The organism is Candidatus Nanosynbacter sp. TM7-057 (genome assembly GCF_022828295.1).
Classification (GTDB): domain Bacteria; phylum Patescibacteriota; class Saccharimonadia; order Saccharimonadales; family Saccharimonadaceae; genus Nanosynbacter.
Genome location: NZ_JAJQJT010000001.1, coordinates 1 through 57,080, shown reverse-complemented (window position 1 = coordinate 57,080; position 57,080 = coordinate 1). Strand labels below are relative to the sequence as shown.

Sequence of the window (57,080 nt, the reverse complement as noted above, 5' to 3'; positions counted from 1 at the left end):
TATGTGGCGATTGGTCAGAAATTGTCGAAGATCGCTCGATTGGTCGACCGATTGAAAGAAGAAGGCGTGATGGACCAGACTATTATCGTCGCAACCAGCCCGTCCGACGCGGCCTCCCTGCTTTACTTGGCGCCTTACGCTGGTACTGCTATGGGAGAATACTTCCGCGATAACGGCGGTCACGCATTGATGATTTATGACGATTTGACCAAGCACGCGGTGGCTTATCGACAGATGTCGCTATTGTTGCGCCGTCCACCAGGACGCGAAGCTTACCCAGGTGATGTGTTCTATTTGCACTCACGATTATTGGAACGCTCGGCCAAACTGTCAGATAAACTTGGTGCGGGAAGCTTGACGGCTCTGCCAATCATCGAAACGCAGGCCGGCGACATTTCCGCTTACATTCCGACCAACGTGATTTCTATTACCGACGGTCAGATTTTCCTAGAAACCGACTTGTTCTATCAAGGCATTCGCCCAGCCATCTCAGCCGGTCTATCAGTTTCTCGTGTTGGTGGCGCAGCTCAGACGAAAGCCGTTAAATCTGTCGGCGGAAACTTAAAGCTCGGTCTTTCTCAGTTCCGCGAATTAGCATCATTTGCTCAATTTGGCTCAGATCTTGACGACGCGACAAAAGCTCAAATTGACCGCGGTCAGCGACTCACTGAACTTCTGAAGCAGCCACAATATCAGCCAATGAGCGTCTGGGAGCAATTTGTTAGCATTCACGCGGTGACTGGCGGTATGTTTGACGATGTTCCAGTTGCAAAGATTAAGGATGCGCAGTCTGCTCTATTGACTTATCTCTGGAAAAATTCTAAAGATGCTATGCGTGAGTTGAACAAGGGCGACAAGCCTTCGGATGAGCAATTGAAATTGATTGATGAAGCTACGAAAGAAATAGCGAAAGGATTTGAGGAGTAATTCATGCCGAGCACTCGCGCGCTGAAAAATCGCATTCGTTCGGTGGACTCAACTAAGCAAATCACCAAGGCTATGCAATTGGTGGCGGCTAGTAAAATGCGTCGGGCTCAAGAGGCGGACAAAGCTTCTGCGCCGTACACAATGGCGGCGGAAGAGCTGTTGTCTTATTTGGCTAGCCAAGGCGCAACCGACAATCATCCGCTGTTCGCCAGGCGAAAGATAAATAAGCGATTGATTATCGTGGTAGCCAGCGACAAAGGTCTGGCTGGCGCATACAACACTAATGTTTTGAAGAAATATTTGGAATTGTTAAAGCGTGATGATGAACGCGGAATTGAGAACTTGACTTTGACGATTGGTCGCCGAGCTTCGCAATTCGCAACGCGTCTTAAAGATACGAAAATCATCGGTACGTATGAAGATTTGCCAGATCAGCCGTCTGGATTGACGTTCCATACGATTTTGAATACGGCAGTAAATATGTTTGAAAATGGCGAAGTTGACGCCGTTACGCTTGTCTATACGCGTTTTGTGAATAGTATGGTTCAGACTGCAGAATTAGACAGATTGTTGCCAGCAGGAACGAAAATCTTGGTTGATCCGAGTGAAGTTTCTAACACGATTTCTGACGCCAAATATGAGCCGAGTATTCCAGAAGTTTTGGACGCGGTGGCGTATCGCTTGGTTGGTGCGCGACTGTTGCAGGCGTTGCTTGACGCTCGCGCCAGTGAGCATTCTATGCGTATGATGGCGATGAAGAATGCTACGGATAATGCCAGTGATTTGGTTGATGATTTGACACTAGCTATGAACAAAGCTCGTCAAGGAGCAATTACTCAGGAGCTTGCTGAAATTTCTGGTGGCGTGGAGGCGATGGAACAATGATAAAGGAGATCTTGAAGTAAAGGAGCAATTATGAGTAAAAATGAAGGAGCTGCAATGGTTACAATTGAACAAGTGAAACAATTTCTTGCAAAGCATTTTGCATTTAAAGTTTTAGATAAGCGCATAACACCAACCTTGTATGGATGGTTGGTAAGTCTAGTCCCTGATGAGTATTACACTAGCTCCACATACCGGCCAACTATACCTGGTGAAGGTGGTCTGCAAATTGATCGAGAGACTGGTGTGTATTATAGACTTCCAGGCACAATGGCTGCTCTTGAGAGAATGAATGAACAATGCAAAAAACTAGGCATTAAGTCAATTGATGATATTCAGTCTCCAGAACACCTTCGTCAATTTGTTGATGGCTTCTTAACTGCACAAGGTAATATCACTGATAATACAACAGGAGCTGTAAATGAGTAAAACACTAGGAAAAATTATTCAGATCGTTGGCGTGGTCGTTGACGTGGAATTTCCGCGAGACGTTGAACTTCCAGCGATTTATGACGCGTTGCACGTCAAAAACGGCGATGAGAATTTGGTGTTGGAGGTAGCTCAGCACTTGGACGAGCATACCGTTCGAACAATTGCCCTGTCGTCAACGGATGGTTTGAGTCGTGGCGCAGAAGTTGTTGCGACTGGCGCTCCAATTTCCGTTCCAGTCGGCGCGGAAACTCAAGGACGAATGTTTAATGTTGTTGGTGAAGCGATTGACGAAAAGCCGCAACCAAAGGGAAAAACTGCACCAATTCACCGCCCTGCTCCAGCGCTTTCTGAGCAGTCAAATAAGACTGAAATCTTGGAAACTGGTATTAAGGTTGTTGACTTGATTGCGCCACTTGCTAAGGGTGGAAAAGCTGGCTTGTTTGCTGGTGCTGGTGTTGGTAAAACTGTTCTTATCACTGAGTTGATTAACAATATCGCTAAGTTCCATTCTGGAAACTCTGTTTTCGCCGGTGTTGGTGAGCGAACTCGTGAAGGTAACGACCTTTACTATGAGATGGAAGAGGCTGGCGTTTTGGACAAGACTTCGCTAGTCTTTGGACAAATGAACGAGCCACCTGGAGCACGTTTACGCGTGGCGTTGTCAGGCTTAGCGATGGCTGAAGCTTTCCGCGATGAAGGTAAAGATGTCTTGCTGTTTATCGACAATATTTATCGTTATACTCAGGCTGGTGCTGAGGTATCGGCTTTGCTTGGTCGTTTGCCGAGTGCGGTTGGTTATCAGCCGAACCTTCAGCAAGAAATGGGTGCCTTGCAAGAGAGAATTACCTCAACAAAGAAGGGTTCGATTACCTCTGTTCAGGCTGTCTATGTGCCAGCTGACGACTTGACCGACCCAGCTCCTGCCACGACCTTTGCTCACCTTGACGCTACAATTGTGATGAACCGTGCATTGACGGAAATCGGTATTTATCCAGCGGTTGACGTTTTGGATTCGAGCTCAAACTCGCTTGATCCAGAAATTGTCGGTGAAGAGCATTACCGCGTGGCGCGTGAGGTTCAGCGAATTTTGCAACAATACAAAGAGCTTCAAGATATCATCGCTATTTTGGGTATGGAAGAATTGTCGGACGATCAGAAGCAGATTGTTGCCCGCGCTCGTCGTATTCAGCGATTCTTGGCACAGCCGTTCCACGTGGCTGAGAAGTTTACCGGAAATCCAGGTGTTTACGTTAAATTGGAAGATACCATTCGCGACGCTTCCGACATTTTGGCTGGTAAATATGACGATAAGCCTGAAAACTGGTTCTATATGGTCCAGGGTACGCTGGCTGACCAAGTCGCTCGCGACACTGAAGCTGAATCTGCCGAGGCTAAAAAACATTCTGAAAAGAAAGCTAAATAGTCATGAAATTGTCATTAGTCACACTTGTCGGTACGAAGGTTGACGAAGAAGTTTATTCGGTGTCAATTCCGACTACTGACGGCGAAATTTCCGTTTTCCCAAGCCACGAGCCGCTAGTGACGATTGCACGGGACGGCGTAATTACCGTGCGTCGACATAAAGAAGATTCCGATAATCAGTTGGAATATTTCGCAATCTCTGGTGGTGTGGTAAAAATTGACTATTCGTCGGTGCAAATTCTGGTTGATGAAGCTGATCACGGTGACGACATCATCGAGGCAGAAACTCAGAAGGCTCTGGAGCGTGCTATTAAGGCGCGTGATGAGGCTGGTGATCAAGTTGAGCGCGAGAAAGCCAAGCAGCTTATCGATCGTCATATGGTGCGATTGAAGGTTGCTGATCTTCATAGACGTAAGCGACGACGCTAATTATATATCTGCAATACTACGAAGGAGCCTGATTATTAGGCTCCTCGTGCTATGTCTTGCTTGAGATCCTCGATTGACACTCGCGCAATATCGACAGTGTCATAGGAATATAGATTAGGAATGTCCTCTTCGTATGGCTTAATAAAGTACTCGATAATGAGTTCTGAGTCTAGCATCCGCTGACCGTCGTAATTGTATTGACCGCTCATTGAATAGGCACAACTCCCAACGTCTCGCACGAACCTAGAGATTTTTGCCGAGTCTTTGTTGGTCTGCTGAAATGTTTCGGTATCAATACACCACGGTTTAGTGCTGATAGTAAATGCAAAGTTTTTTATTTGCGCGTCATTCATTGTATACGGTTTTTCTAGGCTGTGAAAATAGTGCATAGTAGCGAATGCAGTACGGGCGATAAGCCGTGCTTTTTCTTCAGGTAGCATAGTCTCGCGGTATTCGTCGACTAGACTGTCGCAGCTCCGCACGCCTTGTATAAAATCGGTAATCACTGCCACTTCTCCATTCTCGAGGCGGATAACGCCTTTCGGCTCGAAGGTGCGAATTGCTTGAGGATGTTCTAGACTATTAATATCTCGCATCGTATCAATATCTTTCAACGCTGCGCGTGATGTAAGATATGGCTTGATTGCCCAAGGTTGGGTTGCGAGAGGTACGCCCGAGCAGTATGATGTTGCATCATAAAACCCAACTTCATTGATGCTATTGCGGCGACCTTCTGAGTAATCGTCGCGAGGATCTAACCCTATGTAAAGATAATCTAATGGCACGCCTAACTGGTTGGCGCCAAATAATGCAATATCTCCTGGATACAGTTGATCTACTTGTTCCCGTAAATCTCTCGTATCATCAATAGCGATTGGTGTTATAGATAAATATCTTTCGAGCTGACGCATAGACTATTTTATATCATAAATCACGGATATTTGCAATGGCTAGACGGACTTCGTCGGTCGTCGTAGTGTGCATCAATTTCTCCCGAAGCTCCTTTGCGCCGTCAAAATCGCGAATGTAAATCTTGAAAAAACGTTTTAGAGTTTCAAAAGGTCGCCCTAAAATCGGCTGGTAAGAATCGAACAAATCCAAGTGATAATTAAGAAGCGTCAACAGTTCTTCTTTATGATTATCTGCGTCAGTTTTCGATTCACGGAAGCAAAACGGATCACTAAAAACGCCTCGCCCGATCATAATTCCATTCACGCCGGGATGTTTTCCGGTAATTTCCAACCCATGCTCTCGATCTCGAATGTCGCCGTTGATAGTCAGGAATGTTTGTGGGGCAATTTCATCGCGCAGCTTAACGATCTCGTCAATCAATTCATAATGCGCTGAGACTTTACTCATCTCTTTTTTGGTGCGCAGATGAATTGTCAAGTTCACGATGTCTTGTTTGAGAATTGTCGTCAGCCACTCGCGCCATTCATCGACGTAAGTATAGCCCAGCCGAGTTTTTACACTAACAGGCAATCCAGATTTTTTGGCGGCGTCAATTGCGGCTATCGCTATGTCGGGTCGACGAATCAGAGCCGCACCACCGCTTTTAATGGCGGATTTGGCGGGACAACCCATATTGATATCAATTCCGTGAAAACCAAGTTCCGCGCAGTGCTTCGCGAAAGCTTCCATATCCCCTGGCTCGCCGCCCCAGATTTGCGCAATCAGCGGCTGCTCATCGTCGGTTTTAATTAGTCGCCCAGCTATGGCCTTATCGCCAGCGTGAACCCAGCCGGTAGCATTTGCGAACTCGGTGAAAAATATATCTGGTGCGCCAGCCTGTTTCACGACATGACGAAACACGACGTCAGTGACGGCTTCCATTGGTGCCAGTATGAAAAATGGCCGCGGTAAATCATTCCAAAACGATGTCATCTCTGTTATTTTATCACAAAAAGGAGAAAACCCCTCACTCTCGCCTTTGAGAATGAGGGGGATGGCGGGCTCAAGCGGTTCTGCTCGGAGTAATTCTCAACGGTGAGAAAAACTGCCACGAGTGAATCTCGCGAGCCCAAGAATGGGGGGGAAGCAAAACGCCTTTGTCTTACTTCCCAGCGGACATGGAGGGAGTCGAACCCCCGTCCTCTTTCTCATGCGAGATAGAGGGATTCCGATCTAACATGTCCTTTGATTCTTTTCCGGACTACCGGCTGGGGAATCACGCCAGGAGCGGACGGACGCTCTTGTGCTAACGCTAAGTTAGCTTTTTCGTAGATTAAAATCTGCGACCGTCAGTTAGGATGGCTCAAAATCTAGTTAGAAGACTTGAGCTCTCCCTTCTGGGCAGCTCGAGCATCGTCGCCCATCTTGCCGACATATCGGGCAGCTCGGTCATTCATGGCCTTCTGGGCGCTGTCTGCCGTACCATTCTGGACGGCTTCGGCAGCCTTACGGTATGCCTCCCGAGAACGGTCTTCAAAAAACACCGCCTTCACCTCTTTCCTAAAGAAAAGAGCCGACTTCCTAATTATGCTCCTAGAGAGCACGATATAGAATCAGCTCTACCAATAAAGCGTTTATTATAATAACACTAATTATAAAAAAATGCAACAATATACTAGAATATTTTTATATTTCGCCTGTTAACAGATCTTTTTCGAATTGTAGCATTCCCTTATAATCCGCCGAATACCCAGAAATATTTGGCATATCAAGCGTGGTAATTTTTCGCCAAATAATCTCAATTAGTTGCGTAAATTCAGACAATTCTTCTCTGGAGAATGCATCTTCCAAGCTAAGAATATCGCCGGTCTTCATGTCTGGCTCAACAAATTGTAATCGCCCGCCAGTAAACGTGAAATTGCCATAATCGCGCGAATGCTCGACCAGCAGCTGATAGAACATCAATTGCTGGCGATATTTATGAAGTTTGATTTTCTCGTAATCGGCCGAACCTTTCCAGGAATGCGCCGGCTTGCCAGTTTTATAATCCGTTACGAAGATGGTTTTATTTTGTTTGTCGATGTCGACGACGTCAAGTTTACCGGTCAATCTGGCGCTATCTATAATTACGCCTTGGTTTGAAAAGTCCAATTCCGCCAAGTCCGTGTCGTGAAAATCTGAAGATTTGGCGTTTAAGAACGCGGTCAAAGCCGACTTCCCTTTGTCTAAGTACAATTGAAAATCGTCCGCCGGCAAATGTTGGCTCTCAAGGGATTTTTGGAAAAATTGGAGAATTTGTTCGGTGCTTGGCAATTGGTGATCGGCGCTGAATGAGCAATGTGCTTGCTGAAGGCTGCTGTGAATCGCGGTTCCGTAAGCTGCGGCGGAATTTTTGGCGGATGGAAAATGCAGCAAATTGTTCAATAAGAAATTTTGCGGTCCGCCACGTGAAACGTCGAGGAAATTATTCAAATGCGTCGCGGAAAGCTTGTATGTTTCTAGCGCTGGCGCCAATAAGTCCTTTAATTCCGGAACAATCGGCGAAGTTAGTCGCGTCGTCCAGTCGGTTTCAGCGAGTTCAATTTGTTCAGCTGGATCGTCGCTGGTTGGAATGATGGTTGGTGTGCAATTTGTCAAGAAACTGGCGATTATCGTGTCGCTGCCAGAATCGTTGGTTTGGGAATAAGTCATGGTCAATGTGTTTTTGGCGCGAGTCATCGCCACAAAGAATAATCGAAGTCGTTCGTCGTAAGTGGCGCCCGCTGGCTGAAGCTGGAGGTTTGCGGGATATCGTATAGCTCGACTGCGTGAACGAACTTTTTCACCCCAAGCGCTGTCAATTGCCCCAATCACAAAAACGTGCGGAAATTCCAAGCCTTTGGATTTGTGCGCAGTCATCAAATTTATAGCGCCGCTGAGTGAACTTGCGTGCGTGCGAATTTGTGTTAAGCGAGTTTTTGTCGAAATGTGCAGGTCAATAAATTCCAGAAAATCTTCCAGAGTTGGATTTTTATCGGTGATTCGGTCGCGAAGTTTTTGGCGCAAAGTGCGCAAACTTTCCAGAATTGTCAGATATGCTTCTGGGTTTTTATCTAGCTTTTCCGGCGAGAAATAGAAATTGGCGAGAGAATTGACCTGAAGATCACTGCTTTCGTCGTTAGTTAAGCCTAATAAATTGTCCAATTGCTCTTCCAGCGGCAAATTCGGCACGTCCTTAGCGCGCTCCAAAAGCCACTCCGCAAATTCCTTAAATACGCTATTCGCCAGCATACTTTCCAGCCACAATTGCCGATTTTTGTAAGCTTGAAGGCTCAATTTCCAGATGTCAAGTGCAGAAAATCCAAACGCTGGATGAGCCGTAATTTCCGGTAGTAGACTATTGGCAACGTCCAAATTATTCTGGCTAATCGCCACGACAGTTCGCGCTAATTTGTCCAGAATCTGAATGATGTCTTGCTCCAAAATATCGTCGTGACGTTCGTAATTGACAAAAAGATTTTCCTTATAAAGATGCGGAAGAATTTCAATGAGTTCTTTATGGTGGCGCGCAATAATCGTGATGTTTTCTGGTTTCTCGCCATTTTTTATCAGCTCGGCAATTTGTTTGGCAATTCCCGCTCGCTCTTCGCTAACAGATGAGAATTCTTGGATTTCGACTTTTGAGCCTTCACTATTTGCGTGTGCGGTCAATTGTTTTGATAGCCCGTCAATTGTGTTTTCCAATCGATCCGCGCCTTGAGTGATGACGTCCCGCGCTGAGGATAAAATGTTCTCGGCAGAACGATAATTGTCGGTCAAAACGATGATTTTTGGGTCGTGATAATGTTGGCGAAAACGCTGGATGTTGCCCACGTCTGCGCCTTGGAAACTGAAGATTGCTTGGTCGTCGTCGCCAACCGCCATGATGTTTGGATTATCGTCGTTCTCGCTGGTCAAATTGAACAATAATCGTAGTTGCGCCAAGTTCGTGTCCTGAAACTCGTCGACCATGATGAATTGGAATTGCTCTTGGAGATTTGCGCGCAGTTCTGGATGGGATTCGCAGGCTTGAATGACGGATAAAATCATATCGTCGTAGTCAAATAACGAGCGCTCGGACAAAATATTTACGTATTTTTCGTAAACGTCAATTGTGGCAGATAATTTTTCTGCTGCGGTAAAATCTTTCAGGACAAATTCGCCATTGGCATTTTTTTCGCACCATTTATTTTTCCAAGCAGTCAGCGGCTTGGTTGAGTTTTCGTCAATTGCTTCCTGGGTGGCATGCACGATGCTCAGCGCTAAAACGTTGGCGTATGGCGTGATCGAGGCTGGCAATTTTGAGTTTTTCTCGTCAGGGTTTTTGGCGGCTAAATTGGCAATTTTCTCAGCTATCGGCGCAAACATTTCAATCGTCTTTTTCGATATTTTGGCGGAAAATACTTGCTGAATGTCTGGCACGATTTCGGCGATTGTGCTTTGATTGTCCTCAATAATTGCCCGTAATTCTGACGGCGTTAAGCCGCTTTGCTTGAACTCGGAAATAATGCGGATGAGGTCTTTGATGTAAACGAATTCCCCGTTATTTTTCGCGCTTAACGGATTTCGCCAATCAAGTCCTTCGAGTATTCCAGAGATAATTTGATATTGCGTCAATTCGTCAACTGGCTGAGCGTCAGCGCCACGGAAAAAATACTCGCGATGTTGATTGATGATTTCTGTGCCGAAGCTGTGGAATGTATGAATCGCAATTTTATACGCATCTTCACCGATAATCTGGCGGAGTCGTTGGCGCATATTCGTGGCGCCGCTTTCAGTAAACGTCAAGCACAAAATACTGTTTGGTAAAGTGTCGGTCTGTTTCAGGATTTGGGCAGTGCGCATACTCAGAAGCTCAGTTTTACCTGTTCCTGGCCCAGCAATTACCAAAAGCGATCCGTGAATGTAGTCAACTGCTTGTCGTTGATTATCGTTTAATTTAGCGTAACGAGTATTGAAATCCATAGTTTTATTTTACCATGCTGGCAGACTTCAGAACGCAACATCAAAATTGCTATTTACAAAATTCGTCCAAGGCTGTAAATTTAGCATAAGGAGGATTAAATGAAAAACTTAAAAAAGATAAGATTTAGTCATATATATATGTTTGTACTGACGATTGCGTTGATCTTTCTGAGTTATCAAGTCTACGAGCTGAATGAAAAAGGATATATAAGATCAGTCCAGTCTTCCATAAATTATCTTGAAAACGCCCAAAGCATTAAGCGACTTGAGTTTTGTGTTAATCACGCCATTAAAGATTGTACTGAAGAAAATGTCGACGCTTGGAATGAAAAACATCCAGAAGACGCGTTTAAGGGTGAAAGCCACTTGGATATTTCCCGTCAAGCAGTCAAATCGGCTATACAGGCTGGTTATTAGGTTCTACATCTTTGCCATCTCGCGCACCTCATAAAAAAATGGTAAAATATTATCTATGAATAAGGCGACGTACGATGAGCTGGCGCTGGAGCGAATTGCTAAGGAAAAATTTGGTTTTCCAATTGATGTTCAATCGATAATTTTGTGGCACGCTGATGTTAGTCGCACGGCTAAGGCGTCGGTGTTTTTGACGAATAAAAAGCAACTGATGATGTATTTGGAGGCGACTTCGCCGTTGATTTTGTCTGACGTTAAAAAGATAATTTCTCGAATGGGTATGCGTGCGGAATTATTTATTCCGCCAAAAGGTCAGCCACGATATTTTGAAGATATCGGCAAACGCAAATTCCGTGAAGTTTTCCCTGGAAGAAAGCACGTTACGGATGAAGATTTGCATTTTTATAAAACTTTAGCGCCGTATAATCCCGCCTTGGTTTTGATTTCTGAAGTGAAAAATGGCGAGATATATCAATTTGACTCTGACGCGTACGGTAATTGGCGAGTCGGCGCAAGGTTCAGCTACAGAAGGATTCGGGCAATTTAATGCGCGACTACCTGGACATTATTAAGCGGAATCTGCTTTCACCTATTGTCGTGGTGATTTTTCTGTTGGCTGGCGCGCTGGTTTATGTTCGCGAATATCGTGATGCGTGGTTTATTTCGGTGGTGATTGTCGTGAATTCGACGATTGGCATTATTCAGGAGCTGAGAGCTAAGCGAGTTTTGCGCCAATTGGAACTGATGAGCGCGCCGAAAGCTCGATTGTTAAAAGACGGAAATGTTGTCGAGGTCGGTTATGACGAGCTTAAAATTGGCGATGAAATTCTTATTCAAGCTGGCGATGAACTGCCGGCGGACGCGAAAGTTATTGAGTCGAAAGGCTTGGAGCTGAATGAAAGTATGCTGACTGGCGAGTCTGCGTCGATTGAGAAAAAGGACGGCGATGTCGTGTTGGCGGCGACGACGGTTCTGGCTGGTGAAGGTACGGCGCGAGTAATTGCGATTGGTGACGACACGAAAGCTGGCGCGATTAGTCAAGTCCTGAAGCGTTACAAACCAGAACTCACGCCTTTGCAATTGGCAATTTGGCGCGCAATTTACTTCTTGACTTACGGCGCAATTGTCCTATCGCTACTTATCGCTATTGTCTATTATTTCTCTGGCGATAACGTCGTCGTCATCTTAAAAACCATCACTTCGGCGGCGGTTACGGTCGTGCCTGAGGGCCTGTTGTTGGCGAGTTCTCTGCTTTTGGCGTTCGGCTCATTGCGATTAGCCCAGGCGAAAGTCTTGCCACAAAAATTGTCGGCAATTGAAGCGATGGCGCTTTTGAATTTGCTGGCCGTAGATAAAACAGGCACCTTGACTAGCGATGAAGTGGCGCTTGAAAAAGTCGCGGCGTTCAGTGATAAGATTGGCTATTCAGAAACTGACATCGCCAGCTTTGCGGCGTTAATTGCTCATGAAACCAGCGGCGGAAATATCACTGGCCGTGCAATCTTGGCGGAAGCTACGTCGCCAAAAAATACGAAAGTTTTGGAAGTGATGGCGTTTTCGTCGGCGCGTAAAATGGCTGGCGTGAGGGCGAATATTGACGGTGAAATTCGGACTTTGATGATGGGCGCGCCAGAGTTTGTGTCGAAGTTGGCGCCGGTAGATGAGGAGGTTCAGAAGAAGCTGAATGATTGGGCTGACAATGGTTTGCGTGTGTTGATGTTGGCTGAATTTTCGGACGATAAAACCAAATTGAAAGACTTAAAAAATGGTTCTGGAACGGCAATTGGTGCGGTTGTTCTGCGCAATTCCCTGCGTCATGGCGTTGTTGAAACGGTGGATTTTTTGCAGAGCCAAGGCGTAACTATTCGCGTAATCTCTGGTGATAATCCGCGCACAGTTCAATACATCGCTAAGGAGGCTGGAATTAAACATCCAGAAAAAGCGATTTTAGGCGAAGATTTGGCGGCACTTAGCGAAGATGAATTTAATAAGGCTGCCGATACTTACACTATTTTTGCCAGAGTTTTACCAGACCAAAAAGAGCGCTTGATCAATCGATTCCAGCAATCCGGAAAATTTACTGGCATGGTCGGCGACGGCGTGAATGACGCTCTGGCGCTGAAAAAGGCTGACCTTGGGGTGGCGATGTACGCTGGTGCGCCGGCTTCTCGTCGAGTTTCCGACATTATATTGCTCAATAATTCATTCACTTCTCTGCCGATGGGAATGAAGCTTGGCAATCAAATCATGCAGGCAATCGAAGTCATCGCTGTTCTATTTTTCCATAAAATTATTTACGGCGTGACGCTTCTTCTTGCAACGATTCTTATTGACATGAATTATCCGTATTCGCCGCGCCACATTACGTTTATGAATATTTTTCTGGTGACGATGCCGACCCTTATGTGGACGCTGTTTCCTCCCACGCCGAAGCATCGAATAAATCCGAAGCGATTCTGGCATGATACTTTGCTGGCCGTTGCGCCTGTTGCTTTAATTACTGGCGTGACTGTCGCGTTCACCTATTGGATTACCTCTGTTATGTTCCCTGGTCACGCTGCAGAAGTCGCAACGATGACCGTACTTACCGCGACTTTGTTTGGCGTATATTTGGTGTTCTTGGTGGGAATTATGCTGGACGTAGCTATCGATAAATCCGCCAAGCGTGCTCGATTGCTTTATCTTCTGTCGGTGATTATTGTGGCGGCTGGAAGCTTTAGTTTTGGGTTCCTGCGCGACTTCTTCGATTTCACTGTGCCGAATTTGTTCATAATGTGGCCAGCAGCTGGCGCAATTGTCGTAGCGATGTTAGCCCAGCTATTCATTGCTCGCTGGGCTAGTCGGCGAATCGTTCGGTAGGAACTTGTCTATCTATTCAGTAATTTGCCAAAAACGAAATATCCTATAGTCCAGAAAACGCAACCGCATAGTAAAAATATTCCGAATACCTTCAAATAATCTGCGAACGAGCTTAACTCGTACCAGCCGCTTATTAATAAACAAGGAAAAATTGTTAATATCATGACGATAAAATGTATGGCAGATTGTTTAAGTAATGACCATTTTTCAATGTCGTATATTACAGATGCGGCCGCAACTATGTAGATTACGCTTTCTTATCCAAAACCACAAGGTGCTCAATGTGCGGCGTCCTCGGGAAGAAATTGTAGCCTTGATGGTGCACAATTTCATATTTTTCCTGAAGTAGGCTGACGTCTCGCGCTTGCGTGACAGGATTGCAACTCAGATAAATAATCCTAGGCGGCTCAGTTTCCAGCAGTCGATTAGTAACGTCCGTGTGAAGTCCAGCACGCGGCGGATCAACGATGACAATTTGCTCGCCCGTTATATATTCCAGAGATTTTTCGCTCGGTGCCAAAATCGCCTTGGCATTCGGTCGATTCAGCTTGGTGATATTCCTCTGCATTTCCGCGACGGCATGTTCGTTAATTTCCACCAGCGTTACGTCATCTCCGCCAATTGTCAAACCAATTGTCCCGACTCCAGAGTAAAGGTCGAGCGTCGGCATTTTTTCATTGCAATCGATCCACGCTTTCATGTCGCTTAAGGCTTTTTCGTAAACGGGAATGTTGACTTGGAAAAATCCTTCGCAAGCGTAGTTGAAGGCGACGCCTAAAATCGCGTCGCTCAGTGTCGTGTCGCCGAATTTGTTCAAGCGTTCGGTGATTCTGCTGGCTGGGCTTTTGGGGTCGGAATAGATTATTTCGCCACCTTTGGCTGATAATAATTTGGCTTCGTCTTCGGAAATCAGATTTTCTATCTTATCTTTTACGTACAATTGCCAGACGGCGTTTCCCTGTTGGTCTGAGCGAATCAGGAGTGTTTTTAATTGGCGCGCGACAATCGGTTTTTCCCGTAAGAGGTCGCGGATTTCAATTGCCAATTTATTTATGCTCGGATGCGCTAAGCTGGTTCCGTCAACGACAACTTTTCCCTTGCCGCCGCGTTTGAAAAACGCCAAGTCCAGAGTTTCCTTTTCGTCGTTGTCCGTTTTGTCGCCGAACCAGCTGAACTCGACTTTATTGCGATAATTAAATTCTACGCTGTCGGTAAAGACGTCAATTTTACTTGGCAACGTAACATTATGAAGTCGGAAAGCCTCTTCGATTAGCGACGCTTTGTATGATTGCTCGCTGGACAGCGGCATTATTTGCCAAGGACTGGTGCTTAAATAGCTATTTTCATCCTTCGGCGTAATTCGCTCTGGACTCTCCTCGATAATTTCCGTCACTATTCCTTCGACGAAGTGGGATTTTTTCTTTGTCACGCGAATCGTTACAAGCTCTTTCGGTAGTCCTCCCCAGACGAACGCTTTGCGACCATCGTCAAGTGTTCCGATGTCTTGCCCACCGCCAACGATTTTTTCCAATCTTAAAGTCTCAAAAATTTGTTTTCTCATTAGGTTATATTATATCAGGATGTGTGGATTTTTTCTGGCTGGCGTGCTATAATCGTCATTGTCCTGGCAATAGTGGGACGTCGCCAAGCGGTAAGGCACTGGGTTTTGGTCCCAGCATTCGCAGGTTCGAATCCTGCCGTCCCAGCCAAATTTGACAGACATAAATTATCGCTCTTTTGGGCGATTTTTTGTTTTTAGGCAATCAAGTCGCTCTGGTCTAATAGATTCACAAATTCGTCAATGAACAGATCGGTTCTCTCAACTATCACTGTGGTAGTGTCGCCGGTTTCGCGGGCTATGGTTAGCGGTTGGCGGGAGCAACTGTGGCAGGTAGCCCTCACATCGCGGATAGTGCGATCACAAAAAGCGTAATTTAAAACTACGTTTCGTCCCCGTTGTTACGCATATCGCGACAGGGACTCTTCAATTTATAGGATAAAATCCTTGTAACTTGCCAAAGTCGCCTGTGTAATAGTCTGACTAGTTTGATGTAGGTATTGCTTCACAAAGTAATACCCAAGTTTATACCCCGCCCAGCGCGGCAAAATATCATCGCCGGTGAAAAATATTTTGGTATAATCGTAAATCTTGTCTTCAAAATTGCCTTGTAGTGCGGCAATTATCTTGTCAATTTCAGCTTGAGAAGTTTTCTGCATTTCTCTCAAGAAAAATTGTTGGTTTCGCCGTCCGAGTTTAATCATCGCTTCCTCTTCTAGCGCGACCGCCAAGCCCTCCAAAATCATCCCATCAAACATAGTTTCGGCATATTCAGGCAGTTTTTCCCAACGCAGCGAATGCGACATTTCGTGGCAAATCGTTTCGAAAATAAAATCCTCGCTAACCTCATACTGGCTTTTATCAACAGAAATCATAATCAAGCGCGAATGAAGCGTTTTGCCAGCGATTCCGTCCTCGACAATAGTTGGCAGCATAAACGAAGGCGTAGTGATAATTACATCAACTTCGTAATCAAACTGCGCGAACTCGCTCGAAACAAAAGTCTCGGCTTGTTGCGCTGTATTTTTGAATATGGCAATTTCGGCATCGGTGAAAGTTTGGTTGGCGTTAGTGATGTGTAGGTGTAGTTTGCCCATGGTTTTACTATACTGCAATAACATAAGTATTACTATAAGGGCAACGCTATTTATTAAAGTGCAATATTTAAATGGAAATCACTAAAATCTCAGCAGCGACCTTCGGCGGGTCGGGGTGCGAGCAACCAGCCGAGCAGGGCTTTGCCCTGATTTATCTTTCAATGCTGTGTCATAGTCTGAAAATAGGTTCGAATCCTTCCGCTCCAGCCAAATTTGACAGGCATAAACAGTCGCTCTTTTGGGTGATTTTTTGTTTTTAGGCAATCAAGCCATTTTTATCTAGTAAATTCATAAAATCGTCAATAAACAAATTAGTCCTCTCGACAATTTCTTTTTCTCCGAATTTTTTATAAACATTGCTTATATTCTTGAGCTCAAGATTTTCTGTTCCGCCTATGCGCTGTCCTCTACTATTGTCAAAACCCTGGTAATATTTAATTTTATCTTCAAATCTATAATCAGACGCGCGAATATTGATCCGTTTTTCTAAAAGAGATTTATTGCCAAGGAGGTCGATTTGTCGATTATTAGACAATCCTTTCTCATTTTCTTGTCGCTTTCTGGGATAAATATGTTCAATATCAAACTGCTGAGAGAGTTTTGGATATGATTGCTCTTTATTAAGCATCATACGAAGCGCCAGCATGGATTTGGTGATTGGTCTGCCGTTTTTGAAATCATAAATAAGGATCGCACTGCGTGTTTGCTCTTTATCAAATTTGAAGTCTGAGAATGTAACTTCATTTAGATTAACTATATTCAGCATCTCGGCAAAAATAGGCGTTCTTAATGCGTTCACGCCTGGGTGTATTATTGCGTATCCCCATATGAATGCAATTGTACGATCGAGAAACATCTTAAAATCTTCATCATCCAATTTTCCGTCTTCGGTGCGATTTGCTAAATAGTAAACAGATATGAAATAATTCCACATGCTATTTGGCGCATAGTTTAATATGAATAATTTCTTTAAAACCTCTTCACTGAAACGTTCACGATTTTGATCAGTAATATCTTCCCAGAATTGGGCAAGATCTTTGAGATTTTCGAAAGTGTCATCTTGTTTAAGTACGGAATATTTATCACGCTCATAGAATCTTCTGAGTGACTCGGTCGTGGAAGACTTGTTATTGTCTCGCTTGGCGCGAATGAAATACATGTATCTCGTAAACAAATCGTCCATTGGTGTGCCGGTGATTGGGTGAAAGATTTTTTCACATGTCTCCTCGAGTTTTTTCCAATCTTTAATGAACTCATCTCTGTCGTCTTCACTTTTCTGTTTGTAATATTGATAGAATTGAGCCTTAAAAATATCAGAATCTGAAAGCGGTAGACCCCTATCGTTTAACGTTGAGAAAATGCGAAGAGCGGTATCTTGAGATTCGGCTTCGATTGGCATAAGAATGCAGTTGTTTAAGATGCGAGCAGGAAGTTTTTCGGCAAATTTCGGAAAATCATTGATGAAATCGTCAACTTTTTTAAGGAAGAACCGGAAGTTGTTCGCGTAACGACTAGTCTGACTGCTGTTTACATTGCCAGTTTTTAGAATTGATAAGAATTCGTCTTTATCTTTGTCTGTGGCGACAACAGAGTCTATTTTTAGGTGCTCCTTATCCGGCTTGCCCATTTCGTTTGTTTTCCATATGCAGCTGGCAATGCGTTCGGAAAAGTCTTTTGAATCTTGATCTTGCATTTTCGTGAAGCGGTCATAGAAAGCTCGGAGAAGAAGCATGAATGTGGTCAGGCGCTGCTGACCGTCGATTACTTCTTGTTGTTTTTTGTCGTTTTCAAAAGTCACAATTGAGCCAAGAAAATATTCATCGCTTGTGTCGAATTTTGTAGCATCATTATCTGGTATCGCGAAAGAAAATATATCATCCCAGAGAGTTTGGCAACTATCCTCGTCCCATGCATATGGACGCTGGTAATCTGGTATGATGTAGTCCGCTTTCCTATCCGATAAAAGCTCATAGATACTTTTCTGGTCTACGTTTAGCTTTGACATAATATCCCCCGTTTATTTTTTGTCGCTAAATTTATGAATATTCTTGGTGTAATTATAGCATGTCGCAATTGCTTTATATAAAAAGCTCCCACTCGCCAGTGAGAGCTAAACTGTCGTGGTGGACAATTTGGATTAGCTAATTTTAACGACTTGTAGTTGTCTGGTCGTCAAGCCATTTTTCCAGGAAACAGTTTCGGATTTCTTGTGGTTCAGTAGACTTTTCCCCAGTGGACTATCCACGGAAATTCGCCCGTCCAGAGGGTTTGCTTCTAGGCTGTGAACTAGCGTATAGCGGAAAATTTTTCCTTGCTGATCTACCAAATCCACGACTGAGCCAATAGCAATTTTCAATCGATCACGCTTCCTTGGCAGTGGCTTAGCGTGACGCAAAATATCCTTCTTCATAAAGATTTTTGATTGAATATTTTCCAGTTGCGTAATTACATCGTTGCGGCGTAATTTGTCATCACGCGATTTGGCACGCCCAATTTCCTTCAATTCCAACGTGAGCGCTTTCTCTGAAATCTCTAGTCCAGAAATTTCCTTCTGCAGTTCCTTAAATCCTTTTTTACTTAAAAATGTTGTACTCATACTTCCCCTTTCGGATCGGCAATTTTGCCAATCAACAATTCTATTACAACATCTAATTCTGAAAAATAGCTGAAAATTTACAGAATCGGTAAGGAAATTGTGAAAATGGTTGAGTTTTTCGAGGTGCTAACAGAGATTTGCCCGCCCAGTGCTTTTGTCAATTGCTCCGCTAATGGCAATCCTAATCCGTAGCCTTTCGTCTGTTGGTTGCCGCGGAAAAATCGCTCAAAGACGTGCGGCAGGGTTTGTTGTGAAATCGTGCCGTCGTTGATGAAATTGACGGTAATGTTTTGTTTCGATGGAATGATGCAAATTTTTACCACAGAATTTTTCGGGCTATGTTTCAATGAATTATCGAGCAAAATCGCGCACAATTCCCGCGTCGCAGTGTGGTGAAGCGGAGTATTTATGTGCTCTGGGCAATTCATTTTAACTCGCGCTTCGGCTTTCCGTTCGCGAACGAGTTCGGATATCAATTCTGTCAAGTTAAAACTTTTATCTTCCAGCGCCAACTTATTTTCCGTCCGCGACAGTTCCAGAAGCATCGCTGTAAGCTCAGTCAACTTATTTATTTCCTCCAAATTGCTTTCCAGAGTTTCTGTAAGTTCTGACTTATTCGCCTTCTGATTTTTCAGCGCAAATTCAGTTTCTGCCTTCATGATTGCCAAAGGAGTTCGGAGTTGATGGCTGGCATTAGCAACAAATCGCGATTGGGCTTTGTGGGCAGTTTCTATCGGTCGCAAAGTAATTTTCGCCAATAAATATGAGCACCAGCCGCCAGCGAGCAGAACGATAAGATTTATATAGCCCAAACTAATCAAAAGATTTCGAGTTGAATTATCTATTCTTTCCGACAAATTAATTGCAGGAAAATCGCCCTTCCTTTGAACGATAATTTTATGAATTTGCGCATCAACTTCCGAGCGCGCCACCTGAAAAATAATGCTACTAAACAGCAAACTGACGATCATCAAAATCATCAAATACCAGCCCGCCAACTTAATTGTTGCTGAAGTAAAAATTTTCATGATTCAATCCTATAACCGAAACCGCGCACGGTTTTTATCAATTGTTTTTTGAACGGTTTGTCGATTTTTTGGCGTAGATTTTTTATGTACGCCTCGACATTATTCGGCAAAATATCGGCGTCAAAATCCCAAACGTGATCAATCAGCGTTTCTTTACTGAGAATCTGGTTCGGATGCTGCATCAAATATTCCAGCAGCGCATATTCTTTGCTCGTGAGGTCGATAATTTTTCCTGCGCGAGTTACGGTTTGCTGCTGCTTGTCAATTCTCAAATTGTCAATTTTTAAGATGTCTGGTTGCTGAATTGGCGGCCGACGAAGCAAGGCTCGCACGCGCGCCAATAATTCATCAATTGCAAAAGGCTTAGTCAAATAATCATCAGCACCCACGTCCAGCCCGAGCGTTTTATCTTCGGTCGTGCTCAGCGCTGTCAGAAACAGAATTGGCATATTTTTCCCGTTTTCGCGCAATTTTTTAACAATCTCCGTGCCTTCTAATCCCGGCAGCATTCGATCAACAATCAACAAGTCATACGGCTGACTATCCGCCAAATTAAAGCCCTCTTCCCCGTCGTACGCCGCATCGACCGCGTATTTCTCGCGCTTCAGAGATTCGGTTATAACCCTCGCAATTTTTCGTTCGTCCTCAATGACTAGCAGTCGCATATTTATATTATATCTTTTTTTTCGTTAAGTGTTATAATTTTATTTGAAGAAAAGGAGGCGTATGCTAGATAATAAAAAAATGGTTGAGATTCGTCATTTTAAGATGAGTTTCGGTGATAAAACTGTTATTAAAGATCTGAGTTTTGATGTTTTTCGCGGCGAAGTTTTTGGTTTTTTGGGAAGCAATGGTTCGGGAAAAACTACGACGTTGCGCGCACTGCTTGGACTATATCAGCCGACCGCGGGCGATTTATTGATAAACGGCAAGCCATATTCGGTGGATAGCCAGATTCGCCTCGGATATCTTCCTGAGGAGCGCGGCTTGTATAAAAAAGAAAAAGTTTTAGACGTGATGCTTTACTTTGGTCAATTGAAAGGATTGAGTCGCAAAGAAGCTAAGGATTTTTCTATGAAGTTTTTGGAGCGCGTCAATTTGAGCGACAAGGCTAACACGCAACTTGATAAATTATCTGGCGGACAGCAGCAGAAGATTCAACTTGGCGTAACAATTATGGGCGATCCAGAACTGCTAATTATGGACGAGCCAGCCAAAGGTTTTGATCCGGTGAATCGTCGTTTGTTGATGAATATAATTGAGGAGCAACGAAAAACTGGCGCGACAATTATTTACGTTACGCACCAGATGGAGGAAGTTGAAAGATTGTGCGATCGTTTGATTTTATTGAAGGATGGTCAAGCGGCGGCATATGGAACATTGGAAGAAGTGAAAAAACAATTTGGCGGCGCTTCAATGGACGACATTTTTGTCCAAGTTTACGGCGGCGAAGCGAAGGAGTTGAGCGATGAGTAAAATGCATAATTTGGGGACGGTTTTCAAATTCGAGACGCTTAGAACACTGAAGAAACCGACGTTTTGGTTGACGGCATTGGGATTTCCTTTGTTGATTGGCGTGCTGTATGGCATTATGTTTTGGTCGCAAAGCACGACTATTGAAGCGTCAAAAAATCTGGAAAAGCAAGAATTTTCGCTGGAAGTCACGGACGATTCGAAGTTAGTGAAGCCTGAACTTGCGGCGGCAATTAAAGCCAAAACTGCCAAATCGAAAGAATCTGGAATTGACGACGTAAAAAATAATAAAGTTGATGCGTATGTGTATTTTCCAAAAGATTTGAGCAAGCAAAAGGTCGAAGTTTACGGTAAAGATGTTGGACTATTCCAAAACGGAAAATATGGTGCGGTGGCGCAGAGCTTATTGAGCCAATCAGTAGCAAGCGATGTTAATCCAGCGCAAGTTGCAATTTTACGTGACAAAGTCCAATTGTCATCAACCACATATCTGGACGGAAAAGAGCACGGCGGCATTAATGAGATGATTGTGCCGGGAATGTTTTTGGTTATTTTGTTCATTCTCATCAGTATTTTTGGCAATCAAATGCTTATTAGCACCACCGAGGAAAAAGAAAATCGCACGGTGGAAATTCTGCTTACGACCGTTAAAACTGACACTTTGATTACGGGTAAAATTCTGTCTTTGATAGTGTTGGCTTTGATTCAGATTTTGGTGATTGTTTTGCCAGTTTTGGCGGGCTATTTGGCATTTGGCTCGAAGTTGCAATTGCCTAATCTGGACTTGAGCACGCTCGTGTTTGATCCTGTGAGAATTGGTCTGGCGATCATAATTTTCTCCGCCAGCTTCACTTTATTTACGGGAATGTTGGTGACTTTGGGCGCGATGATGCCGACCGCCAAAGAAGCCAGTCAGTGGTTTGGAATTGTGATGATGCTATTCATTGGTCCATTTTACGGAATCACGGCGTTCGTTTCCTTCCCTGATTATTTCTTCGTTAAGTTCTTGTCGCTATTTCCATTCACCGCGCCGATTCCATTGTTATTACGAAACGCAATAGGCAATTTGCCGATTTGGGAAGCTTTACTCGGTACGGCAATTTTGGTCGCTACAGCGGTGTTTGTCATGTGGCTATCGGTGCGCGTTTTCCGCTACGGCGCGATGTCTTATGATAGTAAATTATCTCTGTCGGCGTTGCGGACACGCCGAAAAGCTGGTAAAGTTTAATTATGAAAGTACGTATAGAGATAGACACTAAAACATTTGTGCGATTTTGGCTGGTCGTGATGGGCTTTGGTCTGGCTGGTTTGGCAATTTATTCCGCAAAGGATGCGCTGGTTTTATTGGGGATTTCCCTGTTCTTGGCGTTGGCGTTGAACCGTCCAGTCGCAGCAATTGCTAAAAAACTTCCTGGAAAAAGCCGATTGGGCGGCACGGCGCTGGCGTATACGACGCTGGTTCTGCTTTTGGGTTGCGTGATTTGGTTTGTGATTCCGCCAATTGTCCAGCAATCTGCCAAATTCGTCGAGAGCATTCCGAGCATAATTGACCAAGCCAGCTCACAGTGGCGTGGCGTCAATGATTTTATTGATAAGAATAATTTGCGCCCGCAGGTCGATTCGATGATGGAAAACATTAAGCAGCAATCTTCGTCTTGGGCGACGAGCGTCGGCACGAATTTATTATCCAGCGTTGGCTCTTTGGCGTCATTCTTAGGATCGTTATTCTTGGTGCTGGTGCTGTCATTCCTGATGCTTCTCGAGGGTCCAACTTGGGTGAAGCGTTTGTGGGGATTGTACAACGACGAAGAAAAAATGGAGCGTCATAAGAAGCTGGTTGGCCGAATGTATAACGTGGTCACAGGTTATGTTTCTGGGCAATTGACGGTTTCTGGAATCGATGCGATATTATCAGGTTTCGTGGTGTTTGTGCTGAGTTTGACATTCCCTGTCATAAATTCCAATTTGGCAATGCTCACCGTTATGGCGACGTTTGTGTTGACGCTAATTCCGATGTTTGGCGCAACGATTGCTGGCGCGTTGATATCACTACTGCTATTCTTCAATAATATGACAGCGGGCGTTATTTACGCGATTTATTTCGTGATTTACCAGCAGATTGAGAATAACTTTGTCTCTCCTTCTATCCAATCAAAGAAGGTTGAGTTGTCGGCTCTGACTGTCTTGGTCGCGGTGACAATTGGTTTGTATGTCGGTGGTCTATTAGGCGGTTTGGTTGCTATTCCAGCCGCTGGCGTCGTGAAGGTTTTGCTGGACAATTACTTGGAGCAAGCCAAGTCTAATCGCGTCGAAAACGAAAAACCTCTTAATAAATTAGTTAAGAAACTGAAAAACGAAGATTAATTAGCACGAAACAAAATATAGCCCGTTGAGTTCAGCGGGCTATTTCCATGTCCAAACGCTGCCGCTTGGCGTATCACGAACGGCAACGCCAGCCTGAAGAAGTTCATCGCGAATTCTGTCGGATTCTTCCCAATTTTTCTCTGCGCGCGCTTGACGTCGCTGGATAATCAACCTCTTCAAATCGTCAGTAATATCAGGCGTAGACTCAGCCAAATCCAGCCCTAAAATCTCGTCAATCTCATCAATAAACTGCACTAAACTCTGTCGATGAATTTTATCAAGCGGCGTATGATCCAACTTTGAAAATACTTCATCAATCAACGCCAGTGCGCCTGGAGTATCCAAATCGTCGTTCAATTTCTCGACCAATGCCTGACATCCCGCTAGCAACGAAACCGAATCGTCCTGCTCGTCCTTATCGTCGTCATCTTCCAGCGTATCGTGAGTCTGATGTCTCAGAGCTGCGTATTCACGCCAATGATTCAATCGCGCCTGCGCTGCTTCCAGGATTTCCCAAGTAAAATTGCCCTCCGTCTGATAATGTTTACTGAGAATCGCCAGCTTAAACGCCATCGGACTAAACCCTCGCGAAATAATATCTTCCAGCGTAATAATATTCCCCAGAGATTTACTCATTTTTCGGCCGTCGACTTTTATGTGATTATTATGTAGCCAAATTTGAGAAAATTGCTTTCCAGTCAAACTCTCGCTCTGGGCAATTTCATTCGTGTGATGAACTGGAATATGATCAATCCCGCCAGCGTGAATATCAATAGAATCCCCAAGTGTTTCACGGGCAATTGTCGAACATTCCAGGTGCCAGCCAGGAAAACCCACTCCCCACGGACTATCCCATTCCATATCGCGCTTGGCATCTTTTGGTGAAAATTTCCATACGGCGAAGTCGGTAATATTGCGCTTTCCCTCAACGCTCACTCTGGCGCCAGCTTCCAGGCCCGCCACGTCCAGCCGCGCTAATTTTCCGTAGTCCTTCAAAAGCGACGTGTCAAAATACATGCCGTCGCCGTCGATTTTATATAAAAATCCTTTTTTGTCCAGTCCTTTTGCGAAGTCAATCTGCTGCTGAATATAATCCGTCGCCCGCACCAAATAATCTGGTTTTATCAATTTCAGCACGTCGTAGGCTTCATGATTTGCAACGGAAATATATCTTTCCGCCACGTCCCAGGCAGTCTTCCCTTCACGGCGCGCACCTTTTTCCATTTTATCCTCGCCGTTATCGTCGTCACTGGTCAAATGACCAACGTCGGTGATGTTTTGCGTTCGAATAACGGGAATATCTTGCCAGCGTAGCAATCGCACCAACACATCCCAATAAATATAACCAACCCAGTTGCCGATGTGCGGCTGCGAATAAACCGTTAGACCACAGGTGTAAAATTTAATCACCTCTCCGTCAAGCGGCGTCAGTTCGTCTTTTCGTCTAGTGAGCGTGTTATGGAGTTTTATCATTAGTTCTATTGTACGTTACTCTGGTCAGTTTTTCAAAATTGACATAAAAACAGCCCCAGTTGGGACTTGATAATTTCAAGGAAGAAATGACAGACAGTATTATTACAAAACGCCGCCTGCCATTTCTCCTAATGAGCTAGTGTTAGCTCTGGGGACGGGGACGCTTCCACTCCAGGAGGGCCTTAACCCTTTCGAGCAGTTTGTGCAACTGGGAAATTTGGTGCTCCTCCAGCTGAAGAATGTCGGAGTCGTCGAGCAAGATGTGGACATTCTCCTCCACTTGCAATGAGAATATCGCAATCTCGGTGAGATAATCTCCGAGACCCTTCACTCCCTTACTCTGTTCTTCCAAGGTTCGCACTGTCTTTTTCAAGGCAGAGATGGTTGCACCATTTAGGCGCCTCATCATCTTGCCATGGTGTAGCGCAAGACGATTGTACTGCGTCATTATCTCCCAAGCCAGCCAAGACTGCGCCTTGGCTGCAGCTCCTGCCGCAACAAATACATCAACGATCTTTTCCTCCGTTGAACGCGAAGCACTCACCACTCTGCGAACAGAGTGGTGCTTGATATCTATAGTAGAACTCAAGATGTCATGCAAGACAATCATGACCGAAAGATACCCCTCGGTCATATTGGCGATGAACTCTTTCCTCTTCCAGTCTGGGATTTTCCCAGATTCTCGGAGGACGCGATCCAGACCATCGATGGAATTCTTCAGTTTTCTGAAGAGCTTGATGTCGCTCTCTTTGAAAGAGAGGCTCTTTCCGTTGATCTTCAGGATGTTATCATCCATGATCTCTTTCCTGTCTTCTCACCCCTGGATGGTTAAGTGACGTTTTGTCACAAGGTGAGATCTCATTCCTCTTTTCTGCTTTTTATAAAAGGAATAAAAACTCACCTTGTATATAACTGTCTGTCAAAGTACGCTTTCGGACAAGGATTTACTCAACTTGTCAACAAAAGCTGGTGTTATTTATACCACACTTATATTAAAAAGTCAACTCTAACCTAGTCCTATCAGGGTCTAAAACATCGTAGCTATGTCGCCAGATAAGACCTTCTGTTTGACATAATAGACTATTTAACACATAATAAAGAGCTTATGGGAGAAGTGTATTTTATGCATCCGCCTGTGTCTGGATATGACAAACCTCTTTCATTGGACTCTTTAAAGCTCATGAAAGAGGGGCTAATCACCGCTTTGGAAAAACCTTGCGTAATTAACGAATTAGGACAGTTGGCTCTAGATTTATATAATACGGCTCAAATGCTGGAGCCTATGAAATATGTTAAAGGTGAAGAGCTGGGAGACAGTCATCCTGACTCAGACTGGACAGATAAAAATACAATACCGCTTGTTAGTAGCGATAAGTTTGTTGTTTCTGGAAGGCAGATATCTCCTATGCCAGTGCAAAAAGATAGAATAAGCGATACTTTTGCCAGTGAAAGTTCTGCCAGAATGTGTATTGATGATATGTATCGCGCCTTAGATAGCTATCCGCCCACAAAAATAGAAAGAACAGATGTTGGCGGTTTTTGTAGTAATAGCATCTACAATATGGGCAATTCAAGAGTATATCTTCGCCCTATTGTTAGTGTAGCTCGTAATGTATTGATGTGTATTAATATTACTGCATTAGCACACGAGACATCTCATGCTCATGATTGCGTCACGAATCCAGTTTTGGAAAAATGTTCTAATGATAGTAAGGAGATTCTTTGTTTTGAGTTGCGGGCCTATGCTGTAAGCAAGGTGCTTCAGGACTATCTGAAACGCGATCAAGGAGTAAGGTTTATCTGTCCTAGCGTATCGGACCGAGTAGAAAAGGTGCGAAGAAAAGTTAATGGACCTCTATGGTCTGAGGGCGCATTTGACGTGAATGATGATTTGATAAAGCAACTAGATAGAGCAGGTCTGAGAGATATATATTGATAGTCTAGTGGATCAGTATTCTGTTTGTAGAGCCTGATCTGTCGCCGTGACTAATTCTCGCACGATTTCATCATAGCTTTCATATACGCGGAATCCTGCCGCGTACGGATGACCGCCGCCACCGAAATATCCAGCCACGGTATCGGCGATTGGCAAATTACCTCGTAAGCGCGCAGTTAATTTGCCGTCGGGGTAAGTTTTAATAACACAACTAAGCGCCACGCCTTCAACCAGCCTCAATTCATCGCCAATCAACGCGCCGGGGTTGTAGGCGTCGCTATATTGCTGAATTTCTTCAAATGGCACATGCACCAGCGCCAATTGTCCGTCTAGTAAATATTCGATTCGCTCGATCAATTTCCCCTTGTACGCCAAAATTTCTGGCGATTTTTTCATAAATTCGCGTCGTCGCTCTTCAATTTCCGCATTAGACGCGCCCAGCTCTGTAAGTTCTCCTGCCGCATGAAAAGTCTGAGCTGTGGTGTTTTGCGTAGTAAGCCCCAAGCTATCGCTCATAATAGCTATCAATAAATCTTCGGCCGCCTGAGCGTTTATCTTCCAGTCAGAATGCTTGAACAGTTTATACAGTAATTCCCCGGTCGCCACGACGGTTTCTGATAACATAATATGGTCAAAGCTGAGCGTCGATTCGGCTGTGTGATGATCGATAACCAGAGTTGGGTGTGTTTCCAAGAAATGTCGCGCTCCAGGAGTTTCTAAGACCTTACTAAGAAGGATATCCGCACTTGTATCGACAATTATCGCGGCGTCGGCTTGAAACGGAAAGTCGTTCTGCACTCGATCCCAACCGCGAATGTAATGAAGGTATTTCGGTATATCTACTGGACAATATAAAGTGACAGTCTTCCCTAGGTCGCTTAAGACTTCTTCCAGTGCCAAGCTTGAACCCAGGCTGTCGCCGTCGGGATTTTCGGCTTGAATAATAACTATATTGTTTGCGGATTGAATGAATTGTTTAGCTGTATCTAGCATATTATTTATTATAACAAATGATTTTTACTCTAATATAATATATATTGTTTTTAATTACATAAGTGGTATAATATGTGATGGACTATTAAAAATACTGCGCAATCTAAAAAAACATAAACATTTTTATAAATTATTATTGACAAAATATAAAGATTGTGCTAGTATGAGGACATAAAGCCTGAAGATAGGGCTGGAAAGAGGAGTTTTTATGAACAAATTTAAGAAAATCGGCATTGCTATCTCTTTGGGATTTGCTATGCTCGGTGGAATCTGGTTGGCATCACCTTCACAGGCTGCCGGCTGTAACAGTTTTAACGTTGTATATTGTGGTACACATTCTATGTCAGAATTGCAAACAGCATACAGCCGTACAGAAATTAAAGAACTATATAAAGAGTGGTACGTTACTGAAACTATGGTTCAGGGCGGATCAAATATGCGCGAAGGTGTAGTTGACGCAAATGGTAATATTACAGTTGACGGTCGTGTTGTAGCTACAAACGCTATAACCGTACAGTCTAAAGCTGGTACTCGTCAGCCTCAACCACAACGTAGCTACAAGACCTCAAACGGATATACTTACTACCAATACACAACTGGTCAGAGCTTCGTTGACGGACCTAAGAGCTACAATATTTACGCATGGTTTGACAATAACGGCTCATTTATCACTGGTGTGATTAAAGACTGTGGTAACCCAGTTTGGGGTAACCCAACAACACCTCCAGCAAAGCCTGCTCTAACATGTGACGCTTTGCAAGTAACTGAAATTTCTCGTAACACCTTCAAGTTCAGCGTTAAGGCAACCGCTAAGGATGGCGCATCTATCACCAGCTACACATACAACTTCGGTGATAACAACATCAAGACAACTAACTCATCAGAAATTCAATACACTTACGCAAAAGAAGGCAGCTACACAGTTACTATTACTGTAAACGGTAAAGAAACTGGTGAAGTTAAGAGGCAAAACCCTAACTGTCAAAAAACTGTTACGGTTAAGCCAGAGCCAAAAATGATCGTTTGCGACCTTAATACTAAGAAATATCCAACAGAAATTAAGGAATCAGAATTCGACAAGAGTAAGCATTCAAAGAATCCAAACGATTGTAAAGAAGCACCTGCTAAGATCACAGTCTGTGTAATTGAAGAAGGTGGCAAGAAGTACACTAAGGAGATTAAAAAGGAAGAGTTTAACGAAAAGATTCACAAGACTAACTTGGACGAATGTAAGGAAACTCCTACTCCTACACCAACACCTAGCCCAGAATTGCCAAAGACTGGTGCAAGTGACGCGATCATGTCAGCACTAGGCCTAGGTGGACTAACTACAGCTACTATCGCTTACATCGCTAGCCGCCGCCAAATGTAATAGGTCAAGCTAGCAACGAAATACCCGCCGAGATGGCGGGTATTTTTATTGGCGATGAAGCTGTTGAGTTTATAATTGTTTTCGACCTTCTAGTGCGTGAGTTAGCGTAATTTGGTCTGCGTACTCAAGATCAACGCCGACTGGAATACCTCTAGCCAAGCGTGTGATAGTCGTATTCAATCCAGCTTCCTGGATGTATCTTTGCAAAAACAGTGCTGTTGATTCGCCTTCTACTGAAGCATTCGTGGCGATGATAATCTCTTGAACGTCGTCTGTTTTTATACGCTCGATTAGTTCTGGGATATGCAATTGCTCTGGCCCGATATTGTCAATTGGTGAAATAACACCTCCCAGCACGTGGTACGTACCCAGGAACTGCCCTGTTCTTTCTATAGCAACGATGTCTAGCGGCTCCTCGACTACACAAACGATTTTCTTATTCCTGTTCGAATCTGCGTATAAAGGCGACACATCGTCATCTGAGTCGATCAACGCAAATGTCTTCGGGCAGGTTTTTACGCGGTCGTGCAATCGGTCTAATGAATGCGCTAATTGCTTTGCGGATTTAGGGTTGCGGCGTAAAACCGCGTAGGCATATCTTTCGGCCGTACGCGGTCCAACTCCAGGTAGATTACCAAAATCATCAATTAAAGCGGTTAGAGCTTTTGGTAAAATGTCGATTGACATGACTTTAGAATGGCAAGTTGCCCAAGCCGCCCATCAATGGCTTCATAGTTTCAGCAGCGACTTCCTGAGCCTTTGTCATACCGTCGCGAACTGCGATTTCGATCCAGTGCTCCAACTCTTCGATATTTTCCAAGTCGACCATTTCTGGGTCAATTTTTACAGATTTAATCTTTAACTCGCCAGTGATTTGCACGATCACAGCGCCATCGCCAGCCTCAACTTCGATGATTTCTTTACCTAATTGTTTCTGTGCTTTGCGTAATTGTTGCAGCATTTTTACCTGATCAAACGCCATATTCCTCCTTATTTAACACTTACAATTATACCCTATTTGCGGTCGGATGTGTAGATATAGAAGCGGTCACCGTCTTTATGGTCATTGACAATTACTGACGACAGGCGCCCAGAGTAAGTCTGCGGAATTTGAGACTTTACTCTGTGGCTAACATATAAAGTCTGTCCGACATTCGCTGGCGCTGTGTGGATAATTGATATCTGGTGATAGTTGTGTTTTTTAAGCGCTTCGTAAATCGGTGATTCTTCTTTACTAACCAATAACGAGAATGAATCGGTCGGCGCGGTATTTTTACGGAGTAGAGATAAATCTTTATTAAAGCGTGAAACCGCTTCCGGGAAATAACGATAACCGTCAATATAGCGGAAGCTGCCACCCATCACCATAACGATAATTAGCATTGATATAAAAACCAGTCCTGTGCCGCGAGCGTATGGATTGCGCGGGAAAAGTCCGTACCACATGTTCATTAGGGACTCCAATCCGACCGCCAAGAGAATGAATAGCGGGATGATGATTATCGGGGTGAGGCTTGGCTGGAAGATGAGTAGCGCCAATGCTAAGATTAGCCACGACCAAATCATAAACGAGCGGGCGCTGGAGATTTTTTGGAAGCTGCGGAATAGTCCTAGTCCGATTAGCACCATTGCGTTGATGTCCATAATTGGCGTGATTTGGTTCCCTACAACTGATGGGAAAATGCGGATGTATGTGTAATATAAAGTCCTGAGGTTTGCAACGATATCAAAACTTAGGCCGTTGATACCGATGAGGTTGTAAAATAGCGCGTGGGATTTATAGCAAAGAAAACCAATCGCACAACCAATCGCGAATAAAATAGCGGACGGCACAATCCAAGACTTGCGATGTTTTCGGGAGATGAGGAAATAACGTGGATGCGGATGCAGAAAGGCTATGATCAGAAGTCCCAGATTGATATACCAAAAATACGGAGTGAAGAGGCTGAGTGCCGTGGTGATGGCTAAGCTGATTCGCCAAATGGAGGCGTTCTGGGCTTTCTGGAGAATCAATGTAGCGAAAAGTAAAGTTAGCGCGGTGTAAAAGATGTATAAAATGCCAACAGTTGCACTTTGACCGATGAATAAGAATTGTCCAGTCGTTGCCATGATTAATAGTGATAGAATCGTTGTGGACGGCTTAAACCAGCGCTTTAAGAGGAAGAAAATAGCGATGGAGCTGGCGATTGAAAGGATTACGGCGGGCGCTTTAATTGTTAATAAGCTGACGCCAAACAGTTTGAAGAATAGCAATTGAAGAAGATGGAATGGCAAGTTTGTGACGGCAATTCCCTCGATGTTAAAGTTCAAGTGATTTGTCGTATTGACCATGTCGATTTCTGCTTGCGACAATCCACCTGGTATGTGCAGTGCAGAGATTATAATTGCTCCGACGTAAAGTAACGCCAGTAGCGTATAGCCGAAAACGTAGCGCCATCGGTAAAGGAATATATCGGTAACTTTTTGCTTTTTCATTGGTATGATTATAACACAATTCTATTCATGCTTGCGATCCAGACTCATAAAGCGTAGGCGCTCTGGGTGGAAGTATAATTGGACTTTACCAACTGGGCCGTTACGATGCTTAGCGATGATGAGGTCAGTAATATTCTGAACTTCCGGGTTGTCTGGCTCATAATATCCAGGGCGATAAATAAAGCTCACGATGTCGGCGTCCTGCTCAATGGAACCGGATTCGCGCAGGTCGGCTAGTTGTGGAATTGGCGGCGTACGAGATTCGACAGAACGGCTCAACTGACTCAGGGCAATTAGCGGCACATTCAATTCGCGAGCAATAAGCTTCAGTCCGCGTGAAATTTCCGAAACTTCCTGAACGCGGTTCCCGTTGTGGTTTCCGTTGGCCTGCATAAGCTGCAAATAGTCGACGATGATTAGTCCCAATTGGTTTTCATGAGCAATTCGACGCGCTTTCGTGCGCATTTCCAAAACCGATAATCCTGGTGTGTCATCGATGTAAATTGGCGCCTCGGCCATTTCACCCATAGCTTCAGACAATTTAGCAAAATCTTCGTCGCTCAGATTTCCGGTGCGAATATTCCAGCTATCAACTCCCGACGCATCCGCCAACATACGGTCGACCAGCTGTTCCTTGCTCATCTCTAGGCTGAAGAATAGGACAGGATTCTTTTCAATCGTCGCCACGTTATAAGCCAGATTCGTCACTAGCGTCGTCTTACCCATGGCTGGACGAGCTGCCAGAATGATCAAATCTGATTTTTGCAAGCCAGCGGTCATATTGTCCAGATCTCGATATCCAGTGCGGACTCCTCTGAGAGAACCTTTATTTTTACTGAGCTCTTCAATTCGATCAAAGCTATCCGTTAGAATACTTTCCAGACTGACCAAATCTTGCTTGGTTGATTGGTCTGATACGCTGAAAAGTTCAGCTTCGGCCTTCTCTAATAATTCCTGCGTGGTCGTCGATTCGTCATAGCCAAGCTCGGAAATGTCGCCGCTCGCTTTTATCAGACGCCTGCGAACCGCTGCTTGTGCAATCATCTCCGCGTAAGCCGATGCGTGCGCTGCCGTTGGGACGTAGTTTGTCAGCTCTGTTAGATACGCCGATCCGCCAACCAATTCCAGTTCGTCCTTTCGCTTCAATTCGTCGGTTAAGGTCAGCAGATCGACAGGCTTATGTTTTTCAAATAGCCGCATCATTCCAGCAAAAATCAATCCGTGATTCTTGTCGTAAAAATCGCTAGGGTGAGTAATTTCTGCGGCGTCCGCCAAAACTTCCTCGTCAATTAGAACCGCCCCAAGCAAACTCTTTTCCGCGTCCAAATTTTGTGGCGGTATCTTCCCTTTTACTTCTTCGCTTTTATCTGCCATTAAATATCCTCCAGCTTAACTTCTTCGCCGCCACCCATTAATTCTGCAATTTCCGCCAATTTTTCGTCCTCTGGCGGTTTCTTCTCTCCAATTATATCAATTTCCAAATCCATCGCGGTTTCTTCTGAGATAATTTCCGAAATCAATGGTTTGTTTTTTGCGTCGTCCAGCTTTTTCTTATAAAACGCGGAACCTGCATAAATTGTCAATTTTTCACCGTCAAACGACCACTGGCTTTTCTGTAATAATGACGCCAGCCCGAGGGATTTTTCCTTCGCTCTTTCAATGACTTTTTCCCAATTTAGCTCTAGCGGCGCGTCAGTTTTCTTTGGCTTTATGGCGGGTTTTTTTGCTGGCTCGGCTGGTTTTTCTTCTTTTTCAATCGGCTCTTCTGTCGGTTTGGCTGACTCTACGGACTTAATTGGCGTTGGTTTTTCGGCGGGTTTTTGGGTCGCGGCTTGAGTTGTATCTTTCTTTGGCGCGGCTGGCTTTTCTGTCGGCTGAGAATTGCTGTTCATGAATATCGTCAATAATTTCAAGTCTGGGTGCGGATGTCGATCAACCTCGATCAATTGCTGAACCAGCCCAATAAGATTCGGATTTTTTCGTAATCTATTGCGAGCAATCGACAATAATTGATGTGACACGATAACTGAATTTGCACCGCTATTTTCTAATTCCTGAAAGATATTTAAGACTTTCTCGTTGTCGTCGGACGGATATGAATCCAACAAATTGCCGAGCATCGTCGCGTCGCTAAGCCCCAAATATTCGGTAACCATATTCGCCGTCAGTGGCTGGTCTGATGTTGCTAAAATCGACAATTGGTCAAGCATACTAATGCCGTCACGGAATCCGCCGCGGGAACGTTCAGCGATTAACCTGGCAGCATCCTCTTCAATTGCAAATCCTTCTTTTTTCGCTATATTCATTAACTGGCGCGTCATAATTTCCGTCGGAATTGGGCGGAAGAAAAATTGCTGGACGCGGCTAAGAATGGTGGCTGGAAGTCTGTCGGCGTCAGTTGTAGCTAAGATAAACACCACGTGCTCTGGTGGTTCTTCCAGGGTTTTTAATAGCGCGTTAAATGCTGATTTTGACAGCATGTGAACTTCATCGATGATATAAACTTTTTTCGGCGCAGAAACAGGCGCAACTTGGGCTTTTTCCCTTAAAGCTCGAATGTCGTCAACGCCGTTATTACTGGCTGCGTCAATTTCAATAATATCCAAGTTTGAAGAATCGTCATCATATGGCAAGTGGTTAATCTCGTGCGCCAGAATTCGCGCCACCGATGTTTTTCCCACGCCACGCGGTCCAGTCAACAAGTACGCATGAGCAATTTTTCTCTGCTCTAACGCTCGACGTAAAATACTAGTCACGTGATCTTGACCTAAAACTTCATCCAAACTGCGACTGCGATATTTACGATATAGCGCCTGACTCATTCCCTCATGCTCCTCATGAGATAATTATAGCAGAAAACGGCATTTTTTATGGATAGCGCAGATCGATTTTGTGTTTTGTTTCAGCGACATAAAAACGGTAGTAACTATTAGGGTCTGACACGGTTGGATTTTCAAGTATCTCGTCGTTCTCTCTTATTTCAATATGTTCATTGTTGCTGTACGGCTTGATAAGCTTAGTAAATTCAAGCGCATATTCACCAGAAATATTCTTTAGTTCTCGACTCTGATCTATTGGGTCGGCATAGTCGGTCATAACTAGTATAAGAAAGTATCCATCCTTGCCGCCGAATAGGTGAAAAGTCGTATCTGGACTAAGCGGTATCAGTGGTGCGAATTGTCGAACATAACCCAATTTTCCGAGAATTGGAAATGCTTCAAAAACTACAGACGGAAATACAAAATTTGAGTAATTGTTCATAATGAAATTATACCAGGTAAGATGGATAGTTTTCAGACATATCCAGGTCTTATGACTCAGAAGTTAGTGAGGTGATCGCGCAAGTCGTTGCCGTTCATGGTTGGTTTCCCATGCGTTGTCGACGATAACCTGACCACCCTCGCTCTCAGGCAGTCTCCAATAGACGATATTTTCGCCGAGCGGACCGCCAGTGACTCTGACATGACCATGTCCAGGACCGTCTGGCTTGAACATGCCTCCGTAATAGACGTTAATCTGTCCTTCAGACCTGCGCACAATAGCAGGCTGTTCGAAGTAAGCCATGATAACTCCTTCTGGAGTCAGGCGAAGAAAATAAATCCTCCGCAAAACGGTGCGTCGATTTGACGCAAGCTAACACACGTCGTGAAAGCTAATGTAGATATATCAATAATAGAGTAAAATGTCAAGCTATTTCATCAAAAATATATTGTAAAAATAAGGTTTTTAAAATAACGTTAATTGCTCGGTTGGTAAATCCAGCTCAATTTCTCTGTCAACTTTTTGCGCCCGATAACCAATAAGTTTTTTGATATTGTAAGCCAGCAGCTGACCGTCGTAATCAGTGATGATAATTGAGCCGATGACGCTGCGTACGTGTCCGACTAATTGACTGTAATTCTTCATTAAAACGACACGTGACAAATCAACGCCAGCGGTTTGAAAATAATCTTCGCAAGGAATTAGCTCGGATTTCGGAAACGACACGCCAATTTTCTGCTCAATTTCAAGTAATTTTTGTCGCAATTCTCTTTCGCCGGCTGCATAGTCAAAAGGTTGTTTTATCAATTCCAGCTTTTTGTAAACTGGCAGAGTTTCAACTATTCCGTCCAGCTTGGAAATTTTTGCCTCATATTGTCTGGCGATCAATGCTGAAGAAAACGTTTCTAATTTTATGGCTAATCGCGCTCCCTGCTCCAATAATCTCCGAATTCCACGCTCTTCTTGCGAGATTCCGACTTTTATGACGTTCGGCGCGAAGTACGCCAAGTAAACAAAGTGCGGATTTTGATTGATTTTTTCTTGTTGGATAGAAACCGAACTGGCGTTATAAAATGCTGGATTAAAGCCAGTTTTGTCGCGGCATTTTAAGCAATTTTCATACTTTTCATCAACCGTGGCGTGGTCTGGGCAGATTTGGCTACAGCGATTCTCAAAATCCACCCAACCTGTACAATATTTAACGGAAAAATCAAACTCAAGAGACAAATCTTGTCCGAACAATTCATAGCGCTCAATTTTACCGTCAACTTGACATTCGACGAATGGTTTATTATCAGCGTTGAAACTGGCGTAACTGAGCAGAAACTCGCTCGGTAGCATAATATTTACAATGCAGCTTCGACAGCAGCCCAAGTTGCGTCAGGATTGTCTTCAGGGATGATGATTGTAACTTGGTCGCCGACGTTAATTCGGAAGTAAGTTACGCTAGCAAGCAAAATACGATATTCGCGACCGGAAGCCTCGACGTAGTAAATTCCGTCGTGCTGGACAAGCGTTCCGATAACTTGCTTTCGTGGTACAGGACCGATCTGCTTATAGATAAAGCTGCCGTCTTCAGCGATTGTCAATTTCATCAAGTCGCCTTCAACCAGCTTCGACTTTGAAGCGTAGTTGGCTGGGATTGGGTAATTTTTGCCGTCTGGGCTAAGCATCATCTGACCGTCAAATACGCCTTCGATAATCTTTCCTGTTACATCATCTGACGAATTTTTTGGCGTAACAACTTGACCGTCATCGCCAATAATACTAATCAATAATTCTTTTGCGGCAGCTAAATTGGTTTCCGCCTCTTGAATAAGTGTCCTCAGACGCTTAATTTGCTTTTCTGGTAATTCAGACATGGTTCTCGCAATTCCTTTGTCTATTTTTTATAATACTTAACTAATATATAGCATATCCTCACATTTATATCAAGTCGTGTCATCTAATTTTCTATGATTTTCCACAGCGCTATAAGATATGGACGAAAAAGTGTTGCAAATTTTACTCTTGAAAATGATGTGTGGTTCGTGATATTAAGATTGGCGACATAAAAATCACCGCCCAGAGCGGACGGTGATTAAACGAAACAAATTGGCGTTATATAACAAATTATGAAAGCTCGACAGTAGCGCCAGCGTCTTCCAAAGTTTTCTTTGCAGCTTCAGCTTCGTCTTTAGAAACTTTTTCCTTGACTGGTGCTGGAGCGCCGTCAACGATAGCTTTTGCTTCACCTAGACCTAGGCCAGTGATTTCCTTAACAGCCTTGATGACTGCAACCTTCTGAGAACCAGCGTCTTTCAAAGTAACTGTGAACTCAGTTTTTTCGTCAGCAGCAGCGGCGTCACCACCAGCAGCTGGACCAGCAACAGCGACAGCTGCAGCAGCTGGCTCGATGCCGTATTCTTCTTTAAGATGATTTTTCAATTCGTTAACTTCTAGAACTGTCAATTTTACAAGTTCTTCAGCCAATTTCTTAATATCAGCCATTGATATTCTCCTTTATTATTATACTGTTGCGATGAATGCAACGTTACTAGTGTTGATTGCTAAACTTAAGCAGCAGCTTTGGCTTCGATGCCGTCCAAAAGTCCGTGCAAATTGCCGCCAAGCGCGTTGACCGTGTCGTGTACTGGTGATAGCAATTGTGATACCACTTGAGCAACGAGCTGGTCTTTGCTTGGTAGGCCTGCCAATGCTTTAACGTCAGCTTCGCTAATTGCCAAGCCTTCGCCTGAGAAGCCACCTGCAAGTTGTAGTGCTGGATGTGTTTTTGCAAACGTGTCCAATACCTTTGCTGGCATAACTTCATCTTCGCTACTTACAGCGTAAACCAATTGACCAACCAATAAGCTGGTGTCGGTTTCTTTGTAAGTATCGATTTCCTGAAGAGCTACGCGTACCAATCGGTTTTTAACGACCTTGATGGTAACGCCCGCTTCGCGAGCTGCCTTGCGTAGTTCTTGTAGGTCGGCAACGGTAAGGGTTTGATATCGGGCAAAAGCCGTACCCTTAGCGTCTTTTAATAGCTCTGTCAGTTCAGCAACCAAAGTTTGTTTTTTATCGCGTGAAATTGCCATAAAAATCCTTTCTTTGATTGAGTTAATTTGTCATGTGCCAATTTGTTAACGTGCGGTAATGGAGAATCAAAAAACGTCTTTGATTCTCGCACTACCAAAGACGTCAAATAAAACTGTTAGTTTCATCCCTCGGTGGCATTTTTATACTTGTTTTACGTCAAGTCGCCACTGTCTTTGGTAATGTTCCAGACTATTGTAGCAGAAATGACAACGAAAAACAAGAGTTATGGTGATTATTTTCCAGCCGATTCGATCGCCTTATTTATTGCATTTTCGCCTAATCGTAATATTCTTCTGCGTTGAACGACAGTTGTGCCTCCCCAAATTCCATATTCTGCAGATTCTGGGTGGCGGAGCGCATATTCTAAGCATTGTTTTAATACTGGACATTTTCGGCACATATCTATGGCAGCTTCCGCGGCTTCTGTCTTTCTGACCCCTCTTAAGTCTTGGTCTGGAGTGTTTGGGTTTATTTGGAAAAACAAACGATCAGCTTCTTTGACGGACAGTTCCGCGCATTTAGCGCCTTCTAATAGACTCTCGTTATTTAACTCTGACATATTTATTATTTTATAATAATAACGTAATAAAATCAATAGGCGTCTATGTTTAGCCAAAGAGAAAACCCGCTCCGTGGTGGAGCGGGCGGGCGAACCTCCTTTCTCTCTGTATCTGTATGTTCTGTCGAGGGGTGCTAGTCGATTAAACTAACACCCCTCGACGAGATGGGTTACCTCTCCGAGCGTGCCGTCTGACGACGGCGCGCCCAAATGAGGAAGCCTCCGAGAGCCACTAGCGCGACCGCGCTGGTGACTACGTCTCCACTTGTACCAGTAACCGCCAGCTTCTTGTGCTGGGGCGCTGGTGTGGGGGTAGCCGAGGGTGTAGGCTCCTCATACCGTTCAATAACGGGAGTGGGGAGCGGCACGGGTTTGCGTGTAGGCGTCGTGCTCGGACTCGGAGTCGGTGTCACCGACGGGGTCGTGCTCGGCGTGGGTGTCGACGGTGTTGCCGACGGACTCGGTGCCGGGCTTGGTGCCGACGGACTCGGTTCAGGAGTCGTCGACGGGCTCGGCTCCGGGGTTGGAGTCGGTTCCGGCGTGGGTGCCGGAGTCGGAGTGTTGTCAAATCCGGCGTTGCCGCCGGACTCTTTCCTGGCAACCTTAGCTACCACTTCCCAGGATTTATTCTGGGAAGTGATGGACGCTGTGTCAGTCCACGGACCGGGATCTGTGGCGCTGACGTTAATGTTCAGCTCAACGCGGGCTTTTTCGCCCTGATTTAGCTGAATATTGAGAGTTGCCTTGTCGTCAGCACAGCTGACGATATCAGGTTCCTCAAACCGGATATACTGGGGTTGACCCCAGTTACCGGCCGAGGAATAGATCCCAACCCGTCCATTGAGCAGACTGCTGCAGACGAACTTCTGACCCGGAGAGGTCAGTGTGTCTGTTACGACAAACTGCTGGTTGTCCTGGGTCGCGGTGGGCAGCACGATTGTGACGTGCTGCCGCTCCTTGTCGACGTATCCCCACTTAGAGGGGGCTGCACCAATTGTGGAGCACCCATCACAGGTGCCCACTTGGATGGTCGTTCTGCGAACGACACCACCAACGTTCCATTTCAATTCTCGGGTTTCCCCGGGAATAAGAGAACTACTCATGTGGACGCGCCACCACGCCGAGGCGTGGAAATTCACTCGTCCGGGCACCTCCACAGCATCGGTCAGTTTAACCGACACGGTGTGGTCAGTGTTGTAGGCGGCGTACCCAATGACGATCCCCTCTGGGGTTGTCATCGGAATCGGTGCGAAATCCGCGTCTGTGCCGAGTTCGCTCGGCACAGAAATGGTGATGCTATCTCCAGCACAGTGACCCTGCTTAAGGGTCAATGCAACGGAGAATTGCACCGATTCATAGGCCGTAACTTCGGGCGAACCGTCCGAAGTTACGAAATTCTCCTGAATCTCCTCAGGGGAGATATTACTGGGATTGCAGGAGGCGGGCTTGTCGTCAGAGGTTGCCGCCGTGGCGACACTACTACCGGACGATGACTGCTCAGTGTTAGCAGTGCTGCTCGACTGAGCCTCGCCAGCGACACCAGACGAAGACTGGGTCTCGTTGCTGGTATCTGCTACTGTGGTAGCAACACCAGACGACTGGGCTTCGACAACAATACCAGACGAGGACTGAGCCTCGGCTGCTGACTGGAGCGACGTCTCGTCGGCGCGTGACACCCCTCCGAAGAGGAATGCTGCGAGGAATGCTGCGAGGATTGCCATGATAGGCACCCTCAATGGGGTCTTACGGTGATTCATTTCACCATCATCCCTTCTCTTGTGAACAATAAGATACAGATGTTAAGGTCCTTTTATCCAGCTAGGCTGGAAATCAAGAAACTCTCGAACATCAGTACCTAGTGGACTTTACTATTTTATCATAAAAAATGAAAAATGCAATAGTAACACAAAAATCCCGCCAGAATCGACGGGATTTAATTGCCTGAAATATAAAGATTACAGAGAGTTCTCTACTTTAATGCCAGGACCCATGGTTGTGGCAATTGCAACGCTCTTAACGTAAACGCCCTTTAAGCTGGATGGCTTTTGGGAGTTCAAACTGGTTAAGAATGCGCGTGCGTTTTCTGCCAATTTTTCAGCGCCGAATGACACCTTGCCGATTGACAAGTGAACGATGGCTTGCTTATCAACGCGGTATTCAACTTTTCCGGCCTTTGCTTCAGAAACGGCTTTAGCGACGTCAGTAGCGACAGTGCCAGACTTTGGATTTGGCATCAAACCGCGTGGGCCAAGCAAACGTGCGTATTTACCAAGCTTTGGCATATACTGTGGAGTTGCGACCAAAATGTCGAAGTTCAATTCTTCCTTGTCCAATTGACTTAGGAATTCTTCATCACCGATAATGTCAGCGCCAGCTTTTTTAGCGGCAGTGTGTTCTGATTCTGGTGCGAAAACTGCTACGCGGACATCCTTACCTGTACCGTGTGGTAATGCTACGGTTGAGCGAATGTTTTGGTCGGCTTGGCGTGGGTCAACGCCTAGGCGGATGTGGATTTCAACGCTAGCATCAAACTTGACTGGGCTGGTTTCAGTAGCCAATTTCAAAGCTTCGTCTAAGCTGTACAATTTGTTCTTTTCAACGTTTTTTGCAGCGTCCTGATATTTTTTACCGCGGCGCTCCAAGCGTGGACGAGTAACTGGCTTTGGACCCTTCTTTACGTGAGCTTCAGCGTCGTCTGATTGTGGAGTGGTGTCGCCGGCTTCCTTGCGAGCTTCCTTCTCTGCTTTTTCAGCAGCTTCGTCAAGAGCTTTTTGGCTACGTTTGCCAGACTTAGCGACAGTAGCTTCGCGCTCAGCAACAACGTCTTTGTCTTTGTTGTCGTGAGATTTGCCTGCGTCTGTAGCTTCTGCAATTGCTGCTTCGATTTCAGCAATTGTGTTTTTCTCACTGACTTCTAGTTTTAGTTCTGCTGCTTTTTCTAGCAACTCGGCTTTCTTTGCCATAAAAATCCTTTCTGTGGTACGAACGGTAATTTGTCATCTTAACAAATCAGCCTCCCAACATTGATTGATAATGTTGAAATTATACCATATTTTTAGAGATTGAGGCAAATGTTTGATTTTATGGAGAAGAATTGTATAATATGTAATATTATGAGTGAGTTTACGAAAATTGTAGGTAACGAAGACGGTTCTTTAGGCACGATAGATATCTACATCCCAGAGCAATGTATGTCTTGCCCAAGAATAATAGAAAAGTTAAACGACTTAGAAGAATACAGAAAAACAGTAAATAAACTTCTAGAAATGGCGTTTAGTGGTGATGAGGCGACATTGGTTAATAAGGCTACAGGTGAGGTATTAGATAAAGATCAATCTACTAAAATTGTTTGTAAAATGGCCGCCAGTGGAATGGACGAGTTAGATGAAAATATTGCAAAAGCGCAGAGGGATATTTACACGCTAACTAATGGGTGTGCAGGACCTTTAGTTCTTGGAGGGGCTGATGGTTCTCGGGTTGTGCGCGTCGCTATGTGTGATAGTCCGAAGGTGTTTTATTCGGGATTGGGTGAAACTCAAATTGGTGAGCCGGTGATAATACAACGCGACCTGAAGAAAGATGAAGATTAACATATAATTGCTGTTTTTGATAAAATAGTAATTATGGATATAACAATTACAAACATACAAGCAAGGCAAATTTTAGACTCGCGTGGAAATCCGACGGTTGAGGCGGACGTGACTTTGAGCGACGGTTCGTTTGGGCGTGCGGCTGTTCCGTCTGGCGCAAGCACTGGCTCTTTCGAGGCTGTTGAGCTTCGGGACGGCGAGTTGGCGTTCGGCGGTAAAGGCGTTCTTCGTGCGGTTGAAAACGTCAATGGTGAAATTGCGCAGGCTTTGAAAGGTTCTAATCCGTTCGACCAGGCTGCAATTGATGAAAAAATGAAGAGTCTGGACGGTACGCCGAATAAGGCGCGTTTGGGTGCGAATGCTATTTTGGCGGTGTCGCTGGCTGTAGCGAAAGCTGCTGCTAAGTCGCGTGGCGTGGAGTTGTATCAATATGTCAATAGCTTGGCTGGAAATCCTACAATGTGCCTGCCGATGCCGATGATTAATGTGATGAACGGCGGTCAGCATGCGCTCGGTGCGACTGATTTTCAGGAATATATGATTATTCCAACTAGCGCGGCAACTTTTGCGGACGCGGTTCGAATGAGTGCGGAAGTTTTTCACGCGTTGGCAAAAATCCTGAAAGATGAAGGTTATCCTACGACGGTTGGCGATGAGGGCGGCTATGCACCTCATGTCAGGAATGGTAATATGGAGCCTATTTTGTTGCTATCTCGCGCCATCGAGCAGGCTGGCTATAAATTAGGCGTGGACTTTGGTTTTGCGCTGGACGTTGCGGCGAGCGAGCTTTACAAGGACGGCAAATATAACTTGGCGACTGAACATCGAATTCTGTCGGCTGACGAAATGATTCGCACATATAAAGCCCTGTTGGAACGCGTCCCTGTTCTCTCGATTGAGGATGGATTGAACGAAGAAGCTTGGGAAGATTGGGAGAAAATGACGGCCGATTTGGGCAATTTTGCGCAATTGGTTGGCGACGATCTTTTGGTGACGAATGTCGAGAGATTGAAGCGCGGAATCGAAGAAAAGGCTGGCAATGCGATCTTAATCAAGCCGAACCAAATTGGCACATTGACTGAGACGATTCAGGCTGTTTTGATGGCTAAGAACGCCGGCTGGAATACAGTGATGAGTCACCGCTCTGGTGAAACTGAAGATGTTACGATTTCTCATCTGGCGGTCGGTTTGGGCACGGGTCAAATTAAGACTGGCTCGATGTCGCGTTCAGAGCGAATTGCTAAGTACAACGAGCTGCTGAGAATTGCGGAAAAGCGCCCAGATTTGGAGATTGCGCATCCGTTTGTGAAGTAACTCGCGCAAAAAGACTTCCCCGTAATTCAGAGGAAGTCTTTTTATTTGGCGATTATTCGACAATTATTCGAGGATTATCTTCTTAAAAACTCAATTTCCCTGCCCTCATTGATTCGGACAATTTGCGATGGTTGAGCGTCGGCGACTTCTCCAGAATCGACATAAATCGGCACTAATTCGTGGAAATAATTTATCGCTTCGGTGACGTTCTTCGCCGGCTCTTCTCCTGATGGATTTGCGCTGGGTGCGACCAAAAGACCGACGGTTCGAATTAACTCTGCCAACGGAGATTCTGGCACGACTCTGAATGCCAATGTTCCGCCATTTCTCGGAAGATATGGCAGAAAATCAGGGCTCACTTTAGTGATGATTGTTGTTGGTCTATTTTTGGAGATTTCTTGATATTTGCGTTTGATCGACGGCGTGAGATCAGGAATGTCGTCAATATTCGCAACCAAAATAATAACAGGTTTATCCAAGGGGCGCCGCTTAACTTCGTATAATCTCTCGACGGCTTTTTCTGAATTGGCAGCGGCTAATATTCCGTAAATCGTGTCGGTTTTAGCAATTATCAATTGCCCATTTTTAAGCGCGGAGATTGCGCCGTCATCTAAAATATTCTTCACAATCATTTATTACATCTTCCCATAAAATAACCCCGAGAAGTCCGGGGCTATTTGCTAAAAGTTCTGTAGATTAGTCGACGACTTCAACGCCCATTGAGCGTGCTGATCCGGCGATAACTTTCATTGCGCCTTCGATGTCGATTGCGTTCAATTGGTCTTTTTTCGCCTCAGCGATTTCTTGCAATTGTGCGCGAGTAATCTTACCGACCTTGTCTGAGTGCGGCTTACCACTACCCTTTTGGATTCCAGCTTTCTCACGAATCATATCGTCAACTGGCTGACCAAGTGAGTTCCAAGTAAATGTTCGGTCTTCGTAAACTTGAATGTGAACAATTACATCCTTACCCATCATGTCTTTTGTAGCGTCATTGAATGGATTGATAAAGTCCATCATGTTTAGTCCCCACTGACCAAGCGTTGATCCCACTGGAGGACCTGCTGTTGCTCGACCGGCTGGAATGCGTAATTTCAAATTACCAATAATTTTCTTTGCCATAGTTCTTCCTTATAGTTTGTAGTGCGTAACTCGAATATTATATCGAAAAATGCTTAAAATTGCAAGCTAAACTTTTTTAACCTGCAGGGCGTCCAACTCGACTGGAGTGTCGCGACCAAACATGCTAACCATAACCTTCAAAGTGCCCTTAGACGCGTCAATTTCGCTCACGGCGCCATCAAAGCCCTTGAACGGACCGTCGATAATTGAAACAACTTCACCCTCTGAGAAGTCAATCTGATGCTTTGGCTCTTCAACGCCCATTCGCTTCTTAATCTTCGCAATTTCTTTTTCAGAAACTGGAGTTGGTGTAGTGTCGGCGCCCACAAATCCTGTAACGCCTGGCGTGTTGCGAATAATGTACCAAGTTTCGTCAGTCAATTTCATCTCAACCAAGACATAGCCCTGGAAGATCTTAGCTTCAACGATTTTACGCTTACCGTTGCGAATTTGAATTTGCTTCTCCTTTGGCACGATAACGTCAAAAATCTTATCAGCCATATCGACGCCGTTGATTCGTTGGCGGATTGATTCGGCAACTTTTTCTTCGTAGCCAGAATAGGTATGAATTGCATACCATTGCTTACTGTCGTCATATCGTTTTGAACTCATAATATCTCCTCTATTTCAAAATTTGGTTAAAGCCCCAGTTGAATGCGGCGTCAAGTAATAAAATCAGAACGACAAACGTAAAGGTGAAGATAAGCACCGCCGCTGTCATTGCCCAAGTTGCTGAGCGGGTTGGCCAGCGAACTAGCTTTAACTCTTCCCAAGCGCCCTTGAAATATCCAATCAATCCACCTTTTTCACCAGACTTTTTAGACGCTTTTGTGGTGATTTTGGTCGGTTTATTGATTTTTTTCGCTACAGCTTTTTCTTTTTTTGGCGCGTCGTCAGTAGCTTTGATGCGACGAACCGTAGTTTTGCTGCTTGCCTTGCCTTTCTGTGCCATATTTTCTCCCAATTTAAAAAGTCTGTTTTTCACAGACTGTCAATAGTCATTGTAATTCATCCGAGTCAAAAAAACAAGTTGACCAGAGATTATTTGCTGCTATTTTTGAACTCTTTCAGCTTGAATCCGAACGTTGATCCGTGGTTTAACCGGCTTTCTACCTCAATTTTGCAGCCCAATTTCTTCGCCAACTTAGCGGAAACGTATAGACCTAATCCCGTACCTTTCGTCTCGCGGGTTCTATAATCTTCTGCGCGGTAAAACTTGTCGAAAATTTTTGCTATGTCGGCTTTGCTAATGCCAATTCCCGTGTCAATAACCTTGAAGGTGATTTCGCCAGATTTATTTTTCTTGATTGATAAAGTTATGGAACCTTTTTGTGTGTATCGAATGGCGTTGGTGATGAAGTTTTGTAGAATTTCCTCCAGATATAAACGAGAAACCTTAACTACGCCAAGTCGCCCGCCGATATCCAAATTGAAAGCCAAACCTTTTTCGCCCGCCTGAGGTGAATATTCGGAATTTATCTGAGCCGCCAGCTCTGTCACGTCAATTATTTCCGTTTCATCAGCCACACCTCGCTCTGCGCGTGATAATGTGCTGAGGTCGTTGATCATTCGCGCTAAGAATAAAATTTGCTTATGAGATTCGTCAATGGCTTCGGGAATTTTGCTAGTCATTTTACGCTCGACCAGCAATTTGGCGTTACTTAGCGAACCTTCGGCAATAGCAATTGGCGTACGTAATTCGTGACTAACTACGCTAATAAACTCATCACGTTCCTCCTCGAGGCTCTTCGCCTTCGTGATGTCGCGCAGAATAAGCACGTATCCGTCAGGAGTCATCTTGTCGCCGCCCTGAACTGGCGCAAGCGTAACTTCCAGGCGAATATAATCGCCATCTTCGATTTTCATCAGAATGTCGTCGCGCTGGCGAATTGCGGAAGACTTGGTGAGTTCCTTAAAAATGTCAATCGGCTTTTTATCTGTCGTTTCAAGGTTTAGCACCTGACTGATATGTTCGCCGTTAATTCCGCTGTTCGTATCAATCAAATTAAGTGCCGCAGAATTGTACGTATTGATAATTCCGTGCTCGTCCGTACTGAGAATCGCGTCGGTGATGTTATTGATAAGCGTGATCATTCTTTGATGTTCGCTGAGGCTTTTTTTATCATTTTTATAATCAGATTTATCGCTAATTTCCGACAATATTTTATGTAAAACAATAGCTATAACACCTAAAACAACACTCAGAGTGATCAATAGAAAAATTAGCGCCCACATAGCTAAAGTATAACATAAGCATATGCGTTTCTATATGTATGGCGAATATTTTTTCAATTCATTTCGGTGAATTTTATAATGCGGGTCAAATTTGGCAACTTCGTCCCAGAACTTCGTCGAGTGATTCATATGCCTGGTGTGGCATAATTCGTGAATAATTACGTAATCAATCAGCTCAAATGGCAAGTTCATCATCCCGATATTCAAGCTAATCGTTCCAGATGAAGAGCAGCTTCCCCAGCGACTTGATGAGTGTGTGATTTTACTCCGAGTAAAAGAGAAGCCGTGTTCTTCCGCTAAAAACGACAATCGCCTTGGTAAATATGACTTGGCTTCTTTTCTGAGAGCTGCCAGAATTTTACTGCGGATAAGTTGTTGGTTTGCGGCCGATTCGACGGATTCCGCCTCGTTGATTTCTGCCAATATCTGCGTCCCGACGATTTTTACACTCGAAGGTTTCGCGGTCGTTTGTATCAATAAATGATGGCTTTTGCCAATTTGCTGATTTTCCGTGTAAGAAAGTTTTTCTCTGTATTGAGAAACTAATTCGCGGATTTGCTTTCGAGAGGTTTTAATCAATGCCTTTGCAGCCAACAGCGGCGCATATGGTGGCATTGTAATTTGTATTCGTCCGTCTGGCGCAATTTTCAAACTAACAGTCTTCGACAAGCTACGTTTTTTAACGACAATTTCTCCGAATTCTTCGTCGGTAATAATTGTCATAACTAACCTATATTGATTCGATTCCCGGCAATTGGGCGGCGCGGAGCTTCTGGACGACTGGCGCCAATTTGCTTAAGAACAGTGCGAGCTTGACTGCTTAAGGTGTGACGACCGCTGATCACGACGTAAGATTCGCTGCTGTGCGGTGCTGAAAACTGCTTCAATCGTCGTTCAAAAGATTCGTCATTTCCGCCATAAGTCTTTATCCAGCGATGTTTGGCTGTGGCGGGATCGGTTTGCACCCAAACAAATAGGACTTTATATCCATATTCCCTAGCAAGGCGATTGATACGCATACGATTCGTGCGCTGATCCGTTGATCCGTCCAAAATGACAGTTTGTTTAGTCTTCAAAAATTCTTCTAAAAGCGACAATGTTGCGTCAAAAATGGTTTTTGTATTGTCCGTAAAAACTTCAAATTGTCGAGAACTTACCACTGGAGAATTGAAAATCTTCGCAAATTCTACAGCGAATTGCGTCTTCCCTGAACCTGGCGCACCAACCATGGCGATAATATGCGGAAGTGAAGGCGATAAAGGTTTCATATTGAGAAATTATAGCAGATTTTTGACTAATAAAAAAGATTCTCTTTCAAGCGAGAATCTTGGCAGGAGTGGAGGGACTCGAACCCCCGACACCTGGTTTTGGAGACCAGTGCTCTAGCCACCTGAGCTACACTCCTATAGCACTTATTTTATCACGAATTAGCTTTGTCGCAAATGTTAAAATTGTGAAAAATAAAAAAACTCGTGAAAAAGATCCCAAAATCCCTTGAAAAAACATAAGCGTAGTTCTACAATTAACTCAGAGATGAAAATTTTAATGCTTGGGTGGGAACTTCCTCCGCACAATAGTGGCGGACTTGGCGTTGCTTGCTATCAGATGTCGAAGGCGCTTGCTTCGGAGGGCGTTGATATCGACTTTATCATTCCCTACACCGCCGAGCATCCTGGAATTGACTATATGAATATCTATTCAGCCACTCCTTTGCCGCCGAATTATCACGATTTGGGTGCGTATAATAACGGTTCAGAGGAGGACCGTGAAAACGCTAAGGATGAATATGGTCTTTCGCCAATGCGTGCCGTACAGAGGCGTTACGGTAAATACGTTCGGAAGTTTGTGAAAAATCATCAGCCCGATGCAATTCACGCGCATGATTGGTTGACGATGGAAGCTGGAATAATTGCTAAGGAAATGACGGGCGCGCCGCTAATTGTGCACGTTCACGCGACGGAGTTTGACCGTTCTGGCGAGCAGTCAGGAAATCCTCTGGTTCACGAAATTGAGCAACAAGGCTTGTTGATGGCTGATCGGATAATCGCCGTTAGTGAAATCACGAAGGAAATAATTGTTAAGAATTATCACATTCCGCCAGAGAAAATTGAGGTGGTTTATAACGCGATTGATTTGGCTGATTTGCCGCCACATGAGTATGACGCCAGCACTTACAGATATTTGGAGGAGCTGAAAAAGGATGGCTATACGGTTGTTGGTGCGTTGACGCGACTCACGGTTCAGAAAGGTTTGACGTATTTTGTGCGAGCCGCAGCGAAGGCGCTTGAGAAATATGAGAAAATTGTTTTTGTTTTATCTGGAAATGGCGAACAAAGAGATGAACTGATTGAACTAGCGGCAGATTTAGGGATTAGCGATAAGATGATTTTTACGGGATTTGTGCGCGGAAAACAGTGGCGAGATATTTACTGCTTGATTGATGTTTTTGTGATGAGCTCGGTTTCTGAGCCATTTGGCTTGACTGCCTTGGAGGCGGCACATCATGACACGGCGTTACTTATTAGTCATCAATCTGGCGTTGGTGAGGTTCTGAATAATATTATGCGGTTTGACTATTGGGATGTGAATAAATTGGCGGATGAAATTGTTAATATCGCTGAATCGCCTGCCCTACAGAAATCTTTGAAGAAAAACGTTAAGAATGAATACGCGAAAATTTCTTGGCAGGACGCCGCTAGAAAATGTCTGAAACTGTACAAAGGAGCGCTGGTATGAATAAAAATAAAGGAATAGTTTTATATCTACACGTACATCAACCGTTGCGAATACGCGAGTATAGTATATTTGACGTGGCTTGGAAGCATAATTATTTCTCTGGCGGTCAAAATCCAGATCAGGACAATCAAAAAATATTCCAAAAAGTTGCAGAAAAGTCGTATTTGCCGATGAATGCTTTGCTTGAAAAATTATTGAAAAAATATCCTGATTTTAAGATTTCACTGAGTTTTAGTGGAACGTTTTTAGAGCAAGCTGAAAGGTTTAATCCTGAAGTTTTGGAGAGCTTTAAGCGCTTGGTAAAGACTGGTCAAGTAGAAATATTATCAAGTCCGTATCATCACAGTCTGGCGTTTTTCTATTCGCGCAAGGAGTTCGAGCGTCAAGTTGAGCTTCACCGCTGGAAGATTCGTGAGATTTTTGGTGCGGAAACGCGAGTTTTGGCAAATACGGAATTGGCGTATAGTGATGACTTGGCAAAATGGGCCGAGCAGGATGGTTTTAAGGGTGTGTTGGCTGAAGGCTGGGATCCAATTTTGAATTGGCGCAGTCCGAATTATGTATATCGCCCGAGAGGCACGAAGAAAATTGGATTACTACTTAAGAATTATCGATTGAGCGATGATTTAGCGTTTAGGTTTAGTGATCGAAAATGGAATGAATGGCCGTTGACTGCGGACAAGTTTAATACGTGGGTGGAAGATTCTGTCCGTTACGCGCCACTGCTTAACTTGTTTATGGACTATGAAACTTTCGGCGAACATCAATGGGCGGAATCTGGGATTTTTGGCTTCTTTGAGAAGTTTGTCGATAAATGGCTGAGCGCTGATGGCAGCACTTTCTATACCGTTAGCGAAGCACTGGACGCGAATGCGCCTGCTGGTGAAATAAGTATGTCGTCGCCTGTAACGTGGGCGGACGCCGAGCGGGATTTGACGGCTTGGAATGGAAATAGCCTGCAGAAAGAAGCTTTGCGATATGTCTATGAACTTGAAGATGAGGTCTTGAATAGTAAAGACGAAGGTTTAATTAGCGATTGGCGAAAATTGCAAACTTCAGACCACTTCTATTACATGGGAACGAAGAATTTTACCGACGGCGATGTTCACGCTTATTTTAGCCCGTATGATTCGCCATACGACGCCTTTCTTTACTACATGAATACCATTCGTGATATGAAATCTCGATTGAGGAAATAGTCAGACATTCTTGCCAAATAAAAACTCCCTCTTAACGCGAGGGAGTTTCTGTATAATCCTGTTAAATTAGCTTTTACGAGCTTTAACTTCGTTACGACCAAGGTTTTTCTTAGTCTCGGTGTAAGTAGCGTGTTGCTTTGCAATTGGGTCGTACTTACGTAGTGTCAATTTACCCTGACCTTTTGTTGTGCGGTTCTGGGTGTTAACGGTAGTATAGTAAGTTCGGTGGTTGCTCAAGTTACTCACCAAACCAATCAGCTTTCGTTTCGTATTCTTCTTTGCCATCTCTTTACTCGTTAGATTTTATAAAACGTCTTGACTAATTATAGCATGGGTGAAGTGAAAATGCTAGTACCATATCAGATTTTACTAATTTTTATACTTACTTCGCCGATCGATAAGGCGCGTCGGACTCTAGTCTTTCTTTTCTAAAATGAATATTTATTCAGCCATTCGTCTGTCGGTTCAAGGTGTCTGTCGTCAATCTTTTTGAGTGGCATATTTTTTGCCATATCATCTGCAAGCTCCAATATTACGTCCTTGAGCTCAATATTATCCTTGTAATAATCCGGTATGTTTTTATAGCCAACCCTCGCTCCAACGATATTTCCAGTTATTGCCGCTGTCGAGTCCGAATCCCCGTCGTGATTTGCCGCCGCAATGATCGCCTCCGCTTTCCGTATGCTATCCCAATACCGCAGAGGTATCGCCCATCTCTATTATTATGACACATTTGTTTGCTTATTTCAATTTTTATGGTCTTATGTTATAATAGAAAAAAGGGAAAAATTATGGCATCGAAAAATTGGCATCCAGAATTTATAAAATACACCGAGTTTATTGCTAGCCACCCCAACTACAAAAACTTACCTATCGAAAGAGGACAAGATGGTTCGTTGAATTGGGTCGTCGCAAACAAGAATTCGGCAATTAGGCAGGGCCGCATGAAATGGTGCGAAGAGAAAGCAAAAGAATTTGGCTTCGAAATTAAACCTGGGGTGTATGCAAAAGTTATGCGCAAAATTCACCCGACTGGAGAAAAAATTTGTCAAGTTTGCGGTCGAAAAATGTCCATATTTTATCATTACCCAACCGCTCATCTCATTGATAAGATTGAGAAAAAATTTGGAAAAAGATTTTACAATACGACCCACATAAGTGAAATATGGGATAATCTAATCGAGTCTGGCAATACCGAATCGGAGCTCGTTTCTTTTTTCCTTGGATGTGTAGGCGCCGACAAGTCATACAATGGCAAGATAGACAAACAGAGTATAATTGACTTCTTGGAAGATGCTAGCAGAAATTCAAATAAGAAGATCCTAAGTCCAGGAGCAATGTCTAATTTTCCTGACCGTTTTGATGGTTTTCATACCTATAACTTATGTTGTAGATCGACACAGGATACAGGCAGGCACGCCGATAATATGAAAAGCTATACGAAAGACAGAAGAGCATATGAATATTGGAGTGATGGCAATATTCATGCGGCAAATATGTTTATGGGCTCTTCATTCTTCAAGGGTACTTCGGCAGATCATATTGGGCCAATCTCATTAGGATTCGTCCATGATCCGAGATATTTACAGCCTATGGATAAAGGCGACAACTCTACGAAACGAGATCGACTCACTATTGGAGACTTGGAGAAAATCCTCGAAGTCGAGTCTAGGACCGGTATATACCCAATGTCTTGGTATTCAAAGATTGTGTGGGAATACATAAAAAAGAATTATAAACTTCATCCAGAAAAAGTGGCCACGATTTATCGCGATATGTTAAAACAAAGCATGTTTAACTTTATGTTTATATTGGGTCAAATTATTCATAGGACACAGAATGGAAAAGATTATTTAATCAATTGCTTTCTCGAACAGAATGCCAAGTATTTTGATTATGCATATGAATTTGATGAAAAAGGAAACATTATTGAACAATCACCAAGGCATTTTACAGACAGAAACAATGATGAAATGCAGAGGTATTTTCGAATCGCAATTAACTCCGTTGATGACTACAATGCTAAGGAAAACCGTAATTTAACTAGCTCGTTAGACCAAGATGACTTTAGAAGATTAGTTGAGATTTGTGAAATGATCAACAACGGCGATCCATATGCTTCTGTCAAATCAAAAATTGAATCGTTAGTTACAGCTGAGGAAAATGCCATTATTGAGAGATATGCGTAATCGTTTTGCAATATTTCTCAGCATCGAGCTCACCTTTAAAGAACTTAATTATTGGCGAAGAATAATCACTTGCATATCTTGCCGATTCTGAACATTCAACATTTTCAAGATCGAAAATTGTATCCTTAACGGTAATTTGATTTTCTTCTTCTGGAGTAATTGGCTTAGGATAAACGTCGGATGGCGATATTTTAAGGTCCTTTCTTATGCATAGAATAATTACCCTTTTTCGCTTTTGAGGTACTCCGTATTGGACGGCGTGGAGTAAACGACCCTCTGCTTCATAACCCAATTCGGAAAAGAGCGAAATTATATTTCGGTATGTTTCGCCACCCTGAAAACTCATAAGTCCTTCAACATTCTCGAAGACGACAACCTTTGGATTAACTTTTGAAACTATTTCAACAAAATGCCTAAACATTTGGTTTCTAGGATCGTCAGCATTCCGATATCCAGCTAATGAGAAACCCTGGCATGGCGGCCCACCACAAATAATATCAGCTTTACCCTTAATACCGGCTTCAATTACGCGCTTTTTAACATTATCGTCTGTAATATCACCACAAGTGACATCAATTTCTGGACAGTTGGTTTTTAGAGTAACACATGATGCCTCAAAAAAGTCATTCGAGATAAGTGCTCTTATGTCAGCCAATTTAAAACCATACGTTAGCCCTCCTGCACCCGAAAATAAGTCGACCGATGTAGAGCAACCAATTTTTTCTTTGATTGACTTGCCAATATTATAGGCAAGCAATGTAGGAACAGCATTTCCGATTTGCTCCAAGGTATCCTTTTTGTTGCCATAAAAGTAATAGCTATCCGGAAAACATTGAAGTCTAGCTGCTTCGCGTACACTCAAGACGCGTTCATGGGTTGGGTGTACATACGTGCCATTGCCTGGCCTATTGAAATAGGTTGTAATGGTGTAGCTTGGCTTATTATAAGCCAATCTACCGTATAATGTAGTGCGACCTCCAGTTTCCGATATGCGCATAAGTCGTTTTGATTTTTTGACTGTTTCTTCTGGAATGTTCGTCCAATTTCCTCCTTGAGGGATAGGCTTAATCATCTCGAGATCAAGATCACTTAATTTGAAAGTAGTATGATTTAAGACAATGCTCTCAAAGATTCCTCTATATTTTGTTTCCATACTGGAGGCAACATTACTCAGAAACCGGTCTATATCTGGTTTTTTTACTAGGATAATTTCTTTTATAGAAGTATTACCAAATAAAATATCTCGGCATTCATCCGCAGTAATATTATCTATAATGTGAGAAAGGTCTTTTCTAAAACGCTCAACAAGTAAGTCCTTCTTAGCTAAAGGTAATGGTTCTTCCAATGTTTTCTCTTTCTTCATTTTTCCTCCTTTATGTCTAGTTTCATTATCATAATCAACGATACCGAAAGCTTCATTTACTAATGAATTTATAGCGTTAAGAAGTTCGGTATCTTTCGTATCTAGGTATTTCTTAACACATTCCGAAATCTCTTGCTTATTGTTCGAATGAACAGGAATCGGAAAATTATCAATTTCGTAATTATTTATATGATTATTACTACTAGTTAACTTAAAATACCAATCAATTACAGATGAATTAAGAACGCCAAGAAGAAAGAATAGATCAACGTCGTCGTCATTTTCATCTAATGAAATAAAATTGCAGCTATTTGCGAGAACAACGTTTTCTGGAACAGAGGCGAAAGCAACTCGTCTTGCCTTTGCCATATTAACTATCTGTTGGCATACGAGTCGGGGCTTTTCAATAAAAGTTCTTTTTGCGGTTTGCTCATAAAAAACTGGCGAAACATGTTCTAGTGATTCCATATTTGTGAGCTCATAATAAGCAATATTCCTACCACGTAAAAGAACGAAATCCGTTTCTTCTCCTACGATAGAATTTTTATTTAAAGAAATATCTAATTCGCCTCGAAGATTATGGATATATGGTAAATCTCTAATTTTTGGATGCTTAGACATCTGGTTTCTTATACTATATTCACGATCATTCAAAATCAGAATTGCATTACCGGTATCTTTATCGGCTATATCGAATATACTAACTTTAGTTCCTGGACGAGAATAGTCACTATTGGATCCAAAAACGAGTAGCTCTTTTGTCGGCTGACCCTTTCTTAGAAGAATGGAACAGACGGACTGAGAAGCGTCTATATACGCACTAGTTTCGGGATATAATCTTATATTCATCAATGACGTTTCATTAATCATATAAGTTCTTAAATCCGAGCAACTCTTATCTGATAGAATAGAAGACGGTATTAAAAGCGAACAGAAACAATCGTTTGACGAGTATTTCATCAAAATCTCTTCGACAAACAGCCTATATAGATTAAGCGTCCCAGTCGTCGATAATAGGAAGCGTTGTTTTGCCATGCTTCCAATTTTGAAATACTTTTCACGATCCACATCATAATCCGTATCAGATAGATACTGTGACCGTTCTGCTTTTAGATTTTTGTATGGTGGATTCGTGACAATAATATCGAAGCCATCCTGTATGACTTCTTCAGGAAAAATACTATCAATTGATATATAGTCTATATTCTCGGAGGCAACGTCGAATAGTAATCCGCCACCGACGTGTGTAGAAAAATATGAATCATTTAAATTTATATTAAAAAGATGTTTAACGTATCTTTTTAGATTCTTCTTATACAAAGAAATAGCTTCGTCATTAATATCGCATGCGTAAATATTATTGATCAGCTCAATTGACTCATTCCTACTTAAGCCCAGGGTTGCGCAATGTTTTAGGTAGGCAAAAACAAAATTACCCGTACCGACACAGGGCTCTAGAAAGCGTTTCTTGTATATACTACGTTTATAATCGTCGCCCATAGAGTTGAGAAGATCGGACATCATGATACTCGTAAGACTCATTGAAGTATAATAGCTTCCAGTGCGCTTGCGTAATAATGGGTCTATCGATTGCTCGTATTTTAAGCTAGAATTAGATAGCTCATTCCAAACCTCAGAAGAAACGTCTGTTGAATCGAGGTCGAATAATGATTTTTGCACTCCATTTTGCATATGCTTATATTTTAGCATAAATATTAAAACGAGACAAGATTTTTGAGACAAATTATTTCACCATATGTTTAGCGGCGTAGTATTCTTCTATCGCTTCCTTAATTCCGCACTCCGGACAAATTTCCGTTTCATTATCCTCACGCGAGAGGGCTGGATATTCTGTGAACTCCTTTTTACATTTTGGACAGCGCTGAATCTCGATAATCTTATAGGTCAGAGTTTTTGGTAGTTTTTCGAGTAAATATTCTTCGCCATCGAGTAGCTAAAATGGTTGATGCTATCCATTATTTAACCTCTCTTTCCTCTAAATTGTTAAGCTACAATGCTCTATTTTCGATTATTCTGTCTATGAAGTTATCTGTAGGATAGATAGCCTCATTCGACAAAATAAAAGACCAATGAAATACTGGTCTTAATTAAAAAAGACTCGCATTTCTACGAATCTACGTATTTATGGAGCCACGATCGGGGCTTGAACCCGAGACCTCATCCTTACCATGGATGCGCTCTACCAACTGAGCTATCGCGGCGTAACAGGCTTAATTTTAGCATATTAAGCCATGTTTAATCAACCGAGTTATTTTTTACGAGTGGATTTTTTGGCTGGTGTGTCGGCTCCTTTTGGCAGTTTTGGCGTGACAAATGCTTCTATTATTCCCCACGCTACGCTATTGACTAAGAACGTAACGAACAATATTCCTGAAGCTGACGCAGCCAAGTGTGCTGACGAGGCGTTAAATAATGTCAATAATCCCGCCACGGCCAGCCCGATTATAGCCAGCATAATATAAGCGTATTGTAATTTCAATCGTTGGTTTTTTTCGCTATTCCATAATGTCAGAATAGATTTTGTAAATTCAAACATACTCATATAATAGCACATATGCTTATAAAAGTCAATATTATACTCTTTTCTTGTCTAAAAAATCGCCCGTAAAGGCGATAATTCAATCTTGGTGCTGGAAGTAGGACTCGAACCTACGAAGCCTTACGGCGGGAGATTTACAGTCTCCTGTGATTGCCACTACACGATTCCAGCGTGATGTGGAGCCGCTTCTCGGGCTCGAACCGAGGACCTACGGTTTACAAAACCGTTGCTCTAGCCAACTGAGCTAAAGCGGCGTGTAAAGGTGAA

The 57,080-nt window shown here is 43.8% G+C and carries 56 protein-coding genes, 6 tRNA genes and 1 other annotated feature (1 of these 63 running past the window's edge); of the genes, 19 read left to right on the top strand and 43 right to left on the bottom strand.

The genetic code is table 11. The annotated features are described in order from the left end of the window. The 5 genes in view from atpA to atpC are tightly spaced (at most 30 nt apart) and all read left to right on the top strand, a layout consistent with a single transcriptional unit that may run on beyond the window. Window positions 1-927, top strand: partial view of a F0F1 ATP synthase subunit alpha gene (gene atpA, locus LRM45_RS00300; RefSeq protein WP_243826280.1) — the 3' portion only. Its footprint begins 600 nt before the window's first position; only the last 927 of its 1,527 coding nucleotides appear in the window; its start codon lies beyond the left edge, outside the window; its stop codon occupies window positions 925-927. Window positions 928-930: 3 nt separating this feature from the next. Next, a complete protein-coding gene (gene atpG / locus LRM45_RS00295) occupies window positions 931-1,812 on the top strand; it encodes an ATP synthase F1 subunit gamma (RefSeq protein ID WP_146422300.1) in 882 nt (293 codons plus the stop codon). 30 nt (window positions 1,813-1,842) lie between these two features. Next, window positions 1,843-2,238 carry a hypothetical protein gene (locus tag LRM45_RS00290; RefSeq protein WP_129745556.1) on the top strand — a complete coding sequence of 132 codons (396 nt, stop codon included), beginning with the start codon at window positions 1,843-1,845 and terminating at the stop codon, window positions 2,236-2,238. Next, entirely contained in the window at window positions 2,231-3,664 is a 1,434-nt protein-coding gene (gene atpD, locus LRM45_RS00285) for a F0F1 ATP synthase subunit beta (protein ID WP_243826279.1), read from the top strand. The genes LRM45_RS00290 and atpD overlap by 8 nt, the downstream gene beginning before the upstream one ends. 2 nt (window positions 3,665-3,666) lie before the next feature. Beyond that, on the top strand, window positions 3,667-4,092 hold the full coding sequence (atpC, locus tag LRM45_RS00280; protein WP_129632721.1) for an ATP synthase F1 subunit epsilon: 426 nt from the start codon (window positions 3,667-3,669) through the stop codon (window positions 4,090-4,092). A gap of 35 nt (window positions 4,093-4,127) precedes the next feature. On the opposite strand, the gene LRM45_RS00275 is transcribed toward atpC, so the two are convergent. The 4 genes from LRM45_RS00275 to LRM45_RS00260 form a co-directional block, all read right to left on the bottom strand. Next, a complete protein-coding gene (locus tag LRM45_RS00275; RefSeq protein WP_243826278.1) occupies window positions 4,128-5,003 on the bottom strand; it encodes a protein kinase family protein in 876 nt (291 codons plus the stop codon). A 13-nt stretch (window positions 5,004-5,016) separates the two neighbouring features. Then, a complete protein-coding gene (locus LRM45_RS00270) occupies window positions 5,017-5,925 on the bottom strand; it encodes a tRNA dihydrouridine synthase (protein WP_243826277.1) in 909 nt (302 codons plus the stop codon). A 231-nt stretch (window positions 5,926-6,156) separates the two neighbouring features. Beyond that, window positions 6,157-6,227: transfer RNA gene (locus tag LRM45_RS00265), tRNA-His, on the bottom strand. 442 nt (window positions 6,228-6,669) lie between these two features. Next, complete coding sequence (locus LRM45_RS00260) at window positions 6,670-9,966, bottom strand: ATP-dependent helicase (protein WP_243826276.1); 3,297 nt, start codon at window positions 9,964-9,966, stop codon at window positions 6,670-6,672. A 99-nt stretch (window positions 9,967-10,065) separates the two neighbouring features. On the opposite strand from LRM45_RS00260, the gene LRM45_RS00255 reads away from it, so the two are divergent. From LRM45_RS00255 to LRM45_RS00245, 3 genes are read left to right on the top strand one after another with little or no spacing between them, the layout of a single operon-like run. Further along, on the top strand, window positions 10,066-10,383 hold the full coding sequence (locus tag LRM45_RS00255) for a hypothetical protein (protein ID WP_243826275.1): 318 nt from the start codon (window positions 10,066-10,068) through the stop codon (window positions 10,381-10,383). Window positions 10,384-10,438: 55 nt separating this feature from the next. Beyond that, on the top strand, window positions 10,439-10,927 hold the full coding sequence (locus tag LRM45_RS00250) for a hypothetical protein (protein WP_243826274.1): 489 nt from the start codon (window positions 10,439-10,441) through the stop codon (window positions 10,925-10,927). Further along, entirely contained in the window at window positions 10,927-13,239 is a 2,313-nt protein-coding gene (locus LRM45_RS00245) for an HAD-IC family P-type ATPase (RefSeq protein ID WP_243826273.1), read from the top strand. Before LRM45_RS00250 ends, LRM45_RS00245 begins: the two co-directional genes overlap by 1 nt. An 8-nt stretch (window positions 13,240-13,247) precedes the next feature. Here LRM45_RS00245 and LRM45_RS04245 read toward each other — a convergent pair whose 3' ends face one another. Further along, window positions 13,248-13,481 carry a DUF3021 family protein gene (locus tag LRM45_RS04245; RefSeq protein WP_445083021.1) on the bottom strand — a complete coding sequence of 78 codons (234 nt, stop codon included), beginning with the start codon at window positions 13,479-13,481 and terminating at the stop codon, window positions 13,248-13,250. Window positions 13,482-13,486: 5 nt separating this feature from the next. Continuing rightward, the gene (locus LRM45_RS00240; RefSeq protein ID WP_243826272.1) at window positions 13,487-14,800 is read right to left on the bottom strand and encodes a class I SAM-dependent RNA methyltransferase; all 1,314 of its coding nucleotides are present in this window, start codon (window positions 14,798-14,800) and stop codon (window positions 13,487-13,489) included. A gap of 73 nt (window positions 14,801-14,873) precedes the next feature. Here LRM45_RS00240 and LRM45_RS00235 point away from each other — a divergent pair. Beyond that, a tRNA-Gln gene (locus LRM45_RS00235) sits at window positions 14,874-14,948 on the top strand. A gap of 280 nt (window positions 14,949-15,228) precedes the next feature. Here LRM45_RS00235 and LRM45_RS00230 read toward each other — a convergent pair. From LRM45_RS00230 to LRM45_RS00210, 5 genes are all read right to left on the bottom strand, one after another. Beyond that, on the bottom strand, window positions 15,229-15,894 hold the full coding sequence (locus LRM45_RS00230) for a DUF2268 domain-containing putative Zn-dependent protease (protein WP_243826271.1): 666 nt from the start codon (window positions 15,892-15,894) through the stop codon (window positions 15,229-15,231). A gap of 256 nt (window positions 15,895-16,150) precedes the next feature. Continuing rightward, window positions 16,151-17,899, bottom strand: coding sequence for a DUF262 domain-containing protein (locus tag LRM45_RS00225; protein WP_243826270.1), 1,749 nt, complete (start codon window positions 17,897-17,899; stop codon window positions 16,151-16,153). 132 nt (window positions 17,900-18,031) lie between these two features. Next, entirely contained in the window at window positions 18,032-18,490 is a 459-nt protein-coding gene (locus tag LRM45_RS00220; RefSeq protein ID WP_243826269.1) for a GreA/GreB family elongation factor, read from the bottom strand. A 77-nt stretch (window positions 18,491-18,567) separates the two neighbouring features. Next, complete coding sequence (locus LRM45_RS00215; RefSeq protein WP_243826268.1) at window positions 18,568-19,518, bottom strand: sensor histidine kinase; 951 nt, start codon at window positions 19,516-19,518, stop codon at window positions 18,568-18,570. Then, window positions 19,515-20,183: a response regulator transcription factor gene (locus LRM45_RS00210; RefSeq protein WP_243826267.1), complete on the bottom strand. Its 669-nt coding sequence runs from the start codon at window positions 20,181-20,183 to the stop codon at window positions 19,515-19,517. Before LRM45_RS00210 ends, LRM45_RS00215 begins: the two co-directional genes overlap by 4 nt. 61 nt (window positions 20,184-20,244) lie before the next feature. On the opposite strand from LRM45_RS00210, the gene LRM45_RS00205 reads away from it, so the two are divergent. Genes LRM45_RS00205 through LRM45_RS00195 form a run of 3 tightly spaced genes read left to right on the top strand, consistent with a single transcriptional unit; the run spans window position 20,245 to window position 23,355 of the window. Continuing rightward, window positions 20,245-20,994, top strand: a complete 750-nt coding sequence (locus LRM45_RS00205; RefSeq protein WP_243826266.1) for an ABC transporter ATP-binding protein — start codon at window positions 20,245-20,247, stop codon at window positions 20,992-20,994. After that, window positions 20,987-22,219 (top strand): ABC transporter permease, encoded by a 1,233-nt coding sequence (locus LRM45_RS00200; protein WP_243826265.1) that lies wholly within the window; start codon window positions 20,987-20,989, stop codon window positions 22,217-22,219. Before LRM45_RS00205 ends, LRM45_RS00200 begins: the two co-directional genes overlap by 8 nt. A 2-nt stretch (window positions 22,220-22,221) precedes the next feature. Then, window positions 22,222-23,355, top strand: coding sequence for an AI-2E family transporter (locus tag LRM45_RS00195; protein WP_243826264.1), 1,134 nt, complete (start codon window positions 22,222-22,224; stop codon window positions 23,353-23,355). A 39-nt stretch (window positions 23,356-23,394) separates the two neighbouring features. Here LRM45_RS00195 and cysS read toward each other — a convergent pair whose 3' ends face one another. Both cysS and LRM45_RS00185 read right to left on the bottom strand, forming a co-directional pair. Further along, the gene (gene cysS / locus LRM45_RS00190; RefSeq protein ID WP_243826263.1) at window positions 23,395-24,828 is read right to left on the bottom strand and encodes a cysteine--tRNA ligase; all 1,434 of its coding nucleotides are present in this window, start codon (window positions 24,826-24,828) and stop codon (window positions 23,395-23,397) included. 142 nt (window positions 24,829-24,970) lie between these two features. Further along, entirely contained in the window at window positions 24,971-25,624 is a 654-nt protein-coding gene (locus LRM45_RS00185) for a hypothetical protein (RefSeq protein WP_243826262.1), read from the bottom strand. Between the two features lie 309 nt (window positions 25,625-25,933). Here LRM45_RS00185 and LRM45_RS00180 point away from each other — a divergent pair, with 309 nt between their 5' ends. Beyond that, on the top strand, window positions 25,934-26,764 hold the full coding sequence (locus LRM45_RS00180; RefSeq protein ID WP_243826261.1) for a hypothetical protein: 831 nt from the start codon (window positions 25,934-25,936) through the stop codon (window positions 26,762-26,764). Window positions 26,765-26,776: 12 nt separating this feature from the next. Here the strand turns inward: LRM45_RS00180 and LRM45_RS00175 are convergent, their stop codons facing one another. After that, window positions 26,777-27,757, bottom strand: coding sequence for a DHH family phosphoesterase (locus LRM45_RS00175; protein WP_243826260.1), 981 nt, complete (start codon window positions 27,755-27,757; stop codon window positions 26,777-26,779). Window positions 27,758-27,965: 208 nt separating this feature from the next. Between LRM45_RS00175 and LRM45_RS00170 the strand changes: the two genes are divergently transcribed. Next, window positions 27,966-29,129, top strand: coding sequence for a PKD domain-containing protein (locus tag LRM45_RS00170; RefSeq protein WP_243826259.1), 1,164 nt, complete (start codon window positions 27,966-27,968; stop codon window positions 29,127-29,129). 69 nt (window positions 29,130-29,198) lie between these two features. On the opposite strand, the gene recR is transcribed toward LRM45_RS00170, so the two are convergent. The 14 genes from recR to rplA form a co-directional block, all read right to left on the bottom strand. Continuing rightward, the gene (gene recR / locus LRM45_RS00165; protein ID WP_129635273.1) at window positions 29,199-29,816 is read right to left on the bottom strand and encodes a recombination mediator RecR; all 618 of its coding nucleotides are present in this window, start codon (window positions 29,814-29,816) and stop codon (window positions 29,199-29,201) included. Between the two features lie 4 nt (window positions 29,817-29,820). Beyond that, entirely contained in the window at window positions 29,821-30,111 is a 291-nt protein-coding gene (locus tag LRM45_RS00160) for a YbaB/EbfC family nucleoid-associated protein (RefSeq protein WP_129635271.1), read from the bottom strand. Between the two features lie 32 nt (window positions 30,112-30,143). After that, window positions 30,144-31,604: a glycosyltransferase family 39 protein gene (locus LRM45_RS00155; RefSeq protein ID WP_243826258.1), complete on the bottom strand. Its 1,461-nt coding sequence runs from the start codon at window positions 31,602-31,604 to the stop codon at window positions 30,144-30,146. A 21-nt stretch (window positions 31,605-31,625) separates the two neighbouring features. After that, window positions 31,626-32,978, bottom strand: a complete 1,353-nt coding sequence (gene dnaB / locus LRM45_RS00150; protein ID WP_129635267.1) for a replicative DNA helicase — start codon at window positions 32,976-32,978, stop codon at window positions 31,626-31,628. Continuing rightward, window positions 32,978-34,426 carry a DNA polymerase III subunit gamma/tau gene (dnaX, locus tag LRM45_RS00145; protein ID WP_243826257.1) on the bottom strand — a complete coding sequence of 483 codons (1,449 nt, stop codon included), beginning with the start codon at window positions 34,424-34,426 and terminating at the stop codon, window positions 32,978-32,980. The genes dnaB and dnaX overlap by 1 nt, the downstream gene beginning before the upstream one ends. 46 nt (window positions 34,427-34,472) lie before the next feature. Further along, window positions 34,473-34,865 (bottom strand): hypothetical protein, encoded by a 393-nt coding sequence (locus tag LRM45_RS00140; RefSeq protein WP_243826256.1) that lies wholly within the window; start codon window positions 34,863-34,865, stop codon window positions 34,473-34,475. A 63-nt stretch (window positions 34,866-34,928) separates the two neighbouring features. Further along, the gene (locus LRM45_RS00135; protein WP_243826255.1) at window positions 34,929-35,168 is read right to left on the bottom strand and encodes a hypothetical protein; all 240 of its coding nucleotides are present in this window, start codon (window positions 35,166-35,168) and stop codon (window positions 34,929-34,931) included. Window positions 35,169-35,330: 162 nt separating this feature from the next. Further along, window positions 35,331-36,206 (bottom strand): DUF2797 domain-containing protein, encoded by an 876-nt coding sequence (locus LRM45_RS00130; RefSeq protein ID WP_243826254.1) that lies wholly within the window; start codon window positions 36,204-36,206, stop codon window positions 35,331-35,333. A 5-nt stretch (window positions 36,207-36,211) separates the two neighbouring features. After that, the gene (locus LRM45_RS00125; protein ID WP_129637171.1) at window positions 36,212-36,727 is read right to left on the bottom strand and encodes a hypothetical protein; all 516 of its coding nucleotides are present in this window, start codon (window positions 36,725-36,727) and stop codon (window positions 36,212-36,214) included. A gap of 250 nt (window positions 36,728-36,977) precedes the next feature. Continuing rightward, a complete protein-coding gene (gene rplL, locus LRM45_RS00120; RefSeq protein ID WP_129632638.1) occupies window positions 36,978-37,355 on the bottom strand; it encodes a 50S ribosomal protein L7/L12 in 378 nt (125 codons plus the stop codon). Between the two features lie 65 nt (window positions 37,356-37,420). Then, the gene (gene rplJ / locus LRM45_RS00115; protein ID WP_243812417.1) at window positions 37,421-37,945 is read right to left on the bottom strand and encodes a 50S ribosomal protein L10; all 525 of its coding nucleotides are present in this window, start codon (window positions 37,943-37,945) and stop codon (window positions 37,421-37,423) included. A gap of 59 nt (window positions 37,946-38,004) precedes the next feature. Then, window positions 38,005-38,141, bottom strand: a sequence feature (ribosomal protein L10 leader region). 37 nt (window positions 38,142-38,178) lie between these two features. Further along, window positions 38,179-38,505 (bottom strand): WhiB family transcriptional regulator, encoded by a 327-nt coding sequence (locus tag LRM45_RS00110; RefSeq protein WP_243826253.1) that lies wholly within the window; start codon window positions 38,503-38,505, stop codon window positions 38,179-38,181. Window positions 38,506-38,675: 170 nt separating this feature from the next. Further along, window positions 38,676-40,226: an Ig-like domain-containing protein gene (locus LRM45_RS00105; protein ID WP_243826626.1), complete on the bottom strand. Its 1,551-nt coding sequence runs from the start codon at window positions 40,224-40,226 to the stop codon at window positions 38,676-38,678. A gap of 234 nt (window positions 40,227-40,460) precedes the next feature. Continuing rightward, window positions 40,461-41,147, bottom strand: a complete 687-nt coding sequence (gene rplA, locus LRM45_RS00100; protein ID WP_243826620.1) for a 50S ribosomal protein L1 — start codon at window positions 41,145-41,147, stop codon at window positions 40,461-40,463. Between the two features lie 471 nt (window positions 41,148-41,618). Between rplA and LRM45_RS00095 the strand changes: the two genes are divergently transcribed. Further along, window positions 41,619-42,095, top strand: coding sequence for a hypothetical protein (locus LRM45_RS00095; protein WP_243826252.1), 477 nt, complete (start codon window positions 41,619-41,621; stop codon window positions 42,093-42,095). 33 nt (window positions 42,096-42,128) lie between these two features. Beyond that, the gene (gene eno, locus LRM45_RS00090) at window positions 42,129-43,409 is read left to right on the top strand and encodes a phosphopyruvate hydratase (protein ID WP_129637412.1); all 1,281 of its coding nucleotides are present in this window, start codon (window positions 42,129-42,131) and stop codon (window positions 43,407-43,409) included. Between the two features lie 74 nt (window positions 43,410-43,483). Here the strand turns inward: eno and LRM45_RS00085 are convergent, their stop codons facing one another. The 8 genes from LRM45_RS00085 to LRM45_RS00050 form a co-directional block, all read right to left on the bottom strand. Beyond that, entirely contained in the window at window positions 43,484-44,041 is a 558-nt protein-coding gene (locus LRM45_RS00085) for an L-threonylcarbamoyladenylate synthase (protein ID WP_243826251.1), read from the bottom strand. A 64-nt stretch (window positions 44,042-44,105) separates the two neighbouring features. After that, on the bottom strand, window positions 44,106-44,531 hold the full coding sequence (rplK, locus tag LRM45_RS00080; RefSeq protein ID WP_129632624.1) for a 50S ribosomal protein L11: 426 nt from the start codon (window positions 44,529-44,531) through the stop codon (window positions 44,106-44,108). 66 nt (window positions 44,532-44,597) lie between these two features. After that, complete coding sequence (gene nusG, locus LRM45_RS00075; RefSeq protein WP_129632621.1) at window positions 44,598-45,143, bottom strand: transcription termination/antitermination protein NusG; 546 nt, start codon at window positions 45,141-45,143, stop codon at window positions 44,598-44,600. 10 nt (window positions 45,144-45,153) lie between these two features. Continuing rightward, window positions 45,154-45,483 carry a preprotein translocase subunit SecE gene (gene secE / locus LRM45_RS00070; protein WP_178142814.1) on the bottom strand — a complete coding sequence of 110 codons (330 nt, stop codon included), beginning with the start codon at window positions 45,481-45,483 and terminating at the stop codon, window positions 45,154-45,156. A gap of 89 nt (window positions 45,484-45,572) precedes the next feature. Beyond that, window positions 45,573-46,766 (bottom strand): sensor histidine kinase, encoded by a 1,194-nt coding sequence (locus LRM45_RS00065; RefSeq protein WP_243826250.1) that lies wholly within the window; start codon window positions 46,764-46,766, stop codon window positions 45,573-45,575. A 30-nt stretch (window positions 46,767-46,796) separates the two neighbouring features. Continuing rightward, window positions 46,797-47,489, bottom strand: a complete 693-nt coding sequence (locus LRM45_RS00060) for a M48 family metallopeptidase (protein WP_243826249.1) — start codon at window positions 47,487-47,489, stop codon at window positions 46,797-46,799. 2 nt (window positions 47,490-47,491) lie between these two features. After that, entirely contained in the window at window positions 47,492-48,034 is a 543-nt protein-coding gene (locus tag LRM45_RS00055; protein WP_243826248.1) for an ATP-binding protein, read from the bottom strand. A 60-nt stretch (window positions 48,035-48,094) separates the two neighbouring features. Then, window positions 48,095-48,171 (bottom strand) — tRNA-Trp (locus tag LRM45_RS00050). Window positions 48,172-48,299: 128 nt separating this feature from the next. Between LRM45_RS00050 and LRM45_RS00045 the strand changes: the two genes are divergently transcribed. Both LRM45_RS00045 and LRM45_RS00040 read left to right on the top strand, forming a co-directional pair. Further along, the gene (locus LRM45_RS00045) at window positions 48,300-49,502 is read left to right on the top strand and encodes a glycosyltransferase family 4 protein (RefSeq protein WP_243826247.1); all 1,203 of its coding nucleotides are present in this window, start codon (window positions 48,300-48,302) and stop codon (window positions 49,500-49,502) included. Beyond that, window positions 49,499-50,701, top strand: coding sequence for a glycoside hydrolase family 57 protein (locus tag LRM45_RS00040; RefSeq protein ID WP_243826246.1), 1,203 nt, complete (start codon window positions 49,499-49,501; stop codon window positions 50,699-50,701). Before LRM45_RS00045 ends, LRM45_RS00040 begins: the two co-directional genes overlap by 4 nt. Before the next feature lie 66 nt (window positions 50,702-50,767). Here LRM45_RS00040 and rpmG read toward each other — a convergent pair whose 3' ends face one another. Both rpmG and LRM45_RS04240 read right to left on the bottom strand, forming a co-directional pair. Beyond that, complete coding sequence (gene rpmG, locus LRM45_RS00035; RefSeq protein ID WP_129632843.1) at window positions 50,768-50,986, bottom strand: 50S ribosomal protein L33; 219 nt, start codon at window positions 50,984-50,986, stop codon at window positions 50,768-50,770. Between the two features lie 143 nt (window positions 50,987-51,129). Beyond that, window positions 51,130-51,363, bottom strand: a complete 234-nt coding sequence (locus LRM45_RS04240) for an ADP-ribosylglycohydrolase family protein (RefSeq protein WP_445083020.1) — start codon at window positions 51,361-51,363, stop codon at window positions 51,130-51,132. A gap of 129 nt (window positions 51,364-51,492) precedes the next feature. On the opposite strand from LRM45_RS04240, the gene LRM45_RS00030 reads away from it, so the two are divergent. Then, window positions 51,493-52,890: an Alw26I/Eco31I/Esp3I family type II restriction endonuclease gene (locus LRM45_RS00030; protein ID WP_243826245.1), complete on the top strand. Its 1,398-nt coding sequence runs from the start codon at window positions 51,493-51,495 to the stop codon at window positions 52,888-52,890. On the opposite strand, the gene LRM45_RS00025 is transcribed toward LRM45_RS00030, so the two are convergent. The 5 genes from LRM45_RS00025 to LRM45_RS00005 all read right to left on the bottom strand — a co-directional run bounded on the left by LRM45_RS00025 (window position 52,871) and on the right by LRM45_RS00005 (window position 57,067). Then, entirely contained in the window at window positions 52,871-55,945 is a 3,075-nt protein-coding gene (locus LRM45_RS00025) for an Alw26I/Eco31I/Esp3I family type II restriction adenine-specific DNA-methyltransferase (RefSeq protein WP_243826244.1), read from the bottom strand. The genes LRM45_RS00030 and LRM45_RS00025 overlap by 20 nt on opposite strands. Before the next feature lie 454 nt (window positions 55,946-56,399). Then, a tRNA-Thr gene (locus LRM45_RS00020) sits at window positions 56,400-56,475 on the bottom strand. A gap of 47 nt (window positions 56,476-56,522) precedes the next feature. Beyond that, window positions 56,523-56,810, bottom strand: a complete 288-nt coding sequence (locus LRM45_RS00015) for a hypothetical protein (RefSeq protein WP_243826243.1) — start codon at window positions 56,808-56,810, stop codon at window positions 56,523-56,525. Window positions 56,811-56,899: 89 nt separating this feature from the next. After that, a tRNA-Tyr gene (locus LRM45_RS00010) sits at window positions 56,900-56,984 on the bottom strand. A gap of 6 nt (window positions 56,985-56,990) precedes the next feature. Beyond that, window positions 56,991-57,067 (bottom strand) — tRNA-Thr (locus LRM45_RS00005). Between the last annotated feature and the right edge of the window lie 13 nt (window positions 57,068-57,080).

Bases quoted from the DNA above. Each gene is read 5' to 3' on its own strand.
- LRM45_RS00180 (WP_243826261.1), top strand. From the start codon at position 25,934: ATGGGAGAAGTGTATTTTATGCATCCGCCTGTGTCTGGATATGACAAA.
- LRM45_RS00015 (WP_243826243.1), bottom strand. From the start codon at position 56,810: ATGTTTGAATTTACAAAATCTATTCTGACATTATGGAATAGCGAAAAA.
- LRM45_RS00085 (WP_243826251.1), bottom strand. From the start codon at position 44,041: ATGATTGTGAAGAATATTTTAGATGACGGCGCAATCTCCGCGCTTAAA.
- LRM45_RS00025 (WP_243826244.1), bottom strand. From the start codon at position 55,945: ATGCAAAATGGAGTGCAAAAATCATTATTCGACCTCGATTCAACAGAC.
- dnaB (WP_129635267.1), bottom strand. From the start codon at position 32,978: ATGGCAGATAAAAGCGAAGAAGTAAAAGGGAAGATACCGCCACAAAAT.
- LRM45_RS00185 (WP_243826262.1), bottom strand. From the start codon at position 25,624: ATGGATGATAACATCCTGAAGATCAACGGAAAGAGCCTCTCTTTCAAA.
- LRM45_RS00270 (WP_243826277.1), bottom strand. From the start codon at position 5,925: ATGGAAGCCGTCACTGACGTCGTGTTTCGTCATGTCGTGAAACAGGCT.
- LRM45_RS00045 (WP_243826247.1), top strand. From the start codon at position 48,300: ATGAAAATTTTAATGCTTGGGTGGGAACTTCCTCCGCACAATAGTGGC.
- LRM45_RS00175 (WP_243826260.1), bottom strand. From the start codon at position 27,757: ATGCTAGATACAGCTAAACAATTCATTCAATCCGCAAACAATATAGTT.
- LRM45_RS00210 (WP_243826267.1), bottom strand. From the start codon at position 20,183: ATGCGACTGCTAGTCATTGAGGACGAACGAAAAATTGCGAGGGTTATA.
- atpC (WP_129632721.1), top strand. From the start codon at position 3,667: ATGAAATTGTCATTAGTCACACTTGTCGGTACGAAGGTTGACGAAGAA.
- LRM45_RS00250 (WP_243826274.1), top strand. From the start codon at position 10,439: ATGAATAAGGCGACGTACGATGAGCTGGCGCTGGAGCGAATTGCTAAG.
- LRM45_RS00125 (WP_129637171.1), bottom strand. From the start codon at position 36,727: ATGTCTGAATTACCAGAAAAGCAAATTAAGCGTCTGAGGACACTTATT.
- LRM45_RS00225 (WP_243826270.1), bottom strand. From the start codon at position 17,899: ATGTCAAAGCTAAACGTAGACCAGAAAAGTATCTATGAGCTTTTATCG.
- cysS (WP_243826263.1), bottom strand. From the start codon at position 24,828: ATGATAAAACTCCATAACACGCTCACTAGACGAAAAGACGAACTGACG.
- LRM45_RS00135 (WP_243826255.1), bottom strand. From the start codon at position 35,168: ATGGCTTACTTCGAACAGCCTGCTATTGTGCGCAGGTCTGAAGGACAG.
- LRM45_RS00275 (WP_243826278.1), bottom strand. From the start codon at position 5,003: ATGCGTCAGCTCGAAAGATATTTATCTATAACACCAATCGCTATTGAT.
- LRM45_RS00205 (WP_243826266.1), top strand. From the start codon at position 20,245: ATGCTAGATAATAAAAAAATGGTTGAGATTCGTCATTTTAAGATGAGT.
- LRM45_RS00220 (WP_243826269.1), bottom strand. From the start codon at position 18,490: ATGAGTACAACATTTTTAAGTAAAAAAGGATTTAAGGAACTGCAGAAG.
- nusG (WP_129632621.1), bottom strand. From the start codon at position 45,143: ATGAGTTCAAAACGATATGACGACAGTAAGCAATGGTATGCAATTCAT.
- LRM45_RS00255 (WP_243826275.1), top strand. From the start codon at position 10,066: ATGAAAAACTTAAAAAAGATAAGATTTAGTCATATATATATGTTTGTA.
- secE (WP_178142814.1), bottom strand. From the start codon at position 45,483: ATGGCACAGAAAGGCAAGGCAAGCAGCAAAACTACGGTTCGTCGCATC.
- LRM45_RS00290 (WP_129745556.1), top strand. From the start codon at position 1,843: ATGAGTAAAAATGAAGGAGCTGCAATGGTTACAATTGAACAAGTGAAA.
- LRM45_RS00260 (WP_243826276.1), bottom strand. From the start codon at position 9,966: ATGGATTTCAATACTCGTTACGCTAAATTAAACGATAATCAACGACAA.
- recR (WP_129635273.1), bottom strand. From the start codon at position 29,816: ATGTCAATCGACATTTTACCAAAAGCTCTAACCGCTTTAATTGATGAT.
- dnaX (WP_243826257.1), bottom strand. From the start codon at position 34,426: ATGAGTCAGGCGCTATATCGTAAATATCGCAGTCGCAGTTTGGATGAA.
- LRM45_RS00230 (WP_243826271.1), bottom strand. From the start codon at position 15,894: ATGGGCAAACTACACCTACACATCACTAACGCCAACCAAACTTTCACC.
- LRM45_RS00060 (WP_243826249.1), bottom strand. From the start codon at position 47,489: ATGACAATTATTACCGACGAAGAATTCGGAGAAATTGTCGTTAAAAAA.
- LRM45_RS00095 (WP_243826252.1), top strand. From the start codon at position 41,619: ATGAGTGAGTTTACGAAAATTGTAGGTAACGAAGACGGTTCTTTAGGC.
- LRM45_RS00030 (WP_243826245.1), top strand. From the start codon at position 51,493: ATGGCATCGAAAAATTGGCATCCAGAATTTATAAAATACACCGAGTTT.
- LRM45_RS00065 (WP_243826250.1), bottom strand. From the start codon at position 46,766: ATGTGGGCGCTAATTTTTCTATTGATCACTCTGAGTGTTGTTTTAGGT.
- LRM45_RS00040 (WP_243826246.1), top strand. From the start codon at position 49,499: ATGAATAAAAATAAAGGAATAGTTTTATATCTACACGTACATCAACCG.
- LRM45_RS00160 (WP_129635271.1), bottom strand. From the start codon at position 30,111: ATGGCGTTTGATCAGGTAAAAATGCTGCAACAATTACGCAAAGCACAG.
- LRM45_RS00200 (WP_243826265.1), top strand. From the start codon at position 20,987: ATGAGTAAAATGCATAATTTGGGGACGGTTTTCAAATTCGAGACGCTT.
- rplL (WP_129632638.1), bottom strand. From the start codon at position 37,355: ATGGCTGATATTAAGAAATTGGCTGAAGAACTTGTAAAATTGACAGTT.
- rplK (WP_129632624.1), bottom strand. From the start codon at position 44,531: ATGGCAAAGAAAATTATTGGTAATTTGAAATTACGCATTCCAGCCGGT.
- rplJ (WP_243812417.1), bottom strand. From the start codon at position 37,945: ATGGCAATTTCACGCGATAAAAAACAAACTTTGGTTGCTGAACTGACA.
- atpD (WP_243826279.1), top strand. From the start codon at position 2,231: ATGAGTAAAACACTAGGAAAAATTATTCAGATCGTTGGCGTGGTCGTT.
- LRM45_RS00195 (WP_243826264.1), top strand. From the start codon at position 22,222: ATGAAAGTACGTATAGAGATAGACACTAAAACATTTGTGCGATTTTGG.
- LRM45_RS00110 (WP_243826253.1), bottom strand. From the start codon at position 38,505: ATGTCAGAGTTAAATAACGAGAGTCTATTAGAAGGCGCTAAATGCGCG.
- atpG (WP_146422300.1), top strand. From the start codon at position 931: ATGCCGAGCACTCGCGCGCTGAAAAATCGCATTCGTTCGGTGGACTCA.
- LRM45_RS00240 (WP_243826272.1), bottom strand. From the start codon at position 14,800: ATGAGAAAACAAATTTTTGAGACTTTAAGATTGGAAAAAATCGTTGGC.
- eno (WP_129637412.1), top strand. From the start codon at position 42,129: ATGGATATAACAATTACAAACATACAAGCAAGGCAAATTTTAGACTCG.
- LRM45_RS00105 (WP_243826626.1), bottom strand. From the start codon at position 40,226: ATGGCAATCCTCGCAGCATTCCTCGCAGCATTCCTCTTCGGAGGGGTG.
- LRM45_RS00245 (WP_243826273.1), top strand. From the start codon at position 10,927: ATGCGCGACTACCTGGACATTATTAAGCGGAATCTGCTTTCACCTATT.
- LRM45_RS00140 (WP_243826256.1), bottom strand. From the start codon at position 34,865: ATGAACAATTACTCAAATTTTGTATTTCCGTCTGTAGTTTTTGAAGCA.
- LRM45_RS00170 (WP_243826259.1), top strand. From the start codon at position 27,966: ATGAACAAATTTAAGAAAATCGGCATTGCTATCTCTTTGGGATTTGCT.
- LRM45_RS00215 (WP_243826268.1), bottom strand. From the start codon at position 19,518: ATGAAAATTTTTACTTCAGCAACAATTAAGTTGGCGGGCTGGTATTTG.
- LRM45_RS00055 (WP_243826248.1), bottom strand. From the start codon at position 48,034: ATGAAACCTTTATCGCCTTCACTTCCGCATATTATCGCCATGGTTGGT.
- rpmG (WP_129632843.1), bottom strand. From the start codon at position 50,986: ATGGCAAAGAAGAATACGAAACGAAAGCTGATTGGTTTGGTGAGTAAC.
- LRM45_RS00130 (WP_243826254.1), bottom strand. From the start codon at position 36,206: ATGCTACCGAGCGAGTTTCTGCTCAGTTACGCCAGTTTCAACGCTGAT.
- LRM45_RS00155 (WP_243826258.1), bottom strand. From the start codon at position 31,604: ATGAAAAAGCAAAAAGTTACCGATATATTCCTTTACCGATGGCGCTAC.